This is a genomic window from Streptomyces sp. NPDC005799 (assembly GCF_040630525.1).
In the GTDB taxonomy this organism is placed as follows: Bacteria; Actinomycetota; Actinomycetes; order Streptomycetales; family Streptomycetaceae; genus Streptomyces; species Streptomyces griseorubiginosus_B.
Genome location: NZ_JBEXXQ010000039.1, coordinates 56,033 through 103,441, shown reverse-complemented (window position 1 = coordinate 103,441; position 47,409 = coordinate 56,033). Strand labels below are relative to the sequence as shown.

Here is a 47,409-nt window from a genome sequence, read left to right as displayed (position 1 = left end):
GGCGTTGATTTTTGGCACGCTGTTGAGTTCTCAAGGAACGGACGCTTCCTTCGTACTCACCCTTCCGGGCTTTCCTCCGGGCGCTTCCCTTCGGTCTTGCGTTTCCGACTCTATCAGATCCTTTCGGCGTCTGATTCCCCGTCAGAGGGGGTTGCCTTCCCGGCCGTTGGGCCGTTCCGACGAGTGAGACTTTAGCGGATTCCCGGCCCCCGCGCTAATCGGGGGCTCACGTCCTTTCGAACGCGGATTCCTCATTTCGCAAATACGCATGCCAATAAAACGACGGCGGCCTGTTCGACGGCAGTCGACTAGTGGTTGGTACCTGCGGAATGGCTGCCCGGGGACCGACCGGAGTCGGCTCTCACGTCGGACAACTCGAAGTACCTTACGGATCTCTCCTGGGTGTGTCAACTCGCTGCCGGTCCGCACCGTGGAGGCGTACGCTGACTGTCATGACAACGCGTACGTGTACCCAGCAGTGGTGGGCCGCCTGACGGCGGCCGAACTCGCGTATGCACTCAACGGCCGCCGCCTCGGCGGCCGTTCTCGTATCTCCTCCGGATCTCCGAGGGGCGGCCGACCGGGACGGCGGGCCGCGACGGAGAAGGAGTGGAGATGGCACGGGTCTTCAGCGGTATCCAGCCGACCGGACACCTGACCCTGGGGAACTATCTGGGAGCCATGCGGCGGTGGGCCGCGGCGGATCAGCATCAGGCCGACGCGCTGTTCTGTGTCGTCGATCTGCACGCGGTGACAGTGGAGCACGATCCGGCGCGGGTGCGCAGACTGAGTCAGCAGGCGGCGACGCTGCTGCTGGCGTCGGGCCTGGACCCCGAACTGTGCACTCTCTTCGTACAGAGCCATGTGGACGAGCACGCGCGGCTGTCGTACCTGCTGGAGTGTGTGGCGACCGACGGCGAGATGCGGCGCATGATCCAGTACAAGGAGAAGGCCGCGAAGGAGTCCGCCCGGGGCAGGAGTGTCCGGCTGTCGCTGCTGACGTATCCGGTGCTGATGGCGGCGGACATCCTGGCTTACTGCACGGACGAGGTGCCGGTCGGCGAGGACCAGAAGCAGCATGTGGAGCTGGCGCGGGACCTGGCCGTGCGGTTCAACCAGCGCTACGGCCACACGTTCACGGTTCCGCGGGCGACCCTGCCGGCGGTCGGTGCGAGGGTGATGAACCTGCAGGAGCCGACGCGGAAGATGGGGAAGTCCGACGAGTCGGGCCTGGGTGTCGTCTATCTGCTCGACGAGCCGGACGTGGTGCGCAAGAAGGTCATGCGGGCCGTGACCGACAGCGGGCGGGAGGTCGTCTACGACCGGGAGGAGCGGCCCGGGCCGGCGAATCTGCTGGAGATCCTGGCCGCCTGCACAGGTGGGAACCCGGAGGACCTGAGCGGTGTATATGAGTCGTACGGGTCCTTGAAGCAGGACACCGCGGAGGCCGTGGTCGAGGTCTTGAGGCCCGTGCAGGAGAGGCACCGGGCGCTGTGCGCCGATCCTGGCTATGTGGAGGGGGTGTTGCGGGATGGTGCGGAGAAGGCTCGGGCGATGGCCCGGCCGACCGTGGATGCCGCGTACCGGGCGATCGGCTTGCTGCCGGCCGTTTCGGATACCGGCGCCGCTGCCGACGTGGTGCTGAACACCGCCGGATAGGCACGCGGGCCGACGCCGGTGTCTCCGTGCGGTCGGTCAGTCCTTCTTGCCGGAGGCCAGCTCGCGGCTGCGGTCGCGGGCGGCTTCGAGGGCGGCGATGAGGGCGGCCCGTACGCCGTGGTTCTCGAGTTCGCGGATGGCGTTAATGGTGGTGCCCGCCGGGGAGGTGACGTTCTCGCGGAGCTTGACCGGGTGTTCGCCGCTGTCGCGGAGCATGGTGGCGGCGCCGATCGCGGACTGGACGATCAGGTCGTGGGCCTTGTCGCGGGGCAGGCCGAGCAGGATGCCCGCGTCGGTCATGGCCTCGACCAGATAGAAGAAGTAGGCCGGGCCGGAGCCGGAGAGGGCGGTGCAGGCGTCCTGCTGGGACTCGGGGACGCGCAGCGTCTTGCCGACCGCGCCGAAGATCTCCTCGGCGTGGGCGAGGTGGTCGGCGGTGGCGTGGGTGCCGGCGGAGATGACGGACATCGCTTCGTCGACGAGGGCGGGGGTGTTCGTCATGACACGGACGACGGGGGTGCCTGCGGCCAGGCGCTCCTCGAAGAAGGAGGTGGGGATGCCCGCGGCGCCGCTGATGACCAGGCGGTCGGCGGGGAGGTGCGGGGCGAGTTCGTCGAGGAGGGTGCCCATGTCCTGCGGCTTGACCGTGAGGATCAGGGTGTCGGCGGTCTTGGCGGCTTCCGGGTTACTGACCGGGGTGACTCCGTAGCGGGTGCGGAGTTCCTCGGCGCGTTCCTGGCGGCGGGCGGTGACCAGGAGGTCGGCGGGGGCCCAGCCGCCGCGGATCATTCCGCTGAGCAGGGCTTCGCCGATCTTGCCGGTGCCGAGGACTGCGACTTTCTGGGTCATGGCGCGGATGCCTCCGGGGGGTTGCGTCGTCCGGGTTCATCCTCGCACCGGGGGTGGGCGTGCGGCTCAGTTGTCCGGTGGGTGGTCACGCGGTGCGGCGGCGCAGGGTGGCCGCTCCGAGGCCGAGCACCAGCAGCGCGCAGCCGGCCACGATGAGGACGTCGCGCACGAAGGTGGCGGTCATGTCGGTGTGCTTGAGGACCTCGTTCATGCCGTCGACGGCGTAGGACATCGGCAGGACGTCGGAGATGGCCTCCAGGACGGGGTGCATGTCGGAGCGCGGGGTGAACAGGCCGCAGAGGAGGAGTTGGGGGAAGATCACGGCCGGCATGAACTGGACGGCCTGGAACTCGGAGGCAGCGAAGGCGGAGACGAAGAGGCCGAGGGCGGTGCCGAGCAGGGCGTCCAGGAGTGCGACCAGGAGCAGGAGCCAGGGGCTGCCGGTGACGTCCAGGCCGAGGGCCCAGAGCGCGAGGGCGGTGGCGAGGACGGACTGGATGATCGCGACGGTGCCGAAGGCAAGGGCGTAGCCGGCGATCAGGTCGCCCTTGCCGAGGGGCATGGCGAGGAGACGTTCGAGGGTGCCGGAGGTGCGTTCGCGGAGGGTGGCGATCGAGGTCACCAGGAACATGGTGATCAGCGGGAAGATGCCGAGCAGTGAGGCGCCGATGTTGTCGAAGGTGTGCGGGCTTCCGTCGAAGACGTAGCGCAGCAGGACCAGCATCACGCAGGGGACGAGGAGCATCAGCGCGATGGTGCGCGGGTCGTGGCGCAGTTGGCGCAGGACGCGGGCGGCCGTGGCGGTGGTGCGGGAGAGGTTCAGGGCGCGGGGTGCGGCGGGGTCGGCCGTCGTGGTCGGCACGGTCGCGGTGTTCATCGGGTGGTCTCCTTCTCGCGGGCGGCCGCTGTGGCCTGGTCGACGAGGTGCAGGAAGGCTGCTTCGACGGTGTCGGCGCCGGTGCGGCTGCGCAGGGCGTCGGGACTGTCGTCGGCGAGGATCTCGCCCTCGCGCATCAGCAGCAGGCGGTGGCAGCGCTCGGCCTCGTCCATGACGTGGGAGGAGATGAGGAGGGTGGCTCCGCGGTCGGCGGCGAGGGAGTGGAAGAGGTTCCACAGGTCGCGGCGGAGTACGGGGTCGAGGCCGACGGTCGGCTCGTCCAGGACGAGGAGTTCCGGTGTGCCCAGCAGGGCCACCGCCAGGGAGACGCGGCTGCGCTGGCCGCCGGAGAGGTTGCCGGCGAGGGCGTCGGCGTGGCTGGTGAGGTCGACGTCGGCGAGGACGCGGTCGACGTCCTGGCGGCGGTCGGTCGAGCTGCGGTTCGGGGTGAGGATCGAGGTGAAGTAGTCGAGGTTCTGGCGGACGGTGAGGTCGTCGTAGACGGAGGGTGCTTGGGTGACGTAGCCGATGCGGGTGCGCAGGGTGGGGTGGCCGGCGGGGCGGCCCAGGACCTCGAGGGTGCCGGTGACCTTGGCCTGGGTGCCGACGATCGAGCGGATCAGGGTCGACTTGCCGCAGCCCGAGGGCCCGAGCAGGCCGGTGATCTGGCCGCGCGGGACGGTGAAGTCGAGGCCGCGCAGGACGGTGCGGGAGCCGCGGACGACGGTGAGGTCTTCGGCACGGACGGCGGGATCGCCCGGGGGGCCGCTTCGCGCGGACGCGTAATTCATCATGTGATGAATAATCCTCGCGGGCGGCCGGAGGCGTCAAGTACCGAAGGGGGTAGGCATCGCTTGCGCGCTTGACGCGTCGATGGAGGTCCGGCCGCCGCGCAAGGGTTTCAGGGTGTGGCGACGATCAACAGGACGTCGTAGACCTCCTCGACCGTGCCGTCGGGGAAGATCCGCAGCAGGTGCTCGCGTTCCTCGGCGAGGAAGGCGTTGGTCGTCTCCTCGTCCTGGACGAGGAAGATCGAGTGGCTGCCGATGTTGGCGAGGTGGGTGTCGAGGGGGATCCTGCGGCTCCAGCGCACGACGCGATGCGCGTGGGGCGGGACGTCCTCGACGCCCTTGAAGGCACCCTCGGTGCGGATGGCGGCGGCGCCCTGCTTGTCGCCGTGGGGGCGGCGGAAGTGGTGCCGTATGCGCTCGGACTGCTCGGTGATCCAGGGGACGTCGCTGGGATCCCGGTTCCACCACAGGGCGAGCGCCCCGCCGGGCCGCAGCACCCGCCGGGCCTCCGGCACCGAGCGCTCGGGGTCGGTCCAGTGCCAGGCCTGGGCGTAGGTGAGGAGGTCGACCGAGTGGTCGGCGAGTGGGAGGGCGTTGCCGTCACCGCGTACGAGGGGGACGTCGGGGAGGGTGCGGCGGAACTGGGCCGCCATTCCGTCGCCGGGTTCCACCGCGAGCACTTCCGCTCCGCGTGCCTGCAGCAGGGCGGTGGCGATACCGGTACCGGCCCCGACGTCCGCGACCCGGGCTCCGGTCAGGGGGCGACCGGCGAGTTCCTCGAGGGCGTCGAAGAGGGACGGGGGGTAGGCGGGGCGGTTCGCCGCGTACTGGGCGGCGGCCGCGTTGAAGGAATGGGCCCTGGTGGCGTCCGGATACAGCGTCATACGGCCATGGTGGCCCGCGTTGGTTGCCGGGGGCAGCGAATTTGTGGTGAGCGGGAGGCGTGCGGTGCGCGCCGCTCACCGCTACGAACGGCGGCGCTTCTTGGAGGGGTTGCCCGCGCGGCGGACGGTGCGCTTCTCGTGCCGCTGGAGGGCGGCCTCGTACTCGTCGCGGTGGAGTGTCTCGCCGGGGGCCTCGGTGAGGGAGCGGAAGAAGTAGGCGAGGAGCGAGCCGACGAAGCCGATGGCGAGCAGGCCGCGCAGGGAGGCCTGGCGGTCGGGGTCGGGGCGCCGGTGGAAGGAGTCCCAGGTGTGACGGAAGGCCAGCCCGCTGCACACGGCGAACATGACGACGACCAGGGCGGTGACGAAGGCGCCGCTGTCGGCGATCTGGAGCCCCTGGTAGGCGAAGACGAGGACGAGGCAGGCGGCCACGGCGGCGGCGAGGGCGCCGGTGGCTGCGCCGATGCGGCGGAGGGGGTAGCCGTTGTCGTGGTTCACCCAGGTCGTGCCGAAGAAGCGGATCGGTTCTGGGCGGGGACCGGTGGAGCCCGCCGGGGCTGCCGGGGTGCCGTTTTCGTCGCTCACGTGACGATTATGGCTCCGGGGCCGGGGCGGGCTCCCTCCGGGACCGGACGGGTCAGCCGCAGCGGGAGGCGACGTAGCCGTCGCTGCCGGTGTTGACGTAGGCGTCGGAGACGAATTCGCCGTTGTCGATGTTGTCCCAGATGTTCGAGGTGCCGTAGTAGCCGGACACCGTCGTGCCCGGCGACTGGCAGAAGATCGGCACCCGTGTGTCGGAGGGCAGGACACGCACGATGGTGAAGTTCGTGCCGGGCCCGCTGCGGACGTTCAGCCGGATTCCGGGTGCGGTCGGGTAGGTCTGTACGGTCGCCGCGTTCGCCGTGGCCGCCGAGCCCAGGACCATGAGCAGGGCTCCGGCGGCACCGCCGAGCAGGAAGGAACTACGTCTCCGAGAAGTCATGCAGAGTCCTTCGCATAGGGAATGTCAGCCGCAGCGGGAGGCCACGTAGCCGTCGCTGCCTGTGAGGACGTAGGCGTCCGAGACGAACTCGCCGTCGTCGATGTTGTCCCAGATGTTCGAGGTGCCGTACGGACCGGTCACGGACGTGCCCGGTGTCTGGCAGAAGATGGGGACCTGCGCCCCTTCGGGCAGGACACGGACGATGCCGTACTGAGTCCCCGGGCCGCGACGGACGTTGAGACGGACGCCGGGTGCCACCGGGTAGTAGCGCAGGGCCGCGCTCACGGCGGCCGTCGTCGCGACGGCCTCGCCCTTGTTGCTCTCGGCCTCGCCGACCTGGTCGACAGACATGGAAAACCTCCCCCGTTGAGCCCCATGCATGCCATGGGGTCCCGTTGATTCCCCGAAAATGCGCCATGAAACACATGTACGCAACTCGCTCATGAACGCCAGCAAGCCGCCTCGGTCTCGTACGAGTCATCGACTAGGCTCCGTGCGTCGCGCGCGCGGACGAACAGCACGGGGGTGGTCCCATGGCGCCTGAGCGCAACACCGGAGCGGGCGCGGAAGCGGAACTTCCCGAATACGCCGGTCACTACCGCTTGGAGTCCTGCCTCGGCTCCGGCGGCATGGGAGTCGTGCATCTGGCCCGCAGCACGTCCGGGATGAAGCTCGCGGTGAAGGTCGTACACGCGGAGTTCGCCAAGGACCCCGAGTTCAGGGGGCGTTTCCGGCAGGAGGTCGGCGCGGCGCGGCGGGTGAGCGGCGCCTTCACCGCGTCCGTGGTGGACGCCGATCCGGAGGCCGAACGGCCTTGGATGGCCACGCTGTTCATTCCGGGACCGACGCTTTCCGATCATGTGAAGCGGAACGGACCGATGGCTCCTGCCCAGTTGCGCCGGCTGATGGCCGGGCTGGCTGAGGCGCTGCGAGACATCCACCGGGTCGGGGTCGTGCACCGGGACCTGAAGCCGAGCAACGTGCTGCTCGCCGAGGATGGACCGAAGGTCATCGACTTCGGCATCTCTCGGCCAAAGGACAGCGAACTGCGCACCGAGACCGGGAAGTTGATCGGTACACCGCCCTTCATGGCACCCGAGCAGTTCCGGCGACCGCGGGAGGTCGGGCCCGCCGCCGACGTCTTCGCGCTCGGTTCCGTACTGGTGCACGCGGCCACGGGGCGCGGGCCGTTCGACTCCGACAGCCCGTACGTGGTCGCCTACCAGGTCGTGCACGACGAGCCGGATCTGACCGGCGTACCGGAGGATCTGGCGGAGCTGGTGTCGCGCTGCCTGGCCAAGGAGCCGGAAAGTCGGCCTACCCCCGACGAGTTGATGCGGGAACTCCGGTCGGTCGCGGCCTCGTACGACACCCAGGCGTTCATACCGGCGCAGCGGTCCGGTGACGAGCCACCGCCGGTTCCACCCCGCGTCGAGGAGCCGGCACGACCGCCCGCGCGGCCCGGCCGGCGCCGGAGAGTGCTGCTCGCCGCCGGGGCTCTCGTCCTCGTCGCGAGTGGTGTGCTCACGTCCGTCCAGCTGCTCGGCGACAAGCCCGCCACCTCGCACGGCACAGCGCGCCCGACCGCCCCCACGAAGTTCCGTTCCTGGGCTGCGGATCCGGTGTCGGGGAGCGGTGCGGTGCGGTGCTCGTACGGAGCGGGAAAGCTGCTTTGCGCCCGGCCCGGCGTCGTGTTCGCCCTCGCCCCCTCCGACGGCGGTCTGCTGTGGCGGCACGCCGCCGGCACGACACGCTGGAGCACTCCTCCGGTCCTGTCGGGTGGTCTCGTGCAGCCGCTTCCCGACCATGGCCGGCACCTTGAAGCCCTGGATCCCGCTTCGGGCAAGGTCCGTTGGGAGCGGGACGTCCGCGCATACACCCTGGCGCAGCCGGTCGGCGGCATGATCCTGCTGACTCACGCGGACGGCACGGTCAGCGGCGTCGACAGCGCGTCGGGCGAGACGAAGTGGTCCCGGCCCATCGCGGACGACCATGCGTCGGCCTTCAGCTCCTTCGCCGGCGACCCGCTGGCATACATGGTCAGCGTCTCCGCCCAGGGGACGAGCACGCATGTCACCGCCGTGGATCCCGCCACCGGTGACGTCCGATGGGACGCCCATCTGAAGGGCTCCCTGGAACCGGTCGGAACCTCCGGCGGCTCGGTCTTCTTCCTCGCCGCCGATCCGGTCTACGGCGACACACAGGCGGTGGTCCGCTACAACCCCCGATCCGGGGCGACACGCAGGGTCGCCCTGCCCGTCCGCCGTCAGAGTGCCCACGCCGGTGTGGGCGGCGACGTCGTCTACCTGCTGGCCGCCGGCGGTTCGCTGGCAGCCGTCGACACGCACTCCGGCAAGCAGCTGTGGACCATCGAGACCTCGGTGAGCCGGGGCTCCGCTCCCGTCTCCGACGGCCGTTACGTGTATGTCAGCGCCGCCGACGGACGCCTGCTCGCGGTGGACGCCCGCAAGGGGACGCTCGCCGGGCAGACCCCGGCACGGCTCGGCGCGAGCACGGGCCAAGTGGTGACCGCCGCCCTCCCCACCCCCGTCCTGACCCACAACCACGTCTACGCCACCGCCCCCGACGGCACCGTCTTCGCTGTGGATGCGCGGGATCCGTCGGGCTGGTGAGGCGGTGGGAGGCGTCGTGGGACGCGGAAGGGGCCGCCCCGGCAGGGACGGCCCCGACAGCTTCGGTTACGGCGGCGTGCCTCAGCCCAGCTTTGAGACGTCCCGCACCGCGCCCTTGTCCGCGCTCGTCGCCATCGCCGCGTAGGCCCGCAGGGCCGCTGAGACCTTGCGTTCGCGGGACTTGGGGGCGTAGACGCCGCCGAGAGCCTGTTCGCGGCGGGTGAGTTCCTCCGGGGAGACCAGGAGCTCGATCGTGCGGTTCGGGATGTCGATGCGGATGGGGTCGCCGTTCTCGACGAGGGCGATCGTGCCGCCGGACGCCGCCTCGGGCGAGGCGTGGCCGATGGACAGGCCCGACGTGCCGCCGGAGAAGCGGCCGTCGGTGATCAGGGCGCAGGTCTTGCCCAGGCCGCGGCCCTTCAGGAAGGACGTCGGGTAGAGCATCTCCTGCATGCCGGGGCCGCCCTTGGGGCCCTCGTAGCGGATGACGACCACGTCGCCGTCCGTGACCTGCTTGTTGAGGATCTTCTCGACGGCCTCTTCCTGCGACTCGCAGACGACCGCCGGGCCCTCGAAGGTCCAGATGGACTCGTCGACGCCGGCCGTCTTCACCACACAGCCGTCGACCGCCAGGTTGCCCTTGAGGACCGCGAGGCCGCCGTCCTTGGAGTACGCGTGCTCGACGGAGCGGATGCAGCCCTCCGCCGCGTCCTCGTCCAGGGCCTCCCAGCGCTCGGACTGGGAGAAGGCCTCGGCGGAGCGGACGCAGCCGGGGGCCGCGTGCCACAGTTCGACCGCCTCGGGCGACGGGGAGCCGCCGCGCACGTCCCACGTCTTCAGCCAGTCGGCCAGGGACGGGCTGTGGACGGAGTGGACGTCCTCGTTGAGGAGACCGCCGCGGTGCAGTTCGCCGAGCAGGGCGGGGATGCCGCCCGCACGGTGCACGTCCTCCATGTAGTACGTGCGGGTCTTGGCGACGTTCGGGGCGACCTTGGCGAGGCAGGGCACGCGGCGCGAGACCGCGTCGATCTCCTTCAGGCCGAAGGGAACGCCCGCCTCCTGGGCCGCGGCCAGCAGGTGCAGGATCGTGTTGGTCGAGCCGCCCATCGCGATGTCCAGCGCCATCGCGTTCTCGAAGGCCGCGAAGGTGGCGACGGAGCGGGGCAGGACCGTGTCGTCGTCCTGCTCGTAGTAGCGGCGGGTGATGTCCATGACCGTCCGCGCGGCGTTGACGTACAGCTGCTTGCGGGCCGTGTGGGTGGCCAGGACCGAGCCGTTGCCGGGGAGGGAGAGGCCGATGGCCTCCGTGAGGCAGTTCATCGAGTTGGCGGTGAACATGCCGGAACAGGAGCCGCAGGTCGGACAGGCGTTCTCCTCGATACGGAGGATGTCCTCGTCCGAGATCTTGTCGTTGACGGCGTCGGAGATCGCGTCCACGAGGTCGAGCGTGCGGACCGTGCCGTCGACCAGCGTGGCGCGACCGGCCTCCATCGGGCCGCCGGAGACGAACACCGTCGGGATGTTCAGGCGCAGGGCCGCCATCAGCATGCCCGGCGTGATCTTGTCGCAGTTGGAGATGCAGACCAGGGCGTCGGCGCAGTGCGCCTCGACCATGTACTCGACCGAGTCCGCGATCAGGTCGCGGGAGGGCAGGGAGTACAGCATGCCGCCGTGGCCCATCGCGATGCCGTCGTCCACGGCGATCGTGTTGAACTCGCGCGGGATGCCACCCGCCTCGGTGATCGCCTCGCTGACGATGCGGCCGACCGGCGACAGGTGCGTGTGGCCCGGCACGAACTCGGTGAAGGAGTTGGCGACCGCGATGATCGGCTTGCGGCCGATGTCCGCACCGGGTACACCGGAGGCGCGCATAAGGGCGCGGGCGCCCGCCATGTTGCGGCCGTGGGTGACTGTGCGGGACCTCAGCTCGGGCATCGTCGCTCGCTCCTTCAGACAGATAGGGCTGCTGACGAGACTACGCCCGTCATCCAGGGGTCGGGACGCGGTGTCCGGAATGCGGGACGACCGTCTCGGTGGGCGCCGTCCGGGTCGTACGGTCAGCTCCCGGTCAAATAGCCCTGCACCACCGGCGCCACCCGCGCGATCACCTGCTCCACGTCCGCCGAGGCCAGCGGCTCCAGCTTGATCACGTACCGCATCATCGCGCACCCCACCAGCTGCGCGGCCGCCAGTTCGGCGCGCAGCTCGGCGTCCGGCGCGTCCAGCTGGGCGGCGACGCGGCGCAGCAGCTGGGAGGCGACCATGCGGCGGAAGACGGCGGCGGCGGTCTCGTTGTTGACGGCGGAGCGCAGGATCGCCAGCAGGGGCGTACGGGTCGTCGGGTTCTCCCAGACGCCGAAGATGAAGCGGGTCAGACGCTCCCCGACGCCGTCGGGCGGCCCGTCGGCCACCGCCTCGGGCGCGTTCAGCGCGGGCGCGAAGGCAACCTCGATGGCCTCCGCGAAGATCTGTTCCTTGGTGCCGAAGTAGTGGTGCACGAGCGCCGAGTCCACGCCGGCCGCTTTCGCGATCCCTCGTACGGACGTCTTGTCGTATCCCCGTTCGGAGAACTCCTCGCGGGCCACGGCCAGGATGCGGTCCCGGGTGTCGGCGGATTCGGTACGGGGGCGACGTCCCCGGCGCCGGGAGGCGGTGTCGCTCACGGCCGGGGCACCTTCACCGCCGACGCGAGGTGCAGCCGTGTGAAGGCCAGCGCCTCCGCGAGGTCGGCCTCGCGTTCGGCGCCTGACATGGCGCGCCGGGTGTTGACCTCGATGACGACATGGCCGTCGAAGCCGGTCAGCGCGAGCCGTTCGAGCAGCTCGGCGCAGGGCTGGGAGCCGCGGCCGGGGACCAGGTGCTCATCCTTCGCCGACCCCTTGCCGTCGGCCAGGTGGACATGGCCGAGGCGGTCGCCCATGCGGTCGACCATGTGCATGGCGTCGGAGCGGGCCGTGGCGCTGTGACTGAGGTCGATCGTGAAGTGGCGGTAGTCCTCCTTCGTCACGTCCCAGTCGGGGGCGTAGGCGAGCATCTCGCGGTCGCGGTAGCGCCAGGGGTACATGTTCTCGACGGCGAACCGCACGTCCGTCTCGTTCGCCATGCGCCAGATCCCGGTGACGAAGTCCCGCGCGTACTGGCGCTGCCAGCGGAACGGCGGGTGCACGACGACGGTGCTCGCGCCGAGCTTCTCGGCCGCCGCCCGGGCGCGCTGCAGCTTCACCCAGGGGTCGGTCGACCACACGCGCTGGGTGATGAGCAGACAGGGGGCGTGGACGGCCAGGATCGGGATGCGGTGGTAGTCGCTGAGTCTGCGCAGCGCCTCTATGTCCTGGCTGACCGGGTCGGTCCACACCATGACCTCGACTCCGTCGTACCCGAGGCGCGCGGCGATCTCGAAGGCCGTCGCCGTGGACTCCGGGTACACCGAGGCCGTGGACAGCGCGACCTTCGCATCCGGGATGCACACGACTGGCTCCGCCATGCGGACAGGGTAAGGGGTGCGGGGGGTTGGGGGCCGGGTGCCTCTTCGCCGTTGTGGTGTTTGCCACGGGCGGGTGCGGGTGATTTGTGGTTGCTCGCGCCCCGCGACGGAGTCGCCAACGTCACAGCCCCGCGCCCCTTTGGGGCGCGCTACGCCGCCCCCATGTGGTCGAGGCGGCGGAGGATCACGCCCTCACGAAGGGCCCAGGGGCAGATCTCCAGGCTGTCGACACCGAAGAGATCCATGGCGCCCTCTGCCACCAGGGCGCCGGCGAGGAGCTGACCCGCGCGGCCGTCCGAGACGCCCGGAAGGTCGGCGCGCTGAGCCTCGGTCATGCCGGCCAGCCGCGGTACCCAGGCCTCCAGGGACTCGCGCTTCAGCTCTCGCTGGACGTACAGGCCCTCGGTCGATCGGGCCGCGCCGGCGATGCGGGCCAGTTGCTTGAAGGTCTTGGACGTGGCGACCACGTGGTCGGGGGCGCCGAAGCGGCTGAACTCGCCCACGGTGCGGGCTATCTGGGCGCGGACATGGCGGCGCAGGGAGCGTATGGACTCCGCGTCCGGGGGGTCGCCGGGGAGCCAGCCCGCGGTGAGGCGGCCCGCGCCGAGGGGGAGGGAGACGGCCGCGTCGGGTTCCTCGTCGATGCCGTAGGCGATCTCCAGGGAGCCGCCGCCGATGTCCAGGACGAGCAGCTTGCCCGCGGACCAGCCGAACCAGCGGCGGGCCGCGAGGAAGGTGAGCCGGGCCTCCTCCTCGCCGGTGAGGACCTGCAGCTCGACGCCGGTCTCGGCCTGCACGCGCGCGAGGACGTCATCGGCGTTGCTGGCCTCGCGCACCGCGGAGGTCGCGAAGGGCAGGAAGTCCTCGACACCCTTGTCCTCGGCGGCCTGCAGACAGCCCTGGACGACGTCGATCAGTTTCTCGACACCCGCGGGGCCGATCGCTCCGCTGTCGTCGAGGAGTTGGGCAAGGCGGAGTTCCGCCTTGTGCGAGTGCGCGGGCAACGGGCATGCGCCGGGGTGCGCATCCACCACCAGCAGATGCACCGTGTTCGATCCCACGTCGAGGACACCGAGTCTCATGTACGGAACGCTACTGCCACCTGGGCGGTCCTCCGTATTCCTTGGGGCTGCGGGGGCCGTACGCTGGTCCTGTGCCAAAGACGAAAAGGGCGAAGGACGACAAGTCCGCCAAGGGCTCTTCACAGGTGAAGCCGGCGAAGAAGTCGAAGCCGCCGAAACAGCTCCGGGAGGCCGACGAGAAGGGCCTCGACTTCCCGCGCGCGTGGGTGGAGTTCCCGGATCCGGCGGACGACGAGCAGGTCTTCCGGTGCGATCTGACATGGCTGACCTCTCGCTGGAACTGCGTCTTCGGCAGCGGCTGCCAGGGCATCCAGGCCGGCCGCGCGGACGACGGGTGCTGCACGTTGGGCGCCCACTTCTCCGACGAGGACGACGAGAAGCGCGTCGCCGAGCATGTGGCGAGGCTCACCCCGGACATCTGGCAGCACCACGACGAGGGGCTGCGGGGCGGCTGGGTCTCCGAGGACGAGGACGGCGACCGGCAGACCCGCCCCTTCCAGGGCTCCTGCATTTTCCAGAACCGCCCCGGGTTCGCGGGCGGCGCGGGCTGCTCGCTGCACATCCTGGCCCTGCGGGAGGGCCGCGAGCCGCTGGAGACCAAGCCGGACGTGTGTTGGCAGCTGCCGATCCGGCGTACCTACGACTGGATCGACCGGCCCGACGACACGCGGGTGCTGCAGGTGTCGATCGGTGAGTACGACCGCCGGGGCTGGGGTCCGGGCGGCCATGACCTGCATTGGTGGTGCACGTCGGCGACCTCTGCGCACGGCGCGGGCGAGCCCGTGTACCTGTCGTACCGGGCGGAGCTGACCGAGCTGATGGGCAAGGCCGGCTACGACCGTCTGGTGGAGCTGTGCGAGCAGCGGCTGGCCTCGCAGTTGCCGTTGCTGGCGCCCCATCCCGCCGATCCCGTCGCCTGAGACCCGCGCCTACGACACGGTCGGGTTCGGCGTGCCGCTGTCGGGCGGTGGCGTCGAGCCGCCCGGGTCGGACGGGGCGGAGCCGGTGGGTGTCGGGGTCGGGTCGGGGGACGAGGGCGGGTCGCTCGGCGGAGGGTCGGCGGGTGGCGTGCTCGGCGGGGTCGGATCGGGGCCGCCCGGGGGCGGGCCGCTGGGGCTGCCGTGGCCGGAGGGTCCGGGCGCGGTGCCGTACCCGCCGATGGAGACGACGGCGCCGGCCGGTGCGATCGCCACGCGCGCGCTCCAGGGGCCGGACGGCTCGCGCAGATGGTCGACGTACACCTTGATCGTCAACGTCTGGCCCGGTGCGAGGGTTCCCGAGGACCGGCTGAGGTAGAGCCAGGCGGCGCTCGTGCTCGCGGACCAGCGCACCGGGGCGGAACCGGTCGCGGCGAGGGTGACGAGGGTGGTGTCGCCGTCGTTGGCCGCCGACACGTCGAGGTGGCCCGCGTCCTTGCGGCCGGCGCCGGCGACGCTGATGACCTCGACGGACACATCGGGCTTGGCGTCCTTGCGGAAGCGGCTGTCGGGTCTGGTGCCGGCGTTCCCGGCGTTCTCGTAGCCGGAACCGGCCGCCTCCCCGTCGAGGGTGCCCGGGCCGTGCGCCTCGCTGGCGGTGGCGGAGCGGCCGTCGGCACCCTCGGCGGGCGCGCCCCGGTAGGCGGCCCACAGGGCGATCACCGGGGCGGCGACGACGGTGGCGACGACGGTCGTGGTGACGGCACGCGCGCGCAGCCGGTCACGGCGGGCGGCGCGGTCCTTGGGGTCCATGGGGAAGCCGCGCCGGTCGAAGCGCGGTACGGCGGCGCCACGCGCGCGTGCGTGGCGCGCGAGCGCCATGTGCAGCTCCGCGCGCGGGGCCTCCAGGACGGGCAGCTCGGCCGGGGTGACCGTCGAGCCGGGCCAGCGGCCGGGGATCGCCCGCTCGGCGCCGCGACGGCAGCGCGGGCAGTCGTCGACGTGCCGGACGAGTTCCTTGCGCAGGGCGGAACTGAGCACGAGCTGCTGGTCGCCGGTGAGCCGGGCGACGCCGGGGCAGCCGCCGGTCTCCACGACGGCGAGGGCGGCGCGGGTGCGCTCCACCTCGCAGGCCGCGGCCGCCAGCAGCTCGCGGGCGGCCGCGAGGTCCATGCCGATGACGGCGGCGACCTCATGGGCGGCGAGTTGGTGGCGCACCGCGAGCTCCAGCGCCTCGCGCTGCTCGGGGGTGGTGCCGGCGGCCTCCGGCCAGGCGAGCAGGGCGAGTTCACGCCGGCGCTCCTCCCGGACCTCCTCGGCGACCGGCGGTTGCTGCGGCTCGGCGGCCGACCGGCCCGCCGCGTGCGTGCCCTGACGTTTCTGCTTGGCCTCGGCCAGCTTGCGCAGACACGCCCAGCGGGCCAGCGCGTACAGCCATGCCCGGCGGTCGGCGGCCGACTGCGGGCCGCGGCGCTTCTCGGCGAGCGCGAGGACGTCGCCGACGGCCCCGGTCGCGGTGTCGTGGTCGCACAGCACGGACAGGCAGTAGGTGAACAGCCCGTCCAGATACGGCTCGTAGCGCACGGGCGGCCGCTGCGCCAACGTGCGCGCCGCGGCACGGTCACGCGCCTCCCGGCGCGCCCGGTGCGCGCCGGTGGTGCGGGTCGAGGTCTCCGAAGTACTGCTCATCATCCGTGGACCGTAGGGGGCGGAGACCTGGGCCTTCTGCCCCCTTGAACACATTTACTCCGTACGGGTGAAACGATCCCTCAATCGGGGACAGGAACGGTTCGTTCAGCGGCCGGCTCGGGCTGCGGCCGACCGGTCCGGCCCGGCGCGGGGGCTCGTCGGCGCCGTTCGCGGCACCGGGCGGACCCTCGTTGTCAGTGACGGCGGTTACGGTTCTCGACATGGCTGCCCGTACCAAGACCACCAAGGACCGCCCGTCCTACCGCTGCACCGAGTGCGGCTGGCAGACGGCCAAGTGGCTCGGTCGCTGCCCCGAGTGCCAGGCGTGGGGGACGATCGAGGAGTACGGCGCGCCCGCGGTCCGTACGACGACACCGGGGCGCGTCACCACCTCCGCGGTGCCCATCGGCCAGGTCGACGGCCGGCAGGCGACGGCCCGCTCCACCGGCGTGCCCGAGCTGGACCGGGTGCTCGGGGGCGGTCTGGTGCCCGGCGCGGTGGTGCTGCTCGCGGGCGAACCCGGTGTGGGCAAGTCCACGCTCCTGCTGGACGTGGCGGCCAAGTCGGCGAGCGACGAGCACCGCACCCTCTACGTCACCGGCGAGGAGTCGGCGAGCCAGGTCCGGCTGCGCGCCGACCGCATCAAGGCCATCCACGACGATCTGTATCTCGCTGCCGAGACCGATCTCGCCGCCGTGCTCGGCCACTTGGACGCGGTGAAGCCCTCCCTGCTCATCCTCGACTCCGTGCAGACCGTCGCCTCCCCCGAGATCGACGGCGCCCCCGGCGGCATGGCGCAGGTGCGCGAGGTCGCCGGCGCGCTCATCCGCGCCTCCAAGGAGCGAGGCATGTCCACGCTGCTTGTGGGCCATGTCACCAAGGACGGCGCCATCGCGGGTCCCCGGCTCCTGGAACACCTCGTGGACGTCGTCCTGAACTTCGAGGGCGACCGGCACGCGCGTCTGCGCCTGGTGCGAGGCGTCAAGAACCGGTACGGCACCACGGACGAGGTCGGCTGCTTCGAGCTGCACGACGAGGGCATCACGGGCCTCGCCGACCCGAGCGGACTTTTCCTGACACGACGTGACGAACCGGTCCCGGGCACCTGCCTGACGGTCACCCTGGAGGGCCGCCGCCCCCTGGTCGCCGAGGTCCAGGCGCTCACCGTCGACTCGCAGATCCCCTCCCCCCGCCGTACCACCTCCGGCCTGGAGACCTCCCGTGTGTCGATGATGCTGGCCGTCCTGGAGCAGCGGGGCCGGATCAGCGCGCTCGGCAAGCGGGACATCTACTCCGCGACGGTCGGCGGTGTGAAGTTGTCCGAGCCCGCCGCCGACCTCGCGATCGCCCTCGCGCTGGCCTCCGCCGCCAGTGACACCCCGCTGCCGAAGAACCTCGTCGCGATCGGCGAGGTGGGCCTCGCGGGCGAGGTCAGACGGGTCACGGGCGTCCAGCGCCGGCTCGCCGAGGCACACCGTCTGGGCTTCACGCACGCCCTGGTGCCGGGCGATCCGGGCAAGATCCCGACGGGCATGAAGGTCCTGGAAGTGGCGGACATAGGGGACGCCCTGAGGGTCCTTCCCCGCTCTCGTCGCCGAGAGGCCCCACGGGACGAGGAGGACCGCCGGTAGACTTTGCCCTGGTCTCGCCCGCCCGTACGAACAGAATGTGCGACACGGGGGCGCCCCAGAACCTGCGACCGGAGGAGTGCAGTGGCAGCCAACGACCGGGCGGCAGCTCCCGGAAAGTCCGGCGGGAGTTCCGGTGCCGATGGCCTGATGCGCGCCTCTTTGAGCGCCGTGGCACCCGGCACGGCGATGCGTGACGGCCTGGAGCGCGTGCTCCGCGGCAACACCGGCGGACTCATCGTGCTGGGCTTCGACAAGACCGTCGAGGCCATGTGTACGGGCGGTTTCGTGCTGGACGTGGAGTTCACGGCCACGCGCCTGCGCGAGCTGTGCAAGCTCGACGGCGGCATCGTGATCTCCTCCGACCTGTCGAAGATCCTCCGGGCGGGCGTGCAGTTCGTGCCGGACGCGACGATCCCGACGGAGGAGACCGGCACCCGGCACCGCACGGCGGACCGCGTCTCCAAGCAGGTCGGCTTCCCCGTGGTCTCCGTCTCCCAGTCGATGCGGCTGATCGCGCTGTACGTCGACGGGCAGCGCCGCGTCCTGGAGGACTCGGCGGCGATCCTGTCCCGCGCCAACCAGGCGCTCGCGACCCTGGAGCGCTACAAGCTCCGGCTGGACGAGGTGGCGGGCACGCTCTCGGCGCTGGAGATCGAGGACCTAGTGACGGTCCGCGACGTCTCCGCCGTCGCCCAGCGTCTGGAGATGGTCCGCCGCATCGCCACCGAAATCGCCGAATACGTGGTCGAACTGGGCACCGACGGGCGTCTCCTCGCCCTCCAGCTGGACGAGTTGATCGCCGGCGTGGAGCCCGAGCGCGAGCTGGTCGTGCGCGACTACGTCCCCGAGCCCACCGCGAAGCGCTCCCGCACGGTCGACGAGGCGCTGTACGAGCTCGACGCCCTCAGCCACGCCGAGCTGCTCGAACTGCCCACGGTGGCAAGGGCGTTGGGCTACACCGGCTCCCCCGAGGCGTTGGACTCGGCGGTGTCCCCGCGCGGCTTCCGCCTGCTCGCCAAGGTCCCCCGCCTGCCCGGCGCCATCATCGACCGGCTGGTGGAACACTTCGGCGGCCTCCAGAAGCTCCTCGCGGCAAGCGTCGACGACCTGCAGACCGTGGACGGCGTGGGCGAGGCCCGGGCCCGCAGCGTCCGCGAGGGCCTGTCCCGCCTCGCGGAGAGCTCGATCCTGGAACGGTACGTGTAGCCACCCCGGGCCCACCCGCACCGCCTTCCACTTACGGACGCCTCCGTTCAGCCCCACCCACCCCAGCTCATGCATACGCTCGAACACGGCTCCGGGAGACACCCGGCACGGCCATGAAGAGGGGGCGCCTTGACCAGCATCTCGAGACGCTCGCTGCTCAGCTGCTCCGGAACGACCGCGGCGGGCGCGGTACTGGGCGCCACCACCTCGGCACAGGCCGCCGACGCCGAGACGTCGTCGGTCGACTTCCCCCCGAACACCGAGTTCACCGGGACGGCCATCCTCCCGAACACCGAGTTCACCGGGACGGCCATCCTCCCGGACACCGTCCACAGCGAGGGCGCGGGCAGCGTGAAGATCGTGTTCCGCGTGAGCTGCGACACCAGTGTGCCGGGTACCGCGGTCCATCCCATCGACGTCGCGAACGCCCTCGACGAGTTCCTGGCCGACCGCGGATGGCCGGCCGTCACGTTCTACGGCACCCCGGAGCCGGTCGCGCTCAACTGACCCGCCTCGACGCGGCCGGGCCCGAGACCGCGGCCGGCCTCAGTCGTCGTTCAGGACGAACGAGGTCTGCTGCTTGCCGAACCCGGCGGCCGTCAGCTCCACCAGGTACGTCCCCGCCCCGGCCGAACCCGCGGGCGGGGTCGCGCAGTTGGGGACGCTCGGCTTGCGGTCCCACTTGACGGTGTACGTGATGCTGCTGCCGGCCGGTGCACGGAAGAGCAGGCTGCCGGAGGTCCTGGGGCAGTCGGCGGAGGACCAGTAGTCCCCACCGCTGTCCGACTGCGAGATCGTCAACACCGCGCTCTTCGGCCCGAGATTCACCTTGCAGTCCTGCCCGGAGACGTTCCTCGCGGTCAGCAGGAGTGCGGGCGTGTCACCCGGACCGTAGGTGTTGTGCAGGCTGCGTACGCTCAACCGGACCGCGCTCGCCGTGCAGTTGGGCAGCGTGGAGCCCGCCGGAATCGTGTCTCCCTGACCCACGCCGGCCCCGGTACCCGAGCCGCCGGCACCGCCGCCGGACCCCTCCGTACCACCGGAACCACCGGAACCACCGGCGCCACCCGCCGACCCGGCACCGGACCCGCCGTCCGAGCCCGATCCCGAACTCCCCCCGGAGTCCGAACCGCTGGATCCCGAGCCGCCCGAATCGTCCCGCCCGCCGGGCGCCTGGCTGATCGCGGGACCCGAACCCGACGGTCCGGCCGTGATGGTGGGCGCGGGCGTCCTGCCCTTCGCGCCGTCGTCCTTCTTGCCGCCCCCGCCGCCCGACGTCACGATCCAGGTGATCAACAGCGCCAACAGGGCGAGGACGGACAGCAGTACGACCCTCCGGCGCCAGTAGATGGTGGAGGGAAGCGGCCCGACAGGATTGCGCAGAGATCCCACGGCGCAAACTGTACGAGAGATCGGTGCGTTCGCTTGCCCCACCCGCCGCCACTGCGTCAACTTTTCCGGATCATCATCCCGGAATCGGCGACCCACCCACCGGCGCCGGGCAAAGCCGCCCAACCGTGGCGGGCCGTGGCAGGATCAGAAGGCCATGACTGCGCTCACGAACACCCCCGAGACCCAGGCCCCCCACACCGCACTGCACTCCCCTGTCATCGACTGGTTCGACGAACACGCCCGCGACCTGCCGTGGCGCCGCCCGGAGGCCGGCCCCTGGGGCGTGATGGTCAGCGAGTTCATGCTGCAGCAGACCCCGGTCAGCCGCGTCCTGCCGGTCTACGAGCAGTGGCTGGCCCGCTGGCCGCGCCCCGCCGACCTGGCCCAGGAGGCCCCCGGCGAGGCCGTCCGCGCCTGGGGCCGGCTCGGCTACCCGCGCCGCGCCCTGCGGCTGCACGGCGCCGCGGTCGCCATAACGGAACGGCACGGCGGCGACGTACCCACAGATCACGCGCAGCTGCTCGCGCTGCCCGGCATCGGCGAGTACACGGCCGCGGCCGTCGCCTCCTTCGCGTACGGGCAGCGGCACGCGGTACTCGACACCAACGTCCGCCGGGTCTTCGCGCGCGCCGTCACCGGCGTCCAGTACCCGCCGAACGCCACCACCGCCGCCGAACGCAAACTCGCCCGCGCCCTGTTGCCCGAGGACGAGGCCATCGCCTCGCGCTGGGCCGCCGCCTCCATGGAGCTCGGCGCGCTGGTGTGCACCGCGAAGAACGAGTCCTGTCACCGCTGCCCGATCGCCGCGCAGTGCGCCTGGCGGCTCGCGGGCAAGCCGGAGCACGAGGGACCGGCGCGCAAGGGGCAGACGTACGCCGGTACCGACCGCCAGGTGCGCGGCAAGCTGCTCGCCGTGCTGCGCGAGGCCCACGCGCCCGTCCCGCAGGCGGTGCTGGACCGGGTGTGGCACGAGCCGGTGCAGCGGGCGCGGGCGCTGGACGGGCTCGTCGCGGACGGACTCGTGGAGCCCCTTCCCGGTGGTTTGTATCGGCTGCCGTTGACGTAACCCGCCGTAACGTCACAGGCACCGCAGGGCCAAATCGGTCGATAACTCCATCAACTGGTGTGCCCCTTTACCCCGTTCCTACGTTCGTTACACAACCGACGTACAGCCGATTGCCAGCCGAGTGCTGGCTCGGACAGCGCCGTGACAACGCCTCCGTAGCTTCATTCCCACGAAGGACACCGCCGGCGAGGGGCCGCGCGGAAACGGGGATTCAGGAGGCGGTTCGACATGGCGCAGGGCGAGGTGCTCGAGTTCGAGGAGTACGTCCGCACCCGGCAGGACGCGCTGCTGCGCAGTGCCCGTCGGCTGGTCCCGGACCCGACGGACGCCCAGGACCTCCTCCAGACGGCGCTGGTGCGGACGTACGGCCGCTGGGAGGGCATCGCGGACAAGCGGCTCGCGGACGCCTACCTGCGCCGGGTGATGATCAACACCCGTACGGAGTGGTGGCGGGCGCGCAAGCTGGAGGAGGTCCCGACCGAGCAGCTGCCGGACGCGTCCGTGGACGACGCCACGGAGCAGCACGCGGACCGCGCGCTTCTTATGGACATCATGAAAGTTCTCGCGCCGAAACAGCGCAGTGTTGTCGTACTGCGACACTGGGAGCAGATGTCCACGGAGGAGACGGCCGCCGCCCTCGGCATGTCGGCCGGAACGGTCAAGAGCACGCTGCACCGGGCGCTCGCCCGACTCCGCGAGGAGCTGGAGAGCCGTGACCTGGACGCACGCGCGCTGGAGCGTGAGGAGCGGGAGCGTTGCACGGCGGCCTGACCGGCACGGGGCGGTCCCCCCGGGACCGGGCAACCCTGCAGGCGGCGTTCACGGCGGTGGCCGTGCTCGCCGCCCTCGGCCTTTTCGCCTCCGCCTGCGCCACCGGCGGCACCGGCGCGCGCGACGAGGGCCCGGCGCACGCCGACTCGGTGGCCGGCGCCGCGGCCACGCCCAAACCCGCCCCCGCTCCCTCCCGGACCGCGCGCGTGGACGCGGTCAAGCTGGTCAAGGACGATCCGCAGGTCTCGGCGGAGGTCAAGCGCGAGCTGAAGCCCTGCGTGGCCGACGAGTACCCGGTCGACGTGTCGTACGGAGAACTGACCGGAAGCCCTTCGGACGACATCGTGGTGAATGTGCTGACCTGCAGTGACGCCGTCGGGGTCGGCTCATATGTGTATCGCGAGCAGGACGGTCGGTACGAGAATGTGTTCCAGGCCGAGGAACCTCCGGTCTACGCGGAAATAGACCGCGGCGACCTGGTGGTGACCAAACAGGTGTACGAGAAGGGTGACCCGGTGTCGAGTCCGTCCGGCGAGAACGTGATCACGTATCGCTGGGCCGCGGGCCGCTTCACCGAGGAGTACCGCACGCACAACGACTACAGCAACGCCGTCGGGAGCGGCGCCTCGCCGTCGAAGTGACGCTCGTGAACCGTTCGGCCCGCTCGGGACGATCCACCAGCAGTACGTACGCCACGACCGACACGAGAACTGAGAGCACCGGGATGGCAGACCAGACCCACGTCCTGTTCGTCGAGGACGACGACGTCATCCGCGAGGCCACCCAGCTCGCCCTCGAGCGGGACGGCTTCGCGGTCACCGCGATGCCCGACGGCCTGTCGGGCCTGGAGGCGTTCCGGGCGGACCAGCCCGACATCGCGCTGCTCGACGTCATGGTGCCCGGCCTCGACGGCGTCAGCCTGTGCCGCCGTATACGGGACGAGTCGACCGTGCCGGTGATCATGCTGTCGGCACGGGCCGACTCCATCGACGTGGTCCTGGGCCTGGAGGCGGGCGCCGACGACTATGTGACCAAGCCCTTCGACGGAGCGGTCCTGGTAGCGCGGATACGCGCGGTGCTACGGCGCTTCGGGCACGCCGGCGGCGGGGACAGGGGCGACGACCACGCCCCCACGGTCTCCGGCGGGGTGCTGACCTTCGGCGAACTGGAGATCGACACCGAGGGCATGGAGGTGCGCCGGGCCGGGCAGCCGGTGGGGCTGACCCCGACCGAGATGCGGCTGCTGCTGGAGTTCTCCTCCGCGCCGGGCACGGTCCTGTCGCGCGACAAGCTGCTGGAGCGGGTGTGGGACTACGGCTGGGGCGGGGACACGCGGGTGGTGGACGTCCATGTGCAGCGGTTGCGTACGAAGGTCGGCCAGGACCGGATCGAGACGGTCCGCGGCTTCGGCTACAAGTTGAAGGCCTGAGCGGGGACATCGAGGACATGCGGGGGATATTCCGGAACCCGGGGACGGGCGACGACACGGGCGGTGTCCGTGCGAGGCTGCGCTGGAACCTCAGTACCGGGCTGCGCTGGAAACTCAGCGCGGCCATCGCGCTCGTCGGGGCGCTGGTCGCGATCGCGCTGAGCCTGGTCGTGCACAACGCGGCCCGGGTCTCGATGCTGGACAACGCGCGCGACCTGGCGGACGAGCGGCTCCAGATCGCCCAGCGCAGCTACGAGCTGTCCGGCCGGGTGAACTTCCCCAACGTCCAGCAGGACGCCCCGGACCTGCCGTCGCCGCTGCGGGAGAAGGTCGAGCAGGGGCGCCGGGCGACCTACGTCACCGACCGGCGCAACGGCGTTCCGGACATCTGGGCGGCCGTGCCGGTCAAGGGCGGGCATGTGCTGTCGCTGCACACCGGGTGGACCGACCGCAGCACGGACATCCTCAACGACCTCGACCAGGCCCTGGTCATCGGCTCCATCGCGGTCGTCCTCGGCGGCAGCGCGCTCGGAGTGCTCATCGGCGGACAGCTCTCGCGGCGGCTGCGCAAGGCGGCGGCCGCGGCCAACCAGGTCGCCCGGGGCGAGCCGGACGTCCGGGTGCGGGACGCGATCGGCGGGGTCGTACGGGACGAGACCGACGACCTCGCGAGCGCGGTGGACGCCATGGCGGACGCGCTGCAGCAGCGGCTGGAGGCGGAGCGCCGGGTGACCGCCGACATCGCGCACGAGCTGCGCACACCGGTGACGGGTCTGCTCACCGCCGCCGAACTCCTCCCGCCCGGCCGTCCGACCGAGCTGGTCCTGGACCGGGCGAAGGCCATGCGCACGCTCGTCGAGGACGTCCTGGAGGTGGCCCGGCTCGACGGGGCCTCCGAGCGGGCCGAGTTGCAGGACCTGATACTCGGCGAGTTCGTCGCCCGGCGGGTGGCGGCCAAGGACCCGGACGTCGAGGTGCGGGTGGTGCACGAGTCGATGGTCACGACCGACCCGCGCCGACTGGAGCGGGTCCTGTTCAACCTGCTCGCCAACGCCGCCCGGCACGGCAAGCCGCCCATCCAGGTCACCGTCGAGGGCCGCGTCATCCGCGTGCGCGACCACGGGCCCGGTTTCCCCGCCGACCTGCTCGCGGATGGCCCGAGCCGCTTCCGCACGGGCAGCGCCGACCGCGCCGGGCACGGCCACGGGCTGGGGCTGACCATCGCGTCGGGCCAGGCCCGGGTCCTGGGCGCCCGCCTGACCTTCCGCAACGTCCGCCCTGCGGGCGCCCCGGCCCACGTCCCGGCGGAGGGCGCGGTGGCCGTCCTCTGGCTCCCGGAACACGCGCCGACGAGCACGGGCAGCTATCCGCTGCTGCCGTAGGTCAGGGCCCCGTCGCGGTCCAGCACCCGGGGTCCCGCTGACCGTCCTCTCACGTCCCGGCGACCAGCAGCTCCTCCCCGCGTGACGGCCGTACCCCGTCGTCCGGTCCGCGAAGTACCGCTTCTCCAGCTCCGCCGCCGACACGTGCCGGGTCTCCCGGAAGCCCGCCTCGCGGGCCAGCGCGAGGATCTGCTCGGGTTTGCAGAAGGTGAGGAACGGGGTGCCGGCTGCTCGGGCCCCCTTCATCGCCACCCGGAGCTGTGCCTGCTGATCGGGCTCGACGTCCTCGACGGGCCGCAGGAAGGTCGTGACGAGGACCGACCCCGCCGCGAGCCCGGCGACGAGGCGGAAAGTCGCGGCGATCGCCTCCTCGCTGAGGTACATGATGACGCCGGCCGAGGCCACCACCGCCGGCCGCCCCGGATCGAACCCGGCCTCGCGCAACCGCCCCCACCAGTCCCCCTCGAAGTCGACGGGCACGAAGTACAGCCACTCCGGGACGTCGAGACCGAGCTCCGCCAGCCGCTGCCGCTTCCAGGCCTGCGGACCGGGCTGGTGGACCTCGAAGACCCGCAGCCCGTACCGGGTGGCGACCTCCGCCCGTCGCTGGGCGAAGATGTCCAGCCCGGCGCCGAGGACGACGTACTGACCGACCCCGTCCGCCGCCCGGCCCGGGCCACGATCGATGCCCGGGTGCGGCGCGTGGCGTCTACGTCCATGTCGGGCCGCTCCCGCCACCCGTCCCCCGGATCCGCGATCCGCAGTCCGACCTCGTCCTCGACGACGTGCGGCGGCGCGTCGGCCCGCAGATGCAGGGCCCGCCACAGCGCGACCCGCACGGCGGTGTGCTCCGGCGCCCGCTCCTCGGCGCTCACCCGAAGTCCTTCGAGAAGCCGAGCTCCTCGCTGCGCTCGGTCAGCGAGTACCAGTTGCCGCTGTCGTCACGGAAGACCGCCTCGATGCCGTACGGCCGCTCCTGCGGCGCCTGGAGGAACTCGACGACCCTCGCCCTGAAGGTCTCGTAGTCACCGCGGCAGTCGTCGGTACGGAACGCCCCCGCCCCCAGCACCCCCTTGCTGACGAGCTTCTTCAGCGCCTCGGCCGACTCCGGGTCGAGCCCCGGCCCGTCGAGGCTCATCAGGGCGAGCTCGACGCCCGGCTGGTCCTTGGCGCCGACGGTGATCCACCTCATGTCCCCCATGGAGACGTCGCCCCGGACAACGGCCCCCACGGCCGCGGGCATGACGAAGGCCCCCGGGGCGGACACCATCCGGGGGCCTTCGGCTCACTGTCGGATCACACGGCCTCGACGACCTGCGGCTGCACCGCGGCGTCCTCGCCCGAACCCTCCGGCTTCGGTCCCGCTCCCCGCAGCGCGACCTCCTTCACGAACACCGCCGCGATCAGCGCGACCACGGCCACCACGGAGCCGAGCAGGAACGCCCAGTGGGTGCCCGCGGACACCGCGTGCTGGTACGCCTCGCGGGCCACCGCCGGCAGCTTCGCCAGGCTCTTCGCGTCCAGCGACGCCGACTTCTCGGTGATCTTCGCGCCCAGGGACCCGGCCCGCTCGGCCATCACGTGCTGGACCCGGTTGTTGAACAACGCGCCCATGATCGCGACGCCGAAGGAGGAGCCGAGCGTCCGGAACAGGGTGGTCGAGGAGGACGCCACGCCCATGTCCTTCATCTCGACGCTGTTCTGCGCGACCAGCATGGTGACCTGCATCAGGCAACCCATGCCCAGACCGACGACCGCCATGAACACACCGGAGGTGAACCGCGAGGTGCCGGTGTCCATGGTGGACAGCAGGTACAGCCCGACGATCATCAGGGCGCTGCCGACGACCGGGAAGATCTTGTAGCGACCGGTGTTGGTGGTCACGCGCCCGGCCACCATGGAGGTGACCAGCATCGCGCCGAGCATCGGCAGCAGGAGCAGACCGGAGTTGGTCGCGGAGGCGCCCTGCACCGACTGCTGGTACAGCGGCAGGTACAGCGTCGCGCCGAACATCACGAAACCGGTGATGAAGCCGATGATCGACATCAGCGTGAAGTTTCGGCTGCGGAAGATGTGCAGCGGTACGACCGGCTCGGCAGCCTTCGTCTGCCAGAACACGAACCCGATCAGCGCGGCCACACCGATGCCGATCAGCTCCATGATCCGCGCGGAGGTCCAGGAGTACTCGGAGCCGCCCCAGGTGGTGACGAGGACGATGGCGGTGATGCCGACCGTCAGCAGGACCACGCCGAGGTAGTCGATGCCTGCCTTGGACCGCTTCTTCGGCAGGTGCAGCACCGCGCTGATCAGACCGAGCGCGACCACGCCGAGCGGCAGGTTGATGTAGAACGCCCAGCGCCAGCCCCAGTTGTCGGTGATGGTGCCGCCGACCAGCGGTCCGCCGATCATCGCGATGGCCATGACGCCGGCCATCATGCCCTGGTACTTGCCCCGTTCCCGCGGCGGGATCAGGTCACCGATGATCGCCATGACGCCGACCATCAGACCTCCGGCGCCCAGACCCTGCACGGCCCGGAAGCCGATCAGCTCGCCCATGTTCTGCGCCATGCCGCTGAGCGCGGAGCCGATCAGGAAGATCACGATCGAGGTCATGAACGTGGTCTTGCGCCCGAACATGTCACCGAGCTTGCCCCAGACCGGGGTCGCCGCAGCGGTGGCCAGCGTGTACGCCGTCACCACCCAGGACAGGTGCTCCAGGCCGCCGAGCTCGCCCACGATGGTCGGCATCGCGGTGCCGACGATCATGTTGTCGAGCATCGCCAGCATCATGGTGATCATGAGCGCCAGCAGCACCACGCGCACGCTCTTCGGCTGTTTGTCCGGCTTGGTCTCGACCGTCTCTGTGTCCGCCATCATGCCCACTCCCCTATACGTACTGCGGTACTTCCCCCCGACCGGCCACTTACTTGCCGCCCGGCTAGTTGACTACACTGAGGAAGGTAGACCCGTAACTAGCCGGGCGTCAAGTAAGTTTACTAGTCGGGCGGCAAGTAAGTCAGCAGGGGGCGTGAGGAGCGCGACAATGGGCGGCACGATGGACGGCACCAAGCGGCAGCGCCGCGGAGACACTCGCCAGCGCATCCAGGACGTGGCGCTCGAACTCTTCGCCGAACAGGGCTATGAGAAGACCTCGCTGCGCGAGATCGCCGAGCGCCTGGACGTCACCAAGGCGGCGCTGTACTACCACTTCAAGACGAAGGAAGAGATCCTCGTCAGCATCTTCGAGGATCTCTCCCAGCCCATCGGGGACCTGATCGAGTGGGGCAAGGGGCAGCCGCACACGCTGGAGACCAAGCAGGAGATCATCCACCGGTATCACGAGGCGCTGTCCGAGGCCCGCCCGCTCTTCCGCTTCATGCAGGAGAACCAGGGGACGGTGAAGGAGCTGCGCATCGGCGAGATGTTCCGCCACCGCATGATGGGGATGCGGGACATCCTCGTGGACCCGGACGCCTCCCTCGTGGACCAGATCCGCTGCGTCAGCGCGGTCTTCACGATGCACGCCGGGATGTTCGCGCTCAACGACCTGCCGGGCACCGACGAGGAGAAGAACCAGGCGGTGCTGGAGGTCGCGTGGGACCTGGTGGCCCAGGCCCACGCGGGTACGCACCCGCCGGTGGAGGCCCCTTAGAGGCCCTTAGAGGCTGAGCCCCTTGGCCCGCAGGAACGCCACCGGGTCGATCGCCGAGCCGTAGTCGGCGGTCCTGCGGATCTCGAAGTGCAGGTGCGGGCCGGTGGAGTTGCCGGTGTTGCCGGACCGGGCTATGTGCTGGCCGGTGCGGACGATCTGGCCGACCTTGACGTCGATGCGGGACAGGTGGGCGTACTGCGAGTAGGTGCCGTTGCCGTGCTTGATCACGATGGCGTTGCCGTACGCGGGTCCGTCACCGGCGCCGTTGCCGCCGGCCTTGACCACGGTGCCGCCGTGGGCGGCGACTACGTCGGTGCCGCTGGGGACGGCGAAGTCCTGCCCGCTGTGGGTGTGCTGCCACATGTTGCCGGCCTGGGCGAACTTCGCGGACAGCGTGTACTTGCGCACCGGGTGGACCCAGGACGCGGCCTTCTTCGCGGCAGCGGCCTTCTTGGCCGCGGCCGCCCTGGCCTTGGCAGCGGCCGCGGCCTTGGCGGCGGCCTTCTCCTTGGCCGCGGCCTTGGCGGCGGCGACCTCGGCGGTCTTGGCGGCCTTGGCCTGCGCGGCGGCCTGGGCCTGGACGGCGCTCGCGGCACTGGAGGCGGCGGTGGTGTCGGCGGCGACCGCGACTCCCGCCCCCAGCACGACCGACGCCCCGAGACCGGCGGCCAGGACGGCCGCACGGGTGCGCAACGGGGACGTACGGGAAGAACGGAACGGGACACGCAGGGACATCGAAACCTCGGGGGGTCGGCGACAGAGAAAACCACCCGACGCACGACGTCCGCCGGATGGGCCATCCCTTGGTAACCCGGACCCCCACAAAGCCCAAAACAGGGCATCTACGGCGTTCTCTAGTAATGGCTGGCGAAAATCCCATTCCACGCCGGAGCGAAAGCGATGACATCCCACTATCAGCGCTAGTAACGGACAAATCGCCTGTGCCTCATGTCACCGGTAGCCGCCACAAGGCCTGACGGAAATCTCCGCTCCATGTGACGCACATCTCTGGCCACTTACCGGCCAGTAACCCTACGGTTCCCCTCGCGCCACCCTCGCCCTCGAACATGCACAGGACAACGACATACGGACGCGAGAGGACCCCCCATGACAAGACGACGCCCCTGGGCGCGCCGCACCGCCGTCATCGCAGTCTCCGCCTCGGCCCTGCTGGCCCTTGGCGCTCCCGCCAACGCGGCCACGAGCACCGCGAAGGTCGACTACGCCACCTGGCAGAAGGACTGCCAGACCGTGATGGACCAGGCACTGCCCTACATCCAGCAGCGCGTCGCCGCGGCCGCGTCCGGCGAGAAGCAGGCGATCGTCTTCGACATCGACAACACCACGCTGGAGACCGACTTCGGCTTCAGCTACCCGCAGCCGGCCAACAAGCCGGTCCTGAACGTCGCGAAGTACGCCCAGGAGCACGGCGTCTCCCTGTTCTTCGTCACGGCCCGCCCCGGCATCATCGCCGCGCCCACCGAGTACAACCTCGACTACGACGGCTACCAGGTCTCCGGCCTCTACGTCCGCGGCTTCTTCGACCTCTTCAAGGATGTCGCCGCCTACAAGACCGCCCAGCGCGTCGACATCGAGAACAAGGGCTACGACATCATCGCCAACATCGGCAACAGCGCCACCGACCTCTCGGGCGGCCACGCCGACAAGACCTTCAAACTGCCGGACTACGACGGCCAGTTGTCGTAGCCGCAGCATTCCTCGGGCAAGCGAAAGGGGCCGGTGCCCGAAAGCACCGGCCCCTTGGGGCGTCGCCGTGAGGCTTACGCCTCCTTGCTCAGGTTCGGACCGGCGCCGCCGGCCGCCTGCTCGATCGGCGGGACGTCCGGCAGGGCCGACTTCTCCTCGCCGCGGAAGGTGAAGGTCTTGGTCTCGCCCTCGCCCTCCGTGTCCACGACCACGATGTGACCGGGGCGCAGCTCGCCGAAGAGGATCTTCTCCGAGAGGGTGTCCTCGATCTCACGCTGGATGGTGCGGCGCAGCGGCCGGGCACCCAGCACGGGGTCGTAACCCTTCTGCGAGAGCAGCTCCTTGGCGGACTGGGAGAGCTCGATGCCCATGTCCCGGTCCTTGAGGCGCTCGTCCACCTTGCCGACCATCAGGTCGACGATCGCGAGGATGTCGGTCTGGGTCAGCTGCGGGAAGACGACCACGTCGTCGACGCGGTTGAGGAACTCGGGCCGGAAGTGCTGCTTGAGCTCGTCCTGGACCTTGTTCTTCATGCGCTCGTAGTTGGTCTTCGTGTCACCCGAGGCCGCGAAGCCCAGGTTGAAGCCCTTGGAGATGTCCCGGGTGCCGAGGTTGGTCGTCATGATGATGACCGTGTTCTTGAAGTCCACGACCCGGCCCTGGGAGTCGGTCAGGCGACCGTCCTCCAGGATCTGCAGCAGCGAGTTGAAGATGTCCGGATGGGCCTTCTCGACCTCGTCGAAGAGGACGACGGAGAACGGCTTGCGGCGGACCTTCTCGGTCAGCTGGCCGCCCTCTTCGTAGCCCACGTAGCCGGGGGGCGAACCGAAGAGACGCGACACCGTGTGCTTCTCGCTGAACTCCGACATGTCGAGGGAGATCAGCGCGTCCTCGTCACCGAAGAGGAACTCGGCGAGCGCCTTGGACAGCTCGGTCTTACCGACACCGGACGGGCCGGCGAAGATGAACGAACCACCGGGACGCTTCGGGTCCTTCAGACCCGCACGCGTACGACGGATCGCCTTCGACAGCGCCTTGACGGCGTCGACCTGGCCGATGACCCGCTTGTGGAGCTCGTCCTCCATGCGCAGCAGACGCGAGGACTCCTCCTCGGTCAGCTTGAAGACCGGGATGCCGGTGGCGGTGGCGAGGACCTCGGCGATCAGCTCGCCGTCGACCTCGGCGACGACGTCCATGTCGCCGGCCTTCCACTCCTTCTCCCGCTTGGCCTTGGCGGCCAGGAGCTGCTTCTCCTTGTCGCGCAGGGAGGCGGCCTTCTCGAAGTCCTGCGAGTCGATCGCGGACTCCTTGTCCCGGCGCACACCGGCGATCTTCTCGTCGAACTCGCGCAGGTCCGGCGGCGCGGTCATCCGGCGGATGCGCATCCGGGAACCGGCCTCGTCGATCAGGTCGATCGCCTTGTCCGGCAGGAAGCGGTCCGAGATGTACCGGTCGGCCAGCGTCGCGGCCTGCACCAGCGCCTCGTCCGTGATGGAGACACGGTGGTGGGCCTCGTACCGGTCACGGAGACCCTTGAGGATCTCGATCGTGTGCGGCAGGGACGGCTCCGCGACCTGGATGGGCTGGAAGCGGCGCTCCAGGGCCGCGTCCTTCTCCAGGTGCTTGCGGTACTCGTCCAGCGTGGTCGCACCGATGGTCTGCAGCTCACCGCGGGCCAGCATCGGCTTCAGGATCGAAGCGGCGTCGATGGCGCCCTCGGCGGCACCCGCACCGACCAGCGTGTGCAGCTCGTCGATGAACAGGATGATGTCGCCGCGGGTGCGGATCTCCTTGAGCACCTTCTTCAGGCGCTCCTCGAAGTCACCGCGGTAGCGGGAGCCGGCGACCAGCGCGCCGAGGTCCAGGGTGTAGAGGTGCTTGTCCTTGAGGGTCTCGGGCACCTCGCCCTTGACGATGGCCTGGGCGAGGCCCTCGACGACGGCGGTCTTGCCGACGCCGGGCTCACCGATCAGGACCGGGTTGTTCTTGGTACGGCGGGACAGCACCTGCATGACCCGCTCGATCTCCTTCTCGCGCCCGATGACCGGGTCGAGCTTGGACTCACGAGCGGCCTGGGTGAGGTTCCGGCCGAACTGGTCGAGGACCAGGGACGTCGAGGGGGTGCCCTCGGCAGGCCCGCCGGCGGTGGCGGTCTCCTTGCCCTGGTAGCCGGAGAGCAGCTGGATGACCTGCTGCCGCACCCGGTTGAGATCAGCGCCCAGCTTGACCAGGACCTGGGCGGCGACGCCCTCGCCCTCACGGATCAGGCCGAGCAGGATGTGCTCCGTGCCGATGTAGTTGTGGCCCAGCTGAAGGGCCTCGCGGAGCGACAGCTCCAGGACCTTCTTGGCACGGGGGGTGAAGGGGATGTGCCCGGACGGGGCCTGCTGGCCCTGGCCGATGATCTCCTCCACCTGCTGGCGGACCGCCTCGAGCGAAATCCCGAGGCTCTCAAGGGCCTTGGCGGCGACACCCTCACCCTCGTGGATCAGGCCCAGGAGGATGTGCTCGGTGCCGATGTAGTTGTGGTTGAGCATCCGGGCTTCTTCCTGAGCCAGGACGACAACCCGCCGCGCGCGGTCGGTGAACCTCTCGAACATCGTTAATCGCTCCTCAGAGCGGTCAGGCAGTGGGGGGAACTTCCCCTCCCTGTCCTTCCGCAGCTTAGTCCCGCAAGCGGGGACCGCTCATTCCAACTGCCGACACCGTCGATGGCCTCCTGACCCCGCTCACGCCGACATCTGCTCCAACCCGATGGTGCGAGACGATGTTCCCGCAGGCCAGGCAGTTACCCTCACCATCAGTACGCCGATGGCGAACGTGAGACGCCCTGCCCTGCGTGTCGCCCCCTCCCACTAGGGATGTCTTACCCGCTCGCACTGACACTCCATGCCGTACGCCCCCCATCCCTCCGCTATGGGCGAACAACCTTGCTCTCCGCCGCACCCCCGCACGCCCCCTTTTCCGGCACTCTGCGCACGCGCGAGAGCACCCAGCGTAACTCTCAGGGCTATTCGGCGGTTGGGATGCACATGCTTGGCAGCCGCTCACAGGCAACACCTCCCTCGCTCCCGACGGACCGCACCGCCTTGCCGCTTCCCCGGCGGCCGCCCGATCCGGCCGACGCTTCCGGCGATCATGTCCGCCGTTGGTACGAGAACGAACTGGGGTGGCCGACGGTGCCCGCGGATCCACGGAATCCGGCAGATCCGGGAGATCGGGGAGATCCGGTACGGCTGCGGGTGGGGGAACGCTTCGACGTCCTGGAGGTCCCGGCCGAGGCGGGCCGGGCGGGCCTGCGCCATCTCGCGCCGGCGTCACCGGTCGCGGTGTGCGGCAACAGGATGCGACTGCTCGTGGCGGCGGGCAGCGCCGAGGAACTGCCGGGCCTGCTGGAGTGGCTGGAGTGGGGCCCGCTGGCGCTGGATCTGACGGCGACCGGCGAGGGCGGAGTCATGGACGCGCCATTGCCGCCCGAGGGGGCGGTACGACTCGGAGCGGCCCAGCGGCCGGAAGAGGCCCGGCGCCTGGGAGATGCCCGGCGTCTGGAAGGGGCCCTACGGCTCCCCCGAGGCCGCACGGGCTCCCTGCAGGGGGCCGCCGTGTGGCTGCGGCCCCCCGGGCCGGGGTGCGAGGTCGAGGCCTCGCTGCCGACACTGTCGGCCCTGGGGGGCGGTGGGGGCGCCCCCGATCTCGTACGACTCGTGAACACGGTGGCAACGCGGTGCCACCGGCTGTGGCTGCGACGCGCGTGTGCGCGGCCGGAAGCCCCTTCCCGGGCCGGTGATCAGGCGTTGGCCTTCTCGTAGGCCTCGCGAATGGACGCCGGAACACGGCCGCGGTCGTTGACCTCGTAACCGTTCTCCTTGGCCCACGCGCGGATCTGCGCGGTGTCCTGGCTGCCTCCGGAAGTCGTGCGCGCCTTTCCGCGCCCACCCGAAGAGCGGCCTCCGGTACGCCGACCACCCTTCACGTAAGGCTCGAGAAGGCCGCGAAGCTTGTCCGCATTGGCGGTCGTGAGATCGATCTCGTACGTCTTGCCGTCCAACGCGAACGTGACGGTCTCGTCCGCCTCGCCGCCGTCGAGGTCGTCGACAAGAAGGACCTGAACCTTCTGTGCCACCGGATTTCCTTTCATCCAAAACTTGAGGGCCGGGGGTCTGCGGCGTCCGCCGTTTCGCCGTCCCCTGTTATATGCAGTACTGCAGTACGTCGGAAAGCAAACCGCTTTTGCCGGAAAAACACAAACCCCTGGACAGCGGGAGGGCAGTCCACGACTGCCAGGGAAGATGCGCGTTTCGGACATAGGGAACGTGGGCACGGGAGGCCGTCGAATACTCAGCAGTGATCGGTGATCACAGATGCAGAAGCATCCGGCTGTTGCCCAAGGTGTTGGGTTTCACCCGTTCGAGACCGAGGAACTCCGCGACGCCCTCGTCATAGGAACGCAACAGCTCCGCGTAGACATCCGTGTCGACGGGCGTCTCACCGATCTCGACGAAGCCGTGCTTGCCGAAGAAGTCCACTTCGAAGGTGAGACAGAAAACGCGGCGAACGCCCAGCCAGCGCGCGGTGTGCAGCAACTTCTCCAGCAACTGGTGGCCGACGCCGGCGCCCTTCAGACCGGGCTTCACCGCGAGAGTGCGCACTTCCGCGAGGTCTTCCCACATCACGTGCAGCGCGCCGCAGCCGACCACCTCGGCGTTGTCGTCGCGTTCGGCGACCCAGAACTCCTGGATGTCCTCGTAAAGAGTGACGGTCGCTTTGTCGAGCAGGATGCCACCGCGGACGTAGGCGTCAAGGAGACGGCGCACGGCCGGGACATCGCTGGTACGGGCCCGCCGGACGGTGATGGCTTTAGTGCTGACTTCGGGACCTTCGGGGCTTGCTGCTGACATGAGCGGACGCTATCGCCCGTCGCCGCCCGGTGCGGAGCCGGGGTTCTCCTCGCCATCCGGGGGTTCGGGCGTTTCCGCCGGCTGTTCCGGCCCTTGCACGATCCGTACGGCGTCTCGCAGGGCCTGGCGCTGTTCCTCGCTCATCATCCCGAAGAAGGCGACGAGAGCGGCCGCGGGGTTGTCACTCTGGGACCAGGCGTCGTTCATCAGGGCGGCGGCGTAGGCGGCCCGGGTGGAGACCGCCTCATATCGATAGGCCCGGCCTTCCGCCTCACGGCGCACCCAGCCCTTCTGATGGAGATTGTCCAAAACGGTCATCACCGTGGTGTAGGCGATGGACCGTTCCTGCTGAAGGTCTTCCAGGACTTCTCGAACGGTCACCGGGCGGTTCCACTTCCACACCCGCGTCATGACCGCGTCTTCGAGTTCTCCCAATGGGCGAGGCACAGCTCAGCACAATAGTGGGAGAACTCCGCATTCGCGTGCCGGACGTGCGCTTTCACTGGCAAACGGCAACAAAAAGGGCGTACGACTCGGAGGCGCGAGCCGTACGCCGGGGAAGCGGGGGCGGGCCGCTCAGCCGTCGGTCTTGACGGAGGTCTGCTGGGCGGCCTCCGCGCGCGCGATGGCCGCGTCGACCGCCGCGTCCTCCTTGGCCTTGTTGGCCCCGCCCTGGGTCTTCACGATCACCCTGATCAGCCCGATGAAGAACACGGCCATTACGACGGGCGGAACGAGCGCGGAGACGTAGTCCATGGATCCAGAGTAACCAGCGCCCGCCGGACAACCGGGGCGGGGTCGGACAAGCGTCTCGAGCAGACCCACGACGGACTCGGACGACGTCGGCCTGCCGCGGCAGGCTCGCAGGGCGTGCAGGGCGCGAACCACGGCGAGCCGCTACGGCGAGTCCGCCGGGGCGGAGGGGGCACACCGCGGCGAACCCCTGCCCAGACCCGCCGGGACCGACACGCCACACCACGGCGAACCGCTGCCCCCAGGCCCGCCGGGACAGCGACGTCAGACCGCGGTGCTGCTGCGGCGGGTTCGCCGGGGCGGAGGGGTCAGACTGCGGCGAGTTGCTGTGGCGGGTTCGCCGGGGCGGAGGGGTCAGACTGCGGCGAGTTGCTGTGGCGGGTTCGCCGGGGGTGGTGGGGTGGGCTTGCGGCGGGGGAAGACCTCGCCCGGGGTGGGGATGGGGCGGGCCGGCTTCGGGGCGGCCGGGGCGGGCTCGGGGGCCGGCTTCTGCGCGGGCTTCTTCTCGGGCTTGCTCGCCGGGTCCTGGCCGACGTCGGCGACCGGGGCGGTGGTCCCGGGGCCCGGGTGGGCCGAGAGGCCGCCGGGGAGGGCCGTCAGGCGCGTGCGGGAGGCGGGGACGGTCACGGGGGCCGTACGGGTCGCACCACGCGCCAGACGGGCTCGTACGTCCTGTTCGGCGAGGACCTGGCAGCGCTCCAGCAGGAGCGCGGCGACCGGGTTGCCCCGCAGCGCGCGCAGGGCGGCGAGGTCGTCGGGCTGCGGCCGGTAACCGGCGGCCAGTGCCTCCTCGAGCAGGGTGAGATAGCCGGCGGCGGTTCCGGGCAGCGCGGCGCGGTAGCGGCCGAGATCGGCCACCAGGAACGCCCGCAGCCTGGCCCCCTCGCGCATCGCCTCGTCGAGCGACTCGGCGAGCCGGAGACAGTCCTGGACGTCCTCGGCGGAGGCGGGGCGGGGGTGGAGGGCGAGGGCGAGGGCGCGGCGGAGCACACGCAGCTCCTCCGTGCCGAACGCCATGCCGCCGCGGGATCCGTATGGCGTGGGCATGCGGCGACGATACGCGCTAATCAGACAAACCCGACACAAGGGAGCGGTGTGGCGCAGTCGAGCCACCCGGTTGCTCCCCCTGCGGGGCTCACATCCGGGACACGTTCCGCTCGTACACCAGCCGCAGCCCGACCAGCGTCAGCCAGGGCTCGTGCTCGTCGATGACCGAGGACTCCCCGAGCACCATCGGCGCCAGTCCGCCGGTCGCGATCACGGTCACGTCGTCCGGGTCGTCCGCGAGCTCACGGGCCATCCGGCTGACGACCCCGTCGACCTGTCCGGCGAAGCCGTAGATGATGCCGGACTGCATCGCCTCGACCGTGTTCTTGCCGATCACGCTGCGGGGTCTGGCCACCTCGATCTTCCGCAGCTGCGCGCCCCGCACCCCGAGCGCCTCGACGGAGATCTCGATACCGGGGGCGATCACGCCGCCGATGTACTCCCCGCGCGCGGAGACCGCGTCGAAGGTCGTGGCCGTACCGAAGTCGACGACGATCGCCGGTCCCCCGTACAGCTCGACGGCGGCGACCGCGTTGATGATGCGGTCGGCGCCGACCTCCTTGGGGTTGTCGGTGAGGATCGGCACCCCGGTCTTCACGCCCGGCTCCACGAGCACGGCCGGCACGTCGCCGTAGTAGCGCCGGGTCACCTCGCGCAGTTCGTGCAGCACGGAGGGGACGGTGGCGCAGATGGCGATGCCGTCGATGCCGTCGCCCAGTTCGTCGCCGAGCAGCGGATGCATCCCCATCAGGCCCTGCAGCAGCACCGCCAGTTCGTCCGCCGTGCGGCGCGCGTCCGTGGAGATGCGCCAGTGCTCGACGATGTCCTCCCCGTCGAAGAGGCCCAGGACGGTGTGGGTGTTGCCCACGTCGATCGTCAGCAGCATGGCCGGTACCTACTCCGCCGCTCGCAGGTCGAGACCGATGTCGAGGATCGGCGAGGAGTGGGTGAGGGCGCCGACGGCGAGGTAGTCGACACCGGTGTCCGCGTAGGCCTTGGCGTTGTCCAGGGTGAGCCGTCCGGAGGCCTCCAGCGCGGCGCGGCCGTGCACGATGGCGACGGCCTCCTCGCACTCGCCGGGCGTGAAGTTGTCCAGCAGGATCAGGTCGGCGCCCGCGTCGACGACCTCGCGCAGCTGGTGCAGGGTGTCGACCTCGACCTCGATCGGCACGTCCGGGAAGGCCTCCCTTACGGCCTTGAAGGCCTGCCCGACACCGCCGGCGGCGACCACGTGGTTGTCCTTGACGAGGGCCGCGTCCGACAGCGACATCCGGTGGTTGACGCCCCCGCCGCAGCGGACGGCGAACTTCTCCAGCGAGCGGAGCCCCGGCGTCGTCTTGCGGGTGTCGCGGACCTTGGTCCCCGTGCCGTCCAGTACGTCCGCCCACGCACGCGTGGCGGTCGCGATGCCGGACAGCCGGCACAGGAGGTTCAGCGCGCTGCGCTCGCCGGTGAGCAGGTCACGCGTGCGCGTGGTGACCGACAGCAGCTTCTGCCCGGCCTCCACGCGGTCGCCGTCCTCGACGTGCCGCTCGACCTCGAACTCATCCGTGCACACCACGGACAGCACCGCCTCGGCGACCCTGAGGCCCGCCACGACGCCCGCCTCGCGCGCGGTGAAGTCGCCGGTGGCGACGGCGTCCTCGGAGATGGTCGCCACCGTGGTCACGTCCACGCCGTGGTCGAGGTCCTCCTGGATGGCGACGTTGGCGATGTCCTCGACCTCCACGGGGTCGAGTCCGGCGTCGGCCAGGAGCTGGGCGAGCGCGGGGTCGAGGCCGCACTCCAGGTATTCGGCGTCGGTGTCGGCGCCGCAGGCACAGCCGTCGCCGCAGCCGCCGTTCGACACGAGGGGGAGGTCGGGGGTGCTCACTTCTGTCACTGCTCCTGGAGGCGCTGCTGTGGCTGCTGGGTCGGGGGGAAGTCTGCGGTATCGGTGGTGTGCACGGCGAGTGTGCGGTCCGGATTCAGCCGTACGACGATGTGCCGGCGCCATGCCGTGTCGTCGCGGTCGGCGTGGTCCTCGCGCCAGTGGCAGCCGCGCGTCTCCTCGCGCAGGCGTGCGGCGGCGACCAGGACGCGGGCGACGCACAGCAGGTTGGTGGCCTCCCAGGTGTCGACGCCGGGCTCGGCGGTCTTGCCGTTCTCGTCGAGGGCGTCGCGGGCTTCGGTGTGCAGCCGCTGGAGCTGGTCGGCGGCCGTGGCGAGGGAGTCGGCCGAGCGCAGGACGCCCGCGCCGTCGGTCATGATCCGCTGGATCGCGAACCGGGCCTCGGGGGCGAGGAGCGGGTGCGCGGGCTTCTCCGGGTGGTCGACGGGTTCGGGCACGCGCGCGTGGAGGCCGTCGTCGGCGTGGGCCGCCGCGATGTCGGCGGCGATACGCTCGGCGTAGACGAGGCCTTCCAGGAGGGAGTTGGAGGCGAGCCGGTTGGCGCCGTGAACGCCGGTGCAGGCGACCTCGCCGCACGCGTACAGGCCCGGGACGGTCGTACGACCCTGGGAGTCGGTGCGCACACCACCGGAGGCGTAGTGGGCGGCCGGGGCGATCGGGATGGGGTCGGTGACCGGGTCGATGCCATGGGCGCGGCAGGCGGCGAGGATGGTCGGGAAGCGGTTCTCCCACATGTCGGCGCCGAAGTGCCGGGCGTCGAGGAACATGTGCTCGGCGTCCCGCTCCTGCATACGGCGCATGATGCCCTTGGCGACGATGTCCCGGGGCGCGAGCTCGGCCAGTTCGTGCTGCCCCAGCATGAAGCGCACCCCGTCGGCGTCGACCAGGTGCGCGCCCTCGCCCCGCACGGCCTCGGAGACCAGGGGCTGCTGGCCCTCGGCGTCCGGGCCGAGGAACAGCACGGTCGGATGGAACTGCACGAACTCCAGGTCGCTGACCTCGGCACCCGCGCGCAGGGCGAGCGCCACGCCGTCGCCGGTGGAGACCGACGGGTTGGTGGTCGCCGAGAAGACCTGGCCCATCCCCCCGGTCGCGAGCACCACCGCGGGGGCGTGCACGGCGCCCACGCCGTCGTGCTGGCCCTCGCCCATCACGTGCAGGCTCACGCCCGCCGTACGGCCGTCGGCGTCCGTCAGCAGGTCCAGCACGAGCGCGTTCTCGATCGTGCGCACACCGCGCGCGCGTGCCGCCTCGACGAGCGCCCGGGAGATCTCCGCGCCGGTCGCGTCTCCGCCGGCGTGCGCGATACGGCGACGGTGGTGACCACCCTCGCGGGTGAGCGCCAGGTCGCCGGCCTCGGACTCGTCGAAGTGCGCGCCGGTCGCGATGAGACGGCGTACGGCGTCGGGGCCCTCGGTGACGAGGATCCGTACGGCCTCCTCGTCGCACAGGCCCGCGCCGGCCACCAGGGTGTCGTCCAGGTGCTGTTCGGGGGTGTCGCCCTCGCCGAGGGCCGCGGCGACGCCGCCCTGCGCCCAGCGGGTGGAGCCGTCGTCGAGGCGGGCCTTGGTGACGACGACCGTGTTCAGGCCGGCGGCCTCGCAGCGCAGCGCGGCGGTCAGGCCGGCCACCCCGGAGCCGACGACCACCACGTCCGCGGAGATGGCCCAACCCGGTGCGGGGGCGTGCAGTCGTATGCCTGTGCTGGTCACGAGGCGGCTCCGAAGGTTTTCCCGAAGGTGAGAGGGAGGTTGTCGATCAGCCGGGTCGTCCCGACCCGGGCGGCGACGGCGAGGACGGCCTCGCCGGTGAAGTCGTCCCCGATCTCGGTGAAGTCGGAGGGGTCGACGAGGGCGAGGTAGTCCAGTTCGAGCGGCGGCGACAGACGCGCGGCGTCGTCGAGGACCAGTCGGGCGGCCGCGCGGACGGCGGAGGGGGCGCCGTAGGAGGTGCCCCGCGCGGCGTCCGCGCCGGGGACGGTGGCGGACGCCGGGAGGGACTTGGCGACGGCGTGCGCGTCGGCCGCGGCGCGGGACTCCCCTATGGCGCTGAGGGCTTCGGCACGCGCGTGCGTGGCGGGCACTTCGCGTGCCCGTGCGCGCAGCGCCTCCTGCGCCGCGTGCCGGTCACGGCCCGCGAACAGCGCGCGGGACAGCGCGAGCGCCGTGCGCCGCTCGGCGGGCGAGAGGTAGCGGTTGCGGCTGGAGAGCGCGAGGCCGTCCTCCTCGCGCACCGTGGGCACGCCGACGATCTCGACGCCGAAGTTCAGGTCCCGCACCATGCGGCGGATCAGGGCGAGCTGCTGGGCGTCCTTCTGGCCGTACAGGGCGACGTCGGGGCGGGTGAGGTGCAGCAGCTTGGCGACGACCGTGAGCACGCCGTCGAAGTGGCCGGGACGCGAGGCGCCCTCCAGACGCTCCCCCATCGGGCCCGCGCTGATCCGCACCTGGGGCTCGCCGCCCGGGTAGACCTCCTCCACGGCGGGAGCGAACACGACGTCCGCGCCGGACTGTCCGGCGAGCTTCACGTCGGCGTCCAGGGTGCGCGGATAGCGGTCGAGGTCCTCGCCCTTGCCGAACTGCAGCGGGTTGACGAAGACGGTGACGACGACCTCGCCGTCCGTTCCGGCGATCTCGCGCGCGGTGCGGATCAGGGTGGCGTGGCCCTCGTGCAGGGCGCCCATGGTCATCACGACGACGCGGCGTCCGGCACGCGCGCGTGCGTGGAGTTCGGCCGCGGTGCTCAGCAGGGTGGTGGTCATCGGGCCTCTCCCTCGGCGCCGTTGGTCCCGTCGGCGAGTACACCGAGGAGGTCCTCGGCGAGTTCCGGCTTCAGCAGCCCGTGGGCGAGCGCCCGGTCGGCGGTCGCGCGGGCCATCGCCAGGTAGCCGGCGACGGCCTGCGGGGCGTGCCGGCGCAGCTCCCGCACGTGCGCGGCGACCGTGCCCGCGTCCCCGCGCGCGACCGGGCCGGTCAGGGCCGCGTCCCCGGAGCGCAGGGCGTTGTCGAGGGCGGCGCCGAGCAGCGGGCCGAGCATCCGGTCGGGTGCCTCGACACCGGCCGCGCGCAGCAGCTCCATCGACTGGGCGACCAGCGTGACCAGGTGGTTGGCGCCCAGCGCGAGGGCCGCGTGGTAGAGCGGGCGCATCTCCTCGGCGATCCACTCCGGCTCGCCGCCCATCTCGATCACCAGGGCCTCGGCGGCCAGCCGCAGTTCGTCGGGCGCGGTGACCCCGAAGGAGCAGCCGGCCAGCCGCTGGACGTCCACGGGCGTGCCGGTGAAGGTCATGGCGGGGTGCAGGGCCAGCGGAAGCGCGCCCGCGCGCAGGGCGGGGTCGAGGACCTTCGCGCCGTAGCGCCCGGAGGTGTGCACGAGCAGCTGGCCCGGCCGTACGGCCCCGGTCTCGGCGAGACCCTCGACCAGTCCGGGCAGTGTGTCGTCCGGGACGGTGAGCAGGACCAGGTCGGCGCGCTCCAGCACCTCGGCGGGCGGGACGACCGGCACGTCGGGGAGCAGTTGCGCGGCCCGCCTGCGGGAGGCGGTGGAGACCCCGGAGACGGCCACCGGGCGGTGCCCGGCGAGCTGGAGGGACGCGGCCAGCGCGGGGCCCACGCGGCCGGCGCCGACGACGCCGACGGTGAGCCGCGCGGGACGGTCCCTGGGGTCTGGCTGTTGGCTTGTACTCACGCGACGGTGGCCTTCCCGTTCCAGTCCGCTCGGGGTACCGGACGATTTCTCGTCATGTTAACGCTATCGGTCCGAGGGGCGGCCGTTCGTCCACAGGCTGTGGGTTACCGCACACCGTGCCCGCCCCCGTCGAGGGTCCATGGAAATCCGGGTGCCGCCCGGCAGCCCGGCGGGCATGATCCCGGCCATGAGCGATGCGGCGGGGCAGACGGAACGTCCGGAGGAGCCGGTGACCGACGAGGAGCGGCGCAAGCGCCGGCGCGAACGGCGCATCAGCGCGTACCGGGGCGCCAAGCATGTGCTCGCGCGCCCCGGATTCCTCGGCACGCTCCGCGAGCGCCTGGCGCTGCTGGACGGCCTCGAGGACGTGTACGACCTCGATGAGCCGGCCGACATCTACGGCGGCGGAGTCGTCGAGGCCCTGGAGCGGAAGGTCGCCGAACTGCTCGGCACCGAGGCCGCCGCGTTCTTCCCGACGGGCACGATGGCCCAGCAGGTGGCCCTGCGCTGCTGGGCGGGCCGCACCGGCAACCCGGCAGTCGCCCTGCACGCCCTCGCCCACCCCGAGGTGCACGAACGGAACGCCTTCAGCCAGGTCAGCGGTCTGCGCCCGGTCCGCGTGACGAGTGAGCCCCGACTGCCGAGCGCCGACGAGGTACGCGACCTCGCGGAGCCCTTCGGCGCCCTGATGCTCGAACTGCCCCTCAGGGACGCCGGATTCGTGCTGCCCTCCTGGGAGGAGCTCACCGAGGTGGTGGAGGCGGCGCGCGAGCGCGACGCGGTGGTGCACTTCGACGGCGCGCGCCTGTGGGAGTCCACCGTCCACTTCGGCCGCCCCCTGCACGAGATCGCGGGCCTGGCGGACAGCGTCTACGTGTCGTTCTACAAGTCCCTCGGCGGCCTCGGCGGCGCCGCGCTCGCCGGTCCGAGGACGCTGACCGACGAGGCGAAGATCTGGCGCCATCGGTACGGCGGCCAGGTCTTCCAGCAGTTCCCGACGGCCCTGTCCGCCCTCGCCGGCCTGGAGCGGGAACTGCCCCGGCTGCCCGATTACGTCGCCCACGCGCGCGTGGTGGCCGAGGCGCTGCGCGAGGGGTTCGCGGCGGCCGGGGTGCCGTGGGCGCGCGTCCACCCGGAAGAGCCGTACACGCACGACTTCCAGGTCTGGCTGCCCTACGACGTCGACGTCGTCTCGGAGGCGGCGATCCGGCAGGGCGAGGAGACGGGGACGCTGCTGTTCGCCGACTCCTGGGACGAGAAGGGCCCGGGCCTGGCGGTCACCGAGGTCGGGGTGCGCGCCGCGGGCCTGGAGTGGACGGGCGACGATGTGAAGGCGGCCGTCGCGGAGTTCGTCGCGCGGCTGCCCAAGGCGCCCGGGGCCCGGTGACGGCCCATGATTGACGGGCGTCGTCAATCGGCGACGGCGTTGTCAGTGGCGGGGTGCACCATGAGGTCATGAGCGTGCGCATCGACATCGCGGGGCTGCGGCCGGAGAGGGTCGCCGTCGTGCCCTCCCCGCTGGCCGAGCTCGGCATGGCGCTGCACGCGCTGTCCGAGCCTGGCCACCACCCCGGCCTGCAGGGCTGGGTGACGGGTGTGACGGCCGGCCTGGATCCGCATCTGGCCGACCGGATGTGCGACGCCGACTTCCTGTGGACGACGACGTTCTCGGACCTGTTCCTGCCGTACGCGGGCATCCCCGGCGGTACCGCCCTGCCCGGGGCCACGCTCGCCGAGGAGCTGGACCTGCTGGACAAACTCACGGACGAACAGTTCGTCGACGCGGCGCTGGAGTTCAGCTGCGCGATGTCCTACGGCGTCGGGGCCGGCTGGCTCGTCGACGCCGCAATGGGCCGGCGCGCCCTGGAGCTGGCGGCCGCGCGGGGGCCGCGCCAGCAGCGGTTCACCGAGCTGCTGCTGACCGATCCGCCCAAAATCAGGGCCTGGTTGCGTCAGTTCCTCGAGGACTGCGACGAGGCGTTCTTCGCCGAGACCTGGTCCCGGCTGCGCCACCAGCTCACCGCGGACGCCCGCCACAAGACCAATCTGCTGCGCCGCAGGGGCCTCGCGGAGGCGCTGACCGCCGTGTCGCCGGCGGTCACGCTCGACGAGGGCGGCGAGCGGATCACGGTCGACAAGCTGAGCGTGGGCCGCACGGCCACCGAGGACGGCACCCTGCTGCTGGTCCCGACCAGCCTCGGCTGGCCGCACCTGTCCGTCCTGTACCGGCCCGGCTGGCAGCCGGTGGTGCACTACCCGGTGGGCTCCCCGGAGCTCGCCGCCCCGCCCTCAGTCGAGCAGCTCGCCCTGCGGATGACCGCGCTGTCCCACCCCGTACGGATGCGGATGTGCCGCTATCTGGCCCGCAGCGCCTACACCACCAGCGAGCTGGCGCAGGCGCACGGCATGACGGCCCCGGAGATATCCCGCCACCTGGGCGTCCTGAAGAAGGCGGGCCTGATCACCACGCGCCGCCGGGGCCGTTACGTGCAGCACCAGTTGGACATAGCGGTCGTGGCCCGGCTGGGCAGCGACTTCCTGGAGGGCATCCTGCGCTGAGCGAGGGCGCCTGCCCAAGCCGGGGCCGCCTGGTTGGGCGAGGCCTGTCTGCGCCCAGCGGACGGCTCAGTCGAACCGAATGTGCCGGATCCCCACACCCGCCTGCCTGAGCCGTGTCCGCAGCGCTCCCTCGTTGTTCGGCCGCAGCGTCAGTCCGGCGAGCACGGCGATACGGTCCGCCGTCTTCGGCACGGTCGAGTGGTCGGTCCACAGGTGCTCGGCGAACTCCGGCTCCCGCAGCCGCTCCAGACAGTGGTCGAGCTGCCGTACCGCCCAGGTCTCCCTGCCCGGGCCGGCGTTCTTGCCGGCGACGTACTGAAGGAGGTGTCCGAAGCCGCGCTCCCGCAGCCGCCGCAGGACGGTCTCACGCTGGGCGAGGAGGGTGAAATGCCGTACGTCGTGGCCGAGTTCGCGCAGCCGGCCCACCGTCTCGGCGAAGTAGCCCGAGTCGGTGACCGTCATGGGCGCGATCACCACTCCGTCGTGCCTGGTCAGCGCCAGGTCGAGCACCTCGACCACGCCCTGCCGCCAGGCGGTCAGGTCCTGGAAGTCTCCCCGCAGCTCGGGCGGCAGCATCCGGCGCAGACCGAAGCCGGCGTGCTCGGGATCGCAGATCACGCTGCCCGGCAGGCGCCGCTGGAGCTCGTGCGCGGTCTGGGTCTTGCCGCCCCCGAAGGGGCCGTTGATCCACAGGAGCATGCGCAGACCCTAGTGGGCGGCGGTTACGCGGGCGTCACGCGCGCGTGGATCAGCCGTGCCCGCCCGCGCGCACCAGCCCCGTCTCGTAGGCGAGGACCACCACCTGCACGCGGTCCCTGAGGCCCAGCTTGGTCAGGATGCGTCCCACATGGGTCTTCACGGTCGCCTCGGACAGCACCAGGCGGGCCGCGATCTCGCCGTTGGACAGGCCCTGCGCGACCAGCACCATGACCTCGCGCTCGCGGTCGGTGAGCCGCTCCAGTTCCTTGTGCTGGGGCTCCTTCCCGGCGCTCGGCAGCATCGGCGCGAACCGGTCGAGCAGCCGGCGCGTGGTCGACGGCGCCACCACCGCGTCACCGCTGTGCACGGAGCGGATGGCGGCGAGGAGTTCGCCGGGCGGCACGTCCTTGAGCATGAAGCCGGACGCGCCCGCCTTGAGCCCGGAGAAGGCGTACTCGTCGAGGTCGAACGTGGTCAGGATCAGCACCTTCGGCGGGTCCGGCTCCGAGCAGATGCGGCGGGTCGTCTCCACACCGTCCAGCTTCGGCATGCGGACGTCCATCAGGACGACGTCCACGGCCGTCGAGCGCAGCACCTGCAGGGCCTCGACGCCGTCCCCCGCCTCCGCGACGACCTCCATGTCCGGCTGTGCGGCGAGCACCATCCGGAACCCGGTGCGCAGCAGCACCTGGTCGTCGACGAGCATCACGCGGATCGTCATCGAAGCCTCTTCCGTGTCCGTCTTCAGGGGTGTTACAGGTGTCAACAAGGGGCGTGCGAAAACGTCAGTGCGCCGGTTTGAGCGGCAGCAGGGCACTGATGCGGAATCCTCCGCCCGGGCGCGGGCCCGCGTCCAGGGTTCCGCCGACCATGCCGACCCGCTCGCGCATCCCGATCAGGCCGTGGCCCTGTCCGTCGGCGCCGCCCTCCTCGTACAGCTCGTGCGGGGCGCCCTTGCCGTCGTCCTCGACGAGCAGACCGAGGCCGTCGTCGAAGTAGACCAGCCGCACGCTCGCGCCCGCGTTGGGCCCACCGTGCTTGCGGGTGTTGGTCAGCGCCTCCTGCACGATGCGGTACGCCGTCAGCTCGACGCCGCTGGGCAGCGGGCGCGGGGTGCCCTCGACCTTGAAGTCGACCGGCAGACCGGAGGTACGGCACTGCTCGATCAGCTCGTCGATCTGCTCGACGTCGGGCTGCGGAACGTACTCGCCGACCTCCTTGTGCTCACCGGTGCGCAGCACGCCCAGCAGGCGGCGCATCTCGGCGAGGGCCTGGCGACCCGTGGAGGAGATGGTCTCCAGCGCCTTCTTCGCCTGGTCGGGGGCGGCGTCGAGGACGTAGGCGGCGCCGTCGGCCTGCACCACCATCACCGACACGTTGTGCGCGACCACGTCGTGCAGCTCGCGCGCGATCCGGGCGCGTTCGGCCGCGACCGCGACCTTGGCCTGCGCCTCGCGCTCCTTCTCCAGCCGGGCGGCACGCTCCTCCAGCTGCGCGAAATACGCACGCCGCGTGCGGATCGAGTCGCCCAGCACCCAGGCCAGCGCGAACGGCACCGTCTGGAAGATCACCAGCGCCACATGGCCGAGGGCGCTGTTGTGTTCGGCCGGCCAGCGGAACTCCGCGAAGGTCGCGGCCGACAGCCCCACCGCCAGGGCGAGCCGGGAGGCCCAGCGGGCGCCCATCACGGCCACGGTGTAGACGATCACCAGCATCGCGAAGTCGGCCACCATCGTCGCCACGTCCAACGCGAGCTGCGCCACGCCGAGGGCGATCACCAGCAGCAGCATCT

The 47,409-nt window shown here is 71.0% G+C and carries 45 protein-coding genes and 2 pseudogenes (1 of these 47 running past the window's edge); 16 read left to right on the top strand and 31 right to left on the bottom strand.

Translation table 11 applies throughout. The features are described 5' to 3' along the window. Window positions 1-615: 615 nt before the first annotated feature. Entirely contained in the window at window positions 616-1,659 is a 1,044-nt protein-coding gene (gene trpS, locus ABZ453_RS33210) for a tryptophan--tRNA ligase (protein WP_359020757.1), read from the top strand. Window positions 1,660-1,695: 36 nt separating this feature from the next. Here trpS and proC read toward each other — a convergent pair whose 3' ends face one another. The 7 genes from proC to ABZ453_RS33175 form a co-directional block, all read right to left on the bottom strand. Continuing rightward, window positions 1,696-2,508: a pyrroline-5-carboxylate reductase gene (gene proC / locus ABZ453_RS33205; protein ID WP_359020755.1), complete on the bottom strand. Its 813-nt coding sequence runs from the start codon at window positions 2,506-2,508 to the stop codon at window positions 1,696-1,698. An 85-nt stretch (window positions 2,509-2,593) separates the two neighbouring features. Further along, window positions 2,594-3,385 (bottom strand): ABC transporter permease, encoded by a 792-nt coding sequence (locus tag ABZ453_RS33200; RefSeq protein ID WP_359020753.1) that lies wholly within the window; start codon window positions 3,383-3,385, stop codon window positions 2,594-2,596. Beyond that, window positions 3,382-4,179, bottom strand: coding sequence for an ABC transporter ATP-binding protein (locus tag ABZ453_RS33195; protein ID WP_359020751.1), 798 nt, complete (start codon window positions 4,177-4,179; stop codon window positions 3,382-3,384). Before ABZ453_RS33195 ends, ABZ453_RS33200 begins: the two co-directional genes overlap by 4 nt. Before the next feature lie 107 nt (window positions 4,180-4,286). Next, window positions 4,287-5,060 carry a class I SAM-dependent methyltransferase gene (locus ABZ453_RS33190; protein WP_359020749.1) on the bottom strand — a complete coding sequence of 258 codons (774 nt, stop codon included), beginning with the start codon at window positions 5,058-5,060 and terminating at the stop codon, window positions 4,287-4,289. Between the two features lie 81 nt (window positions 5,061-5,141). Beyond that, entirely contained in the window at window positions 5,142-5,645 is a 504-nt protein-coding gene (locus ABZ453_RS33185) for an EamA/RhaT family transporter (RefSeq protein WP_359020747.1), read from the bottom strand. Between the two features lie 52 nt (window positions 5,646-5,697). Continuing rightward, window positions 5,698-6,042 (bottom strand): SH3 domain-containing protein, encoded by a 345-nt coding sequence (locus ABZ453_RS33180; protein WP_359020745.1) that lies wholly within the window; start codon window positions 6,040-6,042, stop codon window positions 5,698-5,700. A 24-nt stretch (window positions 6,043-6,066) separates the two neighbouring features. Beyond that, complete coding sequence (locus ABZ453_RS33175; protein WP_359020743.1) at window positions 6,067-6,393, bottom strand: SH3 domain-containing protein; 327 nt, start codon at window positions 6,391-6,393, stop codon at window positions 6,067-6,069. Between the two features lie 182 nt (window positions 6,394-6,575). Here ABZ453_RS33175 and ABZ453_RS33170 point away from each other — a divergent pair, with 182 nt between their 5' ends. Further along, the gene (locus tag ABZ453_RS33170; RefSeq protein WP_359020741.1) at window positions 6,576-8,675 is read left to right on the top strand and encodes a serine/threonine-protein kinase; all 2,100 of its coding nucleotides are present in this window, start codon (window positions 6,576-6,578) and stop codon (window positions 8,673-8,675) included. 81 nt (window positions 8,676-8,756) lie between these two features. Here ABZ453_RS33170 and ilvD read toward each other — a convergent pair whose 3' ends face one another. The 4 genes from ilvD to ABZ453_RS33150 form a co-directional block, all read right to left on the bottom strand. Then, window positions 8,757-10,610 (bottom strand): dihydroxy-acid dehydratase, encoded by a 1,854-nt coding sequence (gene ilvD / locus ABZ453_RS33165; RefSeq protein WP_359020739.1) that lies wholly within the window; start codon window positions 10,608-10,610, stop codon window positions 8,757-8,759. A gap of 122 nt (window positions 10,611-10,732) precedes the next feature. Then, complete coding sequence (locus ABZ453_RS33160) at window positions 10,733-11,338, bottom strand: TetR family transcriptional regulator (protein WP_359020737.1); 606 nt, start codon at window positions 11,336-11,338, stop codon at window positions 10,733-10,735. Continuing rightward, window positions 11,335-12,159: a sugar phosphate isomerase/epimerase gene (locus ABZ453_RS33155; protein ID WP_133044321.1), complete on the bottom strand. Its 825-nt coding sequence runs from the start codon at window positions 12,157-12,159 to the stop codon at window positions 11,335-11,337. The genes ABZ453_RS33160 and ABZ453_RS33155 overlap by 4 nt, the downstream gene beginning before the upstream one ends. Before the next feature lie 149 nt (window positions 12,160-12,308). Then, on the bottom strand, window positions 12,309-13,241 hold the full coding sequence (locus ABZ453_RS33150) for a Ppx/GppA phosphatase family protein (protein WP_359020735.1): 933 nt from the start codon (window positions 13,239-13,241) through the stop codon (window positions 12,309-12,311). A 71-nt stretch (window positions 13,242-13,312) separates the two neighbouring features. Between ABZ453_RS33150 and ABZ453_RS33145 the strand changes: the two genes are divergently transcribed. Beyond that, window positions 13,313-14,161, top strand: a complete 849-nt coding sequence (locus ABZ453_RS33145; protein WP_359020733.1) for a hypothetical protein — start codon at window positions 13,313-13,315, stop codon at window positions 14,159-14,161. 9 nt (window positions 14,162-14,170) lie between these two features. Here ABZ453_RS33145 and ABZ453_RS33140 read toward each other — a convergent pair whose 3' ends face one another. Then, window positions 14,171-15,850, bottom strand: coding sequence for a hypothetical protein (locus tag ABZ453_RS33140; RefSeq protein ID WP_359020731.1), 1,680 nt, complete (start codon window positions 15,848-15,850; stop codon window positions 14,171-14,173). 218 nt (window positions 15,851-16,068) lie between these two features. Between ABZ453_RS33140 and radA the strand changes: the two genes are divergently transcribed. From radA to ABZ453_RS33125, 3 genes are all read left to right on the top strand, one after another. Continuing rightward, on the top strand, window positions 16,069-17,478 hold the full coding sequence (radA, locus tag ABZ453_RS33135) for a DNA repair protein RadA (protein ID WP_133044317.1): 1,410 nt from the start codon (window positions 16,069-16,071) through the stop codon (window positions 17,476-17,478). 81 nt (window positions 17,479-17,559) lie between these two features. After that, window positions 17,560-18,684, top strand: a complete 1,125-nt coding sequence (gene disA / locus ABZ453_RS33130; RefSeq protein ID WP_133044316.1) for a DNA integrity scanning diadenylate cyclase DisA — start codon at window positions 17,560-17,562, stop codon at window positions 18,682-18,684. Between the two features lie 129 nt (window positions 18,685-18,813). Next, on the top strand, window positions 18,814-19,191 hold the full coding sequence (locus tag ABZ453_RS33125) for a hypothetical protein (protein ID WP_359020728.1): 378 nt from the start codon (window positions 18,814-18,816) through the stop codon (window positions 19,189-19,191). 39 nt (window positions 19,192-19,230) lie between these two features. Here the strand turns inward: ABZ453_RS33125 and ABZ453_RS33120 are convergent, their stop codons facing one another. Further along, a complete protein-coding gene (locus ABZ453_RS33120) occupies window positions 19,231-20,076 on the bottom strand; it encodes a hypothetical protein (protein ID WP_359020726.1) in 846 nt (281 codons plus the stop codon). 154 nt (window positions 20,077-20,230) lie between these two features. On the opposite strand from ABZ453_RS33120, the gene ABZ453_RS33115 reads away from it, so the two are divergent. The 5 genes from ABZ453_RS33115 to cseC all read left to right on the top strand — a co-directional run bounded on the left by ABZ453_RS33115 (window position 20,231) and on the right by cseC (window position 24,724). Continuing rightward, window positions 20,231-21,142, top strand: coding sequence for an A/G-specific adenine glycosylase (locus ABZ453_RS33115; protein ID WP_358602398.1), 912 nt, complete (start codon window positions 20,231-20,233; stop codon window positions 21,140-21,142). A gap of 228 nt (window positions 21,143-21,370) precedes the next feature. Beyond that, complete coding sequence (locus ABZ453_RS33110; RefSeq protein WP_133044313.1) at window positions 21,371-21,913, top strand: SigE family RNA polymerase sigma factor; 543 nt, start codon at window positions 21,371-21,373, stop codon at window positions 21,911-21,913. Further along, a complete protein-coding gene (locus ABZ453_RS33105) occupies window positions 21,898-22,554 on the top strand; it encodes a hypothetical protein (protein ID WP_359020724.1) in 657 nt (218 codons plus the stop codon). Before ABZ453_RS33110 ends, ABZ453_RS33105 begins: the two co-directional genes overlap by 16 nt. Window positions 22,555-22,637: 83 nt before the next feature. Next, a complete protein-coding gene (gene cseB / locus ABZ453_RS33100; RefSeq protein WP_359020722.1) occupies window positions 22,638-23,342 on the top strand; it encodes a two-component system response regulator CseB in 705 nt (234 codons plus the stop codon). Window positions 23,343-23,359: 17 nt separating this feature from the next. Continuing rightward, window positions 23,360-24,724 (top strand): two-component system sensor histidine kinase CseC, encoded by a 1,365-nt coding sequence (gene cseC, locus ABZ453_RS33095; protein WP_359020720.1) that lies wholly within the window; start codon window positions 23,360-23,362, stop codon window positions 24,722-24,724. A 49-nt stretch (window positions 24,725-24,773) separates the two neighbouring features. Here cseC and ABZ453_RS33090 read toward each other — a convergent pair. From ABZ453_RS33090 to ABZ453_RS33080, 3 genes and pseudogenes are all read right to left on the bottom strand, one after another. Further along, window positions 24,774-25,599, bottom strand: a pseudogene (locus ABZ453_RS33090) (class I SAM-dependent methyltransferase). Next, window positions 25,596-25,943: pseudogene (locus tag ABZ453_RS33085) on the bottom strand (VOC family protein); the annotation flags it as partial. The pseudogenes ABZ453_RS33090 and ABZ453_RS33085, both read right to left, overlap by 4 nt. A gap of 77 nt (window positions 25,944-26,020) precedes the next feature. After that, a complete protein-coding gene (locus ABZ453_RS33080) occupies window positions 26,021-27,598 on the bottom strand; it encodes an MDR family MFS transporter (protein WP_359020768.1) in 1,578 nt (525 codons plus the stop codon). A gap of 169 nt (window positions 27,599-27,767) precedes the next feature. On the opposite strand from ABZ453_RS33080, the gene ABZ453_RS33075 reads away from it, so the two are divergent. Then, window positions 27,768-28,376, top strand: coding sequence for a TetR/AcrR family transcriptional regulator (locus ABZ453_RS33075; RefSeq protein ID WP_359020718.1), 609 nt, complete (start codon window positions 27,768-27,770; stop codon window positions 28,374-28,376). 6 nt (window positions 28,377-28,382) lie between these two features. Here the strand turns inward: ABZ453_RS33075 and ABZ453_RS33070 are convergent, their stop codons facing one another. Continuing rightward, window positions 28,383-29,111 carry a M23 family metallopeptidase gene (locus ABZ453_RS33070; protein WP_359020716.1) on the bottom strand — a complete coding sequence of 243 codons (729 nt, stop codon included), beginning with the start codon at window positions 29,109-29,111 and terminating at the stop codon, window positions 28,383-28,385. A gap of 372 nt (window positions 29,112-29,483) precedes the next feature. Between ABZ453_RS33070 and ABZ453_RS33065 the strand changes: the two genes are divergently transcribed. Continuing rightward, window positions 29,484-30,083 carry an HAD family acid phosphatase gene (locus ABZ453_RS33065; protein WP_359020714.1) on the top strand — a complete coding sequence of 200 codons (600 nt, stop codon included), beginning with the start codon at window positions 29,484-29,486 and terminating at the stop codon, window positions 30,081-30,083. Window positions 30,084-30,157: 74 nt separating this feature from the next. On the opposite strand, the gene ABZ453_RS33060 is transcribed toward ABZ453_RS33065, so the two are convergent. Continuing rightward, the gene (locus ABZ453_RS33060) at window positions 30,158-32,683 is read right to left on the bottom strand and encodes an ATP-dependent Clp protease ATP-binding subunit (RefSeq protein ID WP_359020712.1); all 2,526 of its coding nucleotides are present in this window, start codon (window positions 32,681-32,683) and stop codon (window positions 30,158-30,160) included. A gap of 432 nt (window positions 32,684-33,115) precedes the next feature. On the opposite strand from ABZ453_RS33060, the gene ABZ453_RS33055 reads away from it, so the two are divergent. Beyond that, complete coding sequence (locus ABZ453_RS33055) at window positions 33,116-33,892, top strand: SCO3374 family protein (RefSeq protein WP_359020710.1); 777 nt, start codon at window positions 33,116-33,118, stop codon at window positions 33,890-33,892. Here the strand turns inward: ABZ453_RS33055 and ABZ453_RS33050 are convergent. From ABZ453_RS33050 to ABZ453_RS33005, 10 genes are all read right to left on the bottom strand, one after another. After that, on the bottom strand, window positions 33,871-34,206 hold the full coding sequence (locus ABZ453_RS33050; protein ID WP_359020708.1) for an Lsr2 family protein: 336 nt from the start codon (window positions 34,204-34,206) through the stop codon (window positions 33,871-33,873). The genes ABZ453_RS33055 and ABZ453_RS33050 overlap by 22 nt on opposite strands. A 232-nt stretch (window positions 34,207-34,438) precedes the next feature. Continuing rightward, on the bottom strand, window positions 34,439-34,981 hold the full coding sequence (locus ABZ453_RS33045; RefSeq protein ID WP_359020706.1) for an amino-acid N-acetyltransferase: 543 nt from the start codon (window positions 34,979-34,981) through the stop codon (window positions 34,439-34,441). Between the two features lie 9 nt (window positions 34,982-34,990). Next, a complete protein-coding gene (locus ABZ453_RS33040) occupies window positions 34,991-35,428 on the bottom strand; it encodes a BlaI/MecI/CopY family transcriptional regulator (RefSeq protein ID WP_308286606.1) in 438 nt (145 codons plus the stop codon). Window positions 35,429-35,557: 129 nt separating this feature from the next. Continuing rightward, complete coding sequence (locus ABZ453_RS33035; protein WP_208781243.1) at window positions 35,558-35,737, bottom strand: hypothetical protein; 180 nt, start codon at window positions 35,735-35,737, stop codon at window positions 35,558-35,560. 351 nt (window positions 35,738-36,088) lie between these two features. After that, window positions 36,089-36,751 (bottom strand): hypothetical protein, encoded by a 663-nt coding sequence (locus ABZ453_RS33030; RefSeq protein ID WP_359020766.1) that lies wholly within the window; start codon window positions 36,749-36,751, stop codon window positions 36,089-36,091. A 118-nt stretch (window positions 36,752-36,869) separates the two neighbouring features. Further along, window positions 36,870-37,667: a type III pantothenate kinase gene (locus ABZ453_RS33025; RefSeq protein WP_133044299.1), complete on the bottom strand. Its 798-nt coding sequence runs from the start codon at window positions 37,665-37,667 to the stop codon at window positions 36,870-36,872. 9 nt (window positions 37,668-37,676) lie between these two features. After that, the gene (gene nadC / locus ABZ453_RS33020; protein WP_359020703.1) at window positions 37,677-38,654 is read right to left on the bottom strand and encodes a carboxylating nicotinate-nucleotide diphosphorylase; all 978 of its coding nucleotides are present in this window, start codon (window positions 38,652-38,654) and stop codon (window positions 37,677-37,679) included. A 5-nt stretch (window positions 38,655-38,659) separates the two neighbouring features. Beyond that, complete coding sequence (locus ABZ453_RS33015; protein WP_359020702.1) at window positions 38,660-40,384, bottom strand: L-aspartate oxidase; 1,725 nt, start codon at window positions 40,382-40,384, stop codon at window positions 38,660-38,662. Continuing rightward, on the bottom strand, window positions 40,381-41,433 hold the full coding sequence (gene panC, locus ABZ453_RS33010; protein WP_359020700.1) for a pantoate--beta-alanine ligase: 1,053 nt from the start codon (window positions 41,431-41,433) through the stop codon (window positions 40,381-40,383). Before panC ends, ABZ453_RS33015 begins: the two co-directional genes overlap by 4 nt. Further along, window positions 41,430-42,359: a DUF2520 domain-containing protein gene (locus tag ABZ453_RS33005; RefSeq protein ID WP_133044295.1), complete on the bottom strand. Its 930-nt coding sequence runs from the start codon at window positions 42,357-42,359 to the stop codon at window positions 41,430-41,432. Before ABZ453_RS33005 ends, panC begins: the two co-directional genes overlap by 4 nt. A 187-nt stretch (window positions 42,360-42,546) precedes the next feature. On the opposite strand from ABZ453_RS33005, the gene ABZ453_RS33000 reads away from it, so the two are divergent. After that, a complete protein-coding gene (locus ABZ453_RS33000; protein WP_359020698.1) occupies window positions 42,547-43,746 on the top strand; it encodes a beta-eliminating lyase-related protein in 1,200 nt (399 codons plus the stop codon). 68 nt (window positions 43,747-43,814) lie between these two features. Beyond that, window positions 43,815-44,918, top strand: coding sequence for a DUF5937 family protein (locus ABZ453_RS32995; protein ID WP_359020696.1), 1,104 nt, complete (start codon window positions 43,815-43,817; stop codon window positions 44,916-44,918). Between the two features lie 66 nt (window positions 44,919-44,984). On the opposite strand, the gene ABZ453_RS32990 is transcribed toward ABZ453_RS32995, so the two are convergent. From ABZ453_RS32990 to ABZ453_RS32980, 3 genes are all read right to left on the bottom strand, one after another. Then, on the bottom strand, window positions 44,985-45,617 hold the full coding sequence (locus ABZ453_RS32990; protein ID WP_359020694.1) for an AAA family ATPase: 633 nt from the start codon (window positions 45,615-45,617) through the stop codon (window positions 44,985-44,987). Between the two features lie 49 nt (window positions 45,618-45,666). After that, window positions 45,667-46,338, bottom strand: a complete 672-nt coding sequence (locus ABZ453_RS32985; RefSeq protein ID WP_133044292.1) for a response regulator transcription factor — start codon at window positions 46,336-46,338, stop codon at window positions 45,667-45,669. 64 nt (window positions 46,339-46,402) lie between these two features. Continuing rightward, window positions 46,403-47,409, bottom strand: the 3' portion of a protein-coding gene (locus ABZ453_RS32980; RefSeq protein WP_359020692.1) for a sensor histidine kinase. It continues 196 nt past the right edge of the window; 1,007 of the gene's 1,203 nt are visible here — the last part of the coding sequence; its start codon lies beyond the right edge, outside the window; its stop codon occupies window positions 46,403-46,405.

What these genes read in the sequence shown, in the direction of transcription:
- trpS (WP_359020757.1), top strand. Translation starts at nt 616, where the DNA reads ATGGCACGGGTCTTCAGCGGTATCCAGCCGACCGGACACCTGACCCTG.
- proC (WP_359020755.1), bottom strand. Translation starts at nt 2,508, where the DNA reads ATGACCCAGAAAGTCGCAGTCCTCGGCACCGGCAAGATCGGCGAAGCC.
- ABZ453_RS33200 (WP_359020753.1), bottom strand. Translation starts at nt 3,385, where the DNA reads ATGAACACCGCGACCGTGCCGACCACGACGGCCGACCCCGCCGCACCC.
- ABZ453_RS33195 (WP_359020751.1), bottom strand. Translation starts at nt 4,179, where the DNA reads ATGATGAATTACGCGTCCGCGCGAAGCGGCCCCCCGGGCGATCCCGCC.
- ABZ453_RS33190 (WP_359020749.1), bottom strand. Translation starts at nt 5,060, where the DNA reads ATGACGCTGTATCCGGACGCCACCAGGGCCCATTCCTTCAACGCGGCC.
- ABZ453_RS33180 (WP_359020745.1), bottom strand. Translation starts at nt 6,042, where the DNA reads ATGACTTCTCGGAGACGTAGTTCCTTCCTGCTCGGCGGTGCCGCCGGA.
- ABZ453_RS33175 (WP_359020743.1), bottom strand. Translation starts at nt 6,393, where the DNA reads ATGTCTGTCGACCAGGTCGGCGAGGCCGAGAGCAACAAGGGCGAGGCC.
- ABZ453_RS33170 (WP_359020741.1), top strand. Translation starts at nt 6,576, where the DNA reads ATGGCGCCTGAGCGCAACACCGGAGCGGGCGCGGAAGCGGAACTTCCC.
- ilvD (WP_359020739.1), bottom strand. Translation starts at nt 10,610, where the DNA reads ATGCCCGAGCTGAGGTCCCGCACAGTCACCCACGGCCGCAACATGGCG.
- ABZ453_RS33155 (WP_133044321.1), bottom strand. Translation starts at nt 12,159, where the DNA reads ATGGCGGAGCCAGTCGTGTGCATCCCGGATGCGAAGGTCGCGCTGTCC.
- ABZ453_RS33150 (WP_359020735.1), bottom strand. Translation starts at nt 13,241, where the DNA reads ATGAGACTCGGTGTCCTCGACGTGGGATCGAACACGGTGCATCTGCTG.
- ABZ453_RS33140 (WP_359020731.1), bottom strand. Translation starts at nt 15,850, where the DNA reads ATGATGAGCAGTACTTCGGAGACCTCGACCCGCACCACCGGCGCGCAC.
- radA (WP_133044317.1), top strand. Translation starts at nt 16,069, where the DNA reads ATGGCTGCCCGTACCAAGACCACCAAGGACCGCCCGTCCTACCGCTGC.
- ABZ453_RS33115 (WP_358602398.1), top strand. Translation starts at nt 20,231, where the DNA reads ATGACTGCGCTCACGAACACCCCCGAGACCCAGGCCCCCCACACCGCA.
- ABZ453_RS33110 (WP_133044313.1), top strand. Translation starts at nt 21,371, where the DNA reads ATGGCGCAGGGCGAGGTGCTCGAGTTCGAGGAGTACGTCCGCACCCGG.
- cseB (WP_359020722.1), top strand. Translation starts at nt 22,638, where the DNA reads ATGGCAGACCAGACCCACGTCCTGTTCGTCGAGGACGACGACGTCATC.
- cseC (WP_359020720.1), top strand. Translation starts at nt 23,360, where the DNA reads ATGCGGGGGATATTCCGGAACCCGGGGACGGGCGACGACACGGGCGGT.
- ABZ453_RS33080 (WP_359020768.1), bottom strand. Translation starts at nt 27,598, where the DNA reads ATGGCGGACACAGAGACGGTCGAGACCAAGCCGGACAAACAGCCGAAG.
- ABZ453_RS33075 (WP_359020718.1), top strand. Translation starts at nt 27,768, where the DNA reads ATGGGCGGCACGATGGACGGCACCAAGCGGCAGCGCCGCGGAGACACT.
- ABZ453_RS33070 (WP_359020716.1), bottom strand. Translation starts at nt 29,111, where the DNA reads ATGTCCCTGCGTGTCCCGTTCCGTTCTTCCCGTACGTCCCCGTTGCGC.
- ABZ453_RS33065 (WP_359020714.1), top strand. Translation starts at nt 29,484, where the DNA reads ATGACAAGACGACGCCCCTGGGCGCGCCGCACCGCCGTCATCGCAGTC.
- ABZ453_RS33060 (WP_359020712.1), bottom strand. Translation starts at nt 32,683, where the DNA reads ATGTTCGAGAGGTTCACCGACCGCGCGCGGCGGGTTGTCGTCCTGGCT.
- ABZ453_RS33055 (WP_359020710.1), top strand. Translation starts at nt 33,116, where the DNA reads ATGCTTGGCAGCCGCTCACAGGCAACACCTCCCTCGCTCCCGACGGAC.
- ABZ453_RS33045 (WP_359020706.1), bottom strand. Translation starts at nt 34,981, where the DNA reads ATGTCAGCAGCAAGCCCCGAAGGTCCCGAAGTCAGCACTAAAGCCATC.
- ABZ453_RS33035 (WP_208781243.1), bottom strand. Translation starts at nt 35,737, where the DNA reads ATGGACTACGTCTCCGCGCTCGTTCCGCCCGTCGTAATGGCCGTGTTC.
- ABZ453_RS33030 (WP_359020766.1), bottom strand. Translation starts at nt 36,751, where the DNA reads ATGGCGTTCGGCACGGAGGAGCTGCGTGTGCTCCGCCGCGCCCTCGCC.
- ABZ453_RS33025 (WP_133044299.1), bottom strand. Translation starts at nt 37,667, where the DNA reads ATGCTGCTGACGATCGACGTGGGCAACACCCACACCGTCCTGGGCCTC.
- panC (WP_359020700.1), bottom strand. Translation starts at nt 41,433, where the DNA reads ATGACCACCACCCTGCTGAGCACCGCGGCCGAACTCCACGCACGCGCG.
- ABZ453_RS33000 (WP_359020698.1), top strand. Translation starts at nt 42,547, where the DNA reads ATGAGCGATGCGGCGGGGCAGACGGAACGTCCGGAGGAGCCGGTGACC.
- ABZ453_RS32995 (WP_359020696.1), top strand. Translation starts at nt 43,815, where the DNA reads ATGAGCGTGCGCATCGACATCGCGGGGCTGCGGCCGGAGAGGGTCGCC.
- ABZ453_RS32990 (WP_359020694.1), bottom strand. Translation starts at nt 45,617, where the DNA reads ATGCTCCTGTGGATCAACGGCCCCTTCGGGGGCGGCAAGACCCAGACC.
- ABZ453_RS32985 (WP_133044292.1), bottom strand. Translation starts at nt 46,338, where the DNA reads ATGACGATCCGCGTGATGCTCGTCGACGACCAGGTGCTGCTGCGCACC.